General features: G+C 74.1%; 55 protein-coding genes and 1 pseudogene (1 of these 56 only partly in view). 38 read left to right on the top strand and 18 right to left on the bottom strand.

Going from position 1 to position 54,810, the window contains the following annotated elements:
- Window positions 1–872 carry the 3' portion of an NAD-dependent epimerase/dehydratase family protein gene (locus ACWCSU_RS46445; protein WP_449942729.1) on the top strand. Its footprint begins 64 nt before the window's first position, so only the last 872 of its 936 coding nucleotides appear in the window; its start codon lies off the left edge, out of view; its stop codon occupies window positions 870–872.
- Between the two features lie 12 nt (window positions 873–884).
- Here the strand turns inward: ACWCSU_RS46445 and ACWCSU_RS46440 are convergent, their stop codons facing one another.
- Window positions 885–1,853: a lytic murein transglycosylase gene (locus ACWCSU_RS46440; RefSeq protein WP_449942728.1), complete on the bottom strand. Its 969-nt coding sequence runs from the start codon at window positions 1,851–1,853 to the stop codon at window positions 885–887.
- Window positions 1,854–2,003: 150 nt separating this feature from the next.
- On the opposite strand from ACWCSU_RS46440, the gene ACWCSU_RS46435 reads away from it, so the two are divergent.
- A complete protein-coding gene (locus ACWCSU_RS46435) occupies window positions 2,004–2,531 on the top strand; it encodes an STAS domain-containing protein (protein ID WP_449942727.1) in 528 nt (175 codons plus the stop codon).
- Between the two features lie 59 nt (window positions 2,532–2,590).
- Here ACWCSU_RS46435 and ACWCSU_RS46430 read toward each other — a convergent pair whose 3' ends face one another.
- The 3 genes from ACWCSU_RS46430 to ACWCSU_RS46420 are packed head-to-tail and all read right to left on the bottom strand — an operon-like array spanning window position 2,591 to window position 5,696.
- Window positions 2,591–2,959 (bottom strand): STAS domain-containing protein, encoded by a 369-nt coding sequence (locus tag ACWCSU_RS46430; protein WP_357696177.1) that lies wholly within the window; start codon window positions 2,957–2,959, stop codon window positions 2,591–2,593.
- A complete protein-coding gene (locus ACWCSU_RS46425) occupies window positions 2,956–4,059 on the bottom strand; it encodes a cobalamin B12-binding domain-containing protein (RefSeq protein ID WP_449942726.1) in 1,104 nt (367 codons plus the stop codon). Before ACWCSU_RS46425 ends, ACWCSU_RS46430 begins: the two co-directional genes overlap by 4 nt.
- Complete coding sequence (locus ACWCSU_RS46420; RefSeq protein ID WP_449942725.1) at window positions 4,056–5,696, bottom strand: SpoIIE family protein phosphatase; 1,641 nt, start codon at window positions 5,694–5,696, stop codon at window positions 4,056–4,058. The genes ACWCSU_RS46425 and ACWCSU_RS46420 overlap by 4 nt, the downstream gene beginning before the upstream one ends.
- A 236-nt stretch (window positions 5,697–5,932) precedes the next feature.
- On the opposite strand from ACWCSU_RS46420, the gene ACWCSU_RS46415 reads away from it, so the two are divergent.
- The 3 genes from ACWCSU_RS46415 to ACWCSU_RS46405 all read left to right on the top strand — a co-directional run bounded on the left by ACWCSU_RS46415 (window position 5,933) and on the right by ACWCSU_RS46405 (window position 8,528).
- On the top strand, window positions 5,933–6,718 hold the full coding sequence (locus ACWCSU_RS46415) for a hypothetical protein (RefSeq protein WP_449942724.1): 786 nt from the start codon (window positions 5,933–5,935) through the stop codon (window positions 6,716–6,718).
- Window positions 6,711–7,172 carry a hypothetical protein gene (locus ACWCSU_RS46410; protein WP_449942723.1) on the top strand — a complete coding sequence of 154 codons (462 nt, stop codon included), beginning with the start codon at window positions 6,711–6,713 and terminating at the stop codon, window positions 7,170–7,172. Before ACWCSU_RS46415 ends, ACWCSU_RS46410 begins: the two co-directional genes overlap by 8 nt.
- 87 nt (window positions 7,173–7,259) lie before the next feature.
- Window positions 7,260–8,528 carry a hypothetical protein gene (locus ACWCSU_RS46405; RefSeq protein WP_449942722.1) on the top strand — a complete coding sequence of 423 codons (1,269 nt, stop codon included), beginning with the start codon at window positions 7,260–7,262 and terminating at the stop codon, window positions 8,526–8,528.
- A gap of 40 nt (window positions 8,529–8,568) precedes the next feature.
- Here ACWCSU_RS46405 and ACWCSU_RS46400 read toward each other — a convergent pair whose 3' ends face one another.
- From ACWCSU_RS46400 to ACWCSU_RS46385, 4 genes are read right to left on the bottom strand one after another with little or no spacing between them, the layout of a single operon-like run.
- A complete protein-coding gene (locus ACWCSU_RS46400) occupies window positions 8,569–9,315 on the bottom strand; it encodes an amino acid ABC transporter ATP-binding protein (RefSeq protein ID WP_357696658.1) in 747 nt (248 codons plus the stop codon).
- Between the two features lie 29 nt (window positions 9,316–9,344).
- A complete protein-coding gene (locus ACWCSU_RS46395; RefSeq protein ID WP_449942721.1) occupies window positions 9,345–10,253 on the bottom strand; it encodes an amino acid ABC transporter permease in 909 nt (302 codons plus the stop codon).
- A 2-nt stretch (window positions 10,254–10,255) separates the two neighbouring features.
- Window positions 10,256–11,215: an ABC transporter substrate-binding protein gene (locus tag ACWCSU_RS46390; protein WP_449942720.1), complete on the bottom strand. Its 960-nt coding sequence runs from the start codon at window positions 11,213–11,215 to the stop codon at window positions 10,256–10,258.
- Between the two features lie 14 nt (window positions 11,216–11,229).
- Window positions 11,230–12,792, bottom strand: coding sequence for an amidohydrolase (locus ACWCSU_RS46385; RefSeq protein WP_449942719.1), 1,563 nt, complete (start codon window positions 12,790–12,792; stop codon window positions 11,230–11,232).
- 117 nt (window positions 12,793–12,909) lie between these two features.
- On the opposite strand from ACWCSU_RS46385, the gene ACWCSU_RS46380 reads away from it, so the two are divergent.
- Both ACWCSU_RS46380 and ACWCSU_RS46375 read left to right on the top strand, forming a co-directional pair.
- Window positions 12,910–13,785, top strand: coding sequence for a LysR family transcriptional regulator (locus ACWCSU_RS46380; protein WP_357696162.1), 876 nt, complete (start codon window positions 12,910–12,912; stop codon window positions 13,783–13,785).
- A 111-nt stretch (window positions 13,786–13,896) separates the two neighbouring features.
- A complete protein-coding gene (locus ACWCSU_RS46375; protein WP_449942718.1) occupies window positions 13,897–15,072 on the top strand; it encodes an amidase in 1,176 nt (391 codons plus the stop codon).
- Here the strand turns inward: ACWCSU_RS46375 and ACWCSU_RS46370 are convergent, their stop codons facing one another.
- A complete protein-coding gene (locus tag ACWCSU_RS46370) occupies window positions 15,073–16,113 on the bottom strand; it encodes an Lrp/AsnC family transcriptional regulator (protein ID WP_449942717.1) in 1,041 nt (346 codons plus the stop codon). It lies immediately after the preceding gene.
- A gap of 111 nt (window positions 16,114–16,224) precedes the next feature.
- On the opposite strand from ACWCSU_RS46370, the gene ACWCSU_RS46365 reads away from it, so the two are divergent.
- The 5 genes from ACWCSU_RS46365 (at window position 16,225) to ACWCSU_RS46345 (ending at window position 20,694) form a co-directional block, all read left to right on the top strand.
- Window positions 16,225–16,944, top strand: a complete 720-nt coding sequence (locus ACWCSU_RS46365; protein ID WP_449942716.1) for an aspartate/glutamate racemase family protein — start codon at window positions 16,225–16,227, stop codon at window positions 16,942–16,944.
- A 140-nt stretch (window positions 16,945–17,084) separates the two neighbouring features.
- A complete protein-coding gene (locus tag ACWCSU_RS46360) occupies window positions 17,085–17,237 on the top strand; it encodes a hypothetical protein (RefSeq protein ID WP_357696154.1) in 153 nt (50 codons plus the stop codon).
- A 62-nt stretch (window positions 17,238–17,299) separates the two neighbouring features.
- Entirely contained in the window at window positions 17,300–18,277 is a 978-nt protein-coding gene (locus ACWCSU_RS46355) for an MvdC/MvdD family ATP grasp protein (RefSeq protein ID WP_449942715.1), read from the top strand.
- Complete coding sequence (locus ACWCSU_RS46350) at window positions 18,274–19,242, top strand: TIGR04500 family putative peptide maturation system protein (protein WP_449942714.1); 969 nt, start codon at window positions 18,274–18,276, stop codon at window positions 19,240–19,242. The genes ACWCSU_RS46355 and ACWCSU_RS46350 overlap by 4 nt, the downstream gene beginning before the upstream one ends.
- A gap of 144 nt (window positions 19,243–19,386) precedes the next feature.
- A complete protein-coding gene (locus ACWCSU_RS46345) occupies window positions 19,387–20,694 on the top strand; it encodes an SMI1/KNR4 family protein (RefSeq protein ID WP_449942713.1) in 1,308 nt (435 codons plus the stop codon).
- A 327-nt stretch (window positions 20,695–21,021) separates the two neighbouring features.
- On the opposite strand, the gene ACWCSU_RS46340 is transcribed toward ACWCSU_RS46345, so the two are convergent.
- Both ACWCSU_RS46340 and ACWCSU_RS46335 read right to left on the bottom strand, forming a co-directional pair.
- Entirely contained in the window at window positions 21,022–21,459 is a 438-nt protein-coding gene (locus ACWCSU_RS46340; RefSeq protein ID WP_449942712.1) for a PaaI family thioesterase, read from the bottom strand.
- A gap of 61 nt (window positions 21,460–21,520) precedes the next feature.
- Window positions 21,521–23,455, bottom strand: coding sequence for a BTAD domain-containing putative transcriptional regulator (locus tag ACWCSU_RS46335; protein ID WP_449942711.1), 1,935 nt, complete (start codon window positions 23,453–23,455; stop codon window positions 21,521–21,523).
- Window positions 23,456–23,533: 78 nt separating this feature from the next.
- Between ACWCSU_RS46335 and ACWCSU_RS46330 the strand changes: the two genes are divergently transcribed.
- The 18 genes from ACWCSU_RS46330 (at window position 23,534) to ACWCSU_RS46245 (ending at window position 43,193) form a co-directional block, all read left to right on the top strand.
- On the top strand, window positions 23,534–24,406 hold the full coding sequence (locus ACWCSU_RS46330) for an alpha/beta fold hydrolase (protein WP_449942710.1): 873 nt from the start codon (window positions 23,534–23,536) through the stop codon (window positions 24,404–24,406).
- Between the two features lie 158 nt (window positions 24,407–24,564).
- Window positions 24,565–25,584 carry an oxidoreductase gene (locus tag ACWCSU_RS46325; RefSeq protein WP_449942709.1) on the top strand — a complete coding sequence of 340 codons (1,020 nt, stop codon included), beginning with the start codon at window positions 24,565–24,567 and terminating at the stop codon, window positions 25,582–25,584.
- Window positions 25,568–26,413 carry a sugar phosphate isomerase/epimerase family protein gene (locus ACWCSU_RS46320; protein WP_449942708.1) on the top strand — a complete coding sequence of 282 codons (846 nt, stop codon included), beginning with the start codon at window positions 25,568–25,570 and terminating at the stop codon, window positions 26,411–26,413. The genes ACWCSU_RS46325 and ACWCSU_RS46320 overlap by 17 nt, the downstream gene beginning before the upstream one ends.
- The gene (locus ACWCSU_RS46315; RefSeq protein WP_449942707.1) at window positions 26,403–27,689 is read left to right on the top strand and encodes a M20/M25/M40 family metallo-hydrolase; all 1,287 of its coding nucleotides are present in this window, start codon (window positions 26,403–26,405) and stop codon (window positions 27,687–27,689) included. The genes ACWCSU_RS46320 and ACWCSU_RS46315 overlap by 11 nt, the downstream gene beginning before the upstream one ends.
- Window positions 27,686–28,864 (top strand): Ldh family oxidoreductase, encoded by a 1,179-nt coding sequence (locus ACWCSU_RS46310; RefSeq protein ID WP_397038369.1) that lies wholly within the window; start codon window positions 27,686–27,688, stop codon window positions 28,862–28,864. Before ACWCSU_RS46315 ends, ACWCSU_RS46310 begins: the two co-directional genes overlap by 4 nt.
- On the top strand, window positions 28,861–29,781 hold the full coding sequence (locus ACWCSU_RS46305; protein ID WP_449942706.1) for a Gfo/Idh/MocA family protein: 921 nt from the start codon (window positions 28,861–28,863) through the stop codon (window positions 29,779–29,781). The genes ACWCSU_RS46310 and ACWCSU_RS46305 overlap by 4 nt, the downstream gene beginning before the upstream one ends.
- Window positions 29,778–30,236 carry a DUF6917 domain-containing protein gene (locus ACWCSU_RS46300; RefSeq protein ID WP_357696132.1) on the top strand — a complete coding sequence of 153 codons (459 nt, stop codon included), beginning with the start codon at window positions 29,778–29,780 and terminating at the stop codon, window positions 30,234–30,236. Before ACWCSU_RS46305 ends, ACWCSU_RS46300 begins: the two co-directional genes overlap by 4 nt.
- Window positions 30,237–30,408: 172 nt before the next feature.
- Window positions 30,409–30,936, top strand: a complete 528-nt coding sequence (locus tag ACWCSU_RS46295; protein ID WP_449942705.1) for an EF-hand domain-containing protein — start codon at window positions 30,409–30,411, stop codon at window positions 30,934–30,936.
- 168 nt (window positions 30,937–31,104) lie between these two features.
- Complete coding sequence (locus ACWCSU_RS46290) at window positions 31,105–32,307, top strand: DegT/DnrJ/EryC1/StrS family aminotransferase (RefSeq protein ID WP_449942704.1); 1,203 nt, start codon at window positions 31,105–31,107, stop codon at window positions 32,305–32,307.
- Window positions 32,304–33,443, top strand: coding sequence for a DegT/DnrJ/EryC1/StrS family aminotransferase (locus ACWCSU_RS46285; RefSeq protein ID WP_397038374.1), 1,140 nt, complete (start codon window positions 32,304–32,306; stop codon window positions 33,441–33,443). Before ACWCSU_RS46290 ends, ACWCSU_RS46285 begins: the two co-directional genes overlap by 4 nt.
- Entirely contained in the window at window positions 33,440–34,366 is a 927-nt protein-coding gene (locus ACWCSU_RS46280) for a UbiA family prenyltransferase (RefSeq protein WP_449942703.1), read from the top strand. The genes ACWCSU_RS46285 and ACWCSU_RS46280 overlap by 4 nt, the downstream gene beginning before the upstream one ends.
- On the top strand, window positions 34,363–35,640 hold the full coding sequence (locus ACWCSU_RS46275) for a protoporphyrinogen/coproporphyrinogen oxidase (protein ID WP_449942702.1): 1,278 nt from the start codon (window positions 34,363–34,365) through the stop codon (window positions 35,638–35,640). Before ACWCSU_RS46280 ends, ACWCSU_RS46275 begins: the two co-directional genes overlap by 4 nt.
- Window positions 35,641–35,782: 142 nt before the next feature.
- Window positions 35,783–37,390, top strand: coding sequence for a class I adenylate-forming enzyme family protein (locus ACWCSU_RS46270; protein ID WP_364101674.1), 1,608 nt, complete (start codon window positions 35,783–35,785; stop codon window positions 37,388–37,390).
- Complete coding sequence (locus ACWCSU_RS46265; protein WP_449942806.1) at window positions 37,390–39,114, top strand: CoA transferase; 1,725 nt, start codon at window positions 37,390–37,392, stop codon at window positions 39,112–39,114. Before ACWCSU_RS46270 ends, ACWCSU_RS46265 begins: the two co-directional genes overlap by 1 nt.
- Window positions 39,115–40,776 carry a class I adenylate-forming enzyme family protein gene (locus tag ACWCSU_RS46260; protein WP_449942701.1) on the top strand — a complete coding sequence of 554 codons (1,662 nt, stop codon included), beginning with the start codon at window positions 39,115–39,117 and terminating at the stop codon, window positions 40,774–40,776.
- Window positions 40,773–41,570: a class I SAM-dependent methyltransferase gene (locus ACWCSU_RS46255; protein ID WP_449942700.1), complete on the top strand. Its 798-nt coding sequence runs from the start codon at window positions 40,773–40,775 to the stop codon at window positions 41,568–41,570. Before ACWCSU_RS46260 ends, ACWCSU_RS46255 begins: the two co-directional genes overlap by 4 nt.
- Window positions 41,570–41,998 (top strand): carboxymuconolactone decarboxylase family protein, encoded by a 429-nt coding sequence (locus tag ACWCSU_RS46250; RefSeq protein ID WP_357696656.1) that lies wholly within the window; start codon window positions 41,570–41,572, stop codon window positions 41,996–41,998. The genes ACWCSU_RS46255 and ACWCSU_RS46250 overlap by 1 nt, the downstream gene beginning before the upstream one ends.
- Window positions 41,999–42,023: 25 nt before the next feature.
- Window positions 42,024–43,193, top strand: a complete 1,170-nt coding sequence (locus ACWCSU_RS46245; RefSeq protein WP_449942699.1) for a hypothetical protein — start codon at window positions 42,024–42,026, stop codon at window positions 43,191–43,193.
- Between the two features lie 4 nt (window positions 43,194–43,197).
- On the opposite strand, the gene ACWCSU_RS46240 is transcribed toward ACWCSU_RS46245, so the two are convergent.
- The gene (locus tag ACWCSU_RS46240) at window positions 43,198–43,851 is read right to left on the bottom strand and encodes an SDR family NAD(P)-dependent oxidoreductase (protein ID WP_449942698.1); all 654 of its coding nucleotides are present in this window, start codon (window positions 43,849–43,851) and stop codon (window positions 43,198–43,200) included.
- A gap of 78 nt (window positions 43,852–43,929) precedes the next feature.
- On the opposite strand from ACWCSU_RS46240, the gene ACWCSU_RS46235 reads away from it, so the two are divergent.
- Both ACWCSU_RS46235 and ACWCSU_RS46230 read left to right on the top strand, forming a co-directional pair.
- Entirely contained in the window at window positions 43,930–44,313 is a 384-nt protein-coding gene (locus ACWCSU_RS46235) for a MerR family transcriptional regulator (RefSeq protein WP_449942697.1), read from the top strand.
- A gap of 13 nt (window positions 44,314–44,326) precedes the next feature.
- Window positions 44,327–44,773 (top strand): pyridoxamine 5'-phosphate oxidase family protein, encoded by a 447-nt coding sequence (locus tag ACWCSU_RS46230; protein ID WP_449942696.1) that lies wholly within the window; start codon window positions 44,327–44,329, stop codon window positions 44,771–44,773.
- Between the two features lie 12 nt (window positions 44,774–44,785).
- Here ACWCSU_RS46230 and ACWCSU_RS46225 read toward each other — a convergent pair whose 3' ends face one another.
- Window positions 44,786–45,577, bottom strand: a complete 792-nt coding sequence (locus ACWCSU_RS46225) for a maleylpyruvate isomerase N-terminal domain-containing protein (RefSeq protein WP_449942695.1) — start codon at window positions 45,575–45,577, stop codon at window positions 44,786–44,788.
- 96 nt (window positions 45,578–45,673) lie between these two features.
- On the opposite strand from ACWCSU_RS46225, the gene ACWCSU_RS46220 reads away from it, so the two are divergent.
- Together ACWCSU_RS46220 and ACWCSU_RS46215 are read left to right on the top strand one after the other, a co-directional pair.
- Window positions 45,674–46,222 carry a TetR/AcrR family transcriptional regulator gene (locus ACWCSU_RS46220; protein ID WP_449942694.1) on the top strand — a complete coding sequence of 183 codons (549 nt, stop codon included), beginning with the start codon at window positions 45,674–45,676 and terminating at the stop codon, window positions 46,220–46,222.
- Window positions 46,206–46,625 carry a DUF5360 family protein gene (locus tag ACWCSU_RS46215; protein ID WP_357696101.1) on the top strand — a complete coding sequence of 140 codons (420 nt, stop codon included), beginning with the start codon at window positions 46,206–46,208 and terminating at the stop codon, window positions 46,623–46,625. Before ACWCSU_RS46220 ends, ACWCSU_RS46215 begins: the two co-directional genes overlap by 17 nt.
- Here the strand turns inward: ACWCSU_RS46215 and ACWCSU_RS46210 are convergent.
- The gene (locus ACWCSU_RS46210; protein WP_449942693.1) at window positions 46,576–47,058 is read right to left on the bottom strand and encodes a VOC family protein; all 483 of its coding nucleotides are present in this window, start codon (window positions 47,056–47,058) and stop codon (window positions 46,576–46,578) included. The two genes, ACWCSU_RS46215 and ACWCSU_RS46210, sit on opposite strands and share 50 nt — an antisense overlap.
- A gap of 87 nt (window positions 47,059–47,145) precedes the next feature.
- On the opposite strand from ACWCSU_RS46210, the gene ACWCSU_RS46205 reads away from it, so the two are divergent.
- Window positions 47,146–48,153: a helix-turn-helix transcriptional regulator gene (locus tag ACWCSU_RS46205; RefSeq protein WP_449942692.1), complete on the top strand. Its 1,008-nt coding sequence runs from the start codon at window positions 47,146–47,148 to the stop codon at window positions 48,151–48,153.
- On the opposite strand, the gene ACWCSU_RS46200 is transcribed toward ACWCSU_RS46205, so the two are convergent.
- Window positions 48,062–48,847, bottom strand: a complete 786-nt coding sequence (locus ACWCSU_RS46200; RefSeq protein WP_449942691.1) for an alpha/beta fold hydrolase — start codon at window positions 48,845–48,847, stop codon at window positions 48,062–48,064. The genes ACWCSU_RS46205 and ACWCSU_RS46200 overlap by 92 nt on opposite strands.
- Window positions 48,848–48,917: 70 nt before the next feature.
- Between ACWCSU_RS46200 and ACWCSU_RS46195 the strand changes: the two genes are divergently transcribed.
- Together ACWCSU_RS46195 and ACWCSU_RS46190 are read left to right on the top strand one after the other, a co-directional pair.
- Window positions 48,918–49,733 carry a TetR family transcriptional regulator gene (locus tag ACWCSU_RS46195; protein WP_449942690.1) on the top strand — a complete coding sequence of 272 codons (816 nt, stop codon included), beginning with the start codon at window positions 48,918–48,920 and terminating at the stop codon, window positions 49,731–49,733.
- Entirely contained in the window at window positions 49,730–51,142 is a 1,413-nt protein-coding gene (locus tag ACWCSU_RS46190) for an MDR family MFS transporter (RefSeq protein WP_449942689.1), read from the top strand. The genes ACWCSU_RS46195 and ACWCSU_RS46190 overlap by 4 nt, the downstream gene beginning before the upstream one ends.
- Window positions 51,143–51,356: 214 nt before the next feature.
- On the opposite strand, the gene ACWCSU_RS46185 is transcribed toward ACWCSU_RS46190, so the two are convergent.
- Window positions 51,357–52,298: a DUF5996 family protein gene (locus tag ACWCSU_RS46185; protein ID WP_449942688.1), complete on the bottom strand. Its 942-nt coding sequence runs from the start codon at window positions 52,296–52,298 to the stop codon at window positions 51,357–51,359.
- 92 nt (window positions 52,299–52,390) lie between these two features.
- On the opposite strand from ACWCSU_RS46185, the gene ACWCSU_RS46180 reads away from it, so the two are divergent.
- On the top strand, window positions 52,391–52,789 hold the full coding sequence (locus ACWCSU_RS46180; protein WP_449942687.1) for a MerR family transcriptional regulator: 399 nt from the start codon (window positions 52,391–52,393) through the stop codon (window positions 52,787–52,789).
- Here ACWCSU_RS46180 and ACWCSU_RS46175 read toward each other — a convergent pair.
- Together ACWCSU_RS46175 and ACWCSU_RS46170 are read right to left on the bottom strand one after the other, a co-directional pair.
- Entirely contained in the window at window positions 52,776–53,975 is a 1,200-nt protein-coding gene (locus tag ACWCSU_RS46175; protein WP_357696085.1) for a hypothetical protein, read from the bottom strand. The genes ACWCSU_RS46180 and ACWCSU_RS46175 overlap by 14 nt on opposite strands.
- A gap of 112 nt (window positions 53,976–54,087) precedes the next feature.
- Window positions 54,088–54,810: pseudogene (locus ACWCSU_RS46170) on the bottom strand (phospholipid carrier-dependent glycosyltransferase); the annotation flags it as partial.

Genomic DNA, 54,810 nt, shown 5'->3' with positions numbered 1-54,810 from the left:
AGGCCGGGCAGCAGGTCCGCCTGGTCACCCGCAGCGGCGGCGGCCCGGCCCACCCCCTGATCGAACGCGTGTCCGCCGACGCCGGCGACGTCGGCCGGCTGACGGAGCTGACCGAGGGAGCCGCCGTCCTGTTCAACTGCGCGATGCCGCCCTACGATCGCTGGCCGGCCGAGTGGCCGCCGCTGGCCGCCGCGTTGCTGGCCGCGGCCGAACACAGCGGGGCCGACTACGTCATGCTCGGCAACACCTACGGATACGGGCCGGTCGAGGGTCCCGTCACCGACGGGTCGCCGATGGCGCCGACCAGCCGCAAGGGCCGGGTTCGCGCTCAGATGTGGCACGACGCCCTCGCCGCCCACCAGGCGGGCCGGGTCCGGGTGACCGAGGTCCGGGCGAGCGACTTCCTCGGCGCCGGCGCGTACTCGCCGTTCACGATCATGGTGGGGGCGCAGGTGCTGGCCGGCGCGCCGGTTTCCTACCCCGGTGACCTGGACGCGCCGCACTCCTGGTCCTACACCGGCGACACCGCCCGCACGCTCGTCGCCGCCGCGCGGCACGAGGCGTCCTGGGGGCGGGCCTGGCACGTGCCTTCGACGTCCGGGCTTGCGGTGCGCGGGCTGGCCGAGCGACTTGCCGCGACCGCCCAGGCGCCCGCTCCGAAGCTGGCGCACATGTCCCTGGGCGAGCTTGAGGAGATCGGGCGCACCGACTCCGTCATGGCCGAGTTCCCCGAGATGTTGTACCTCTACGACCGGCCGAACCTCCTCGACGCGTCCCCGACCCTGGAGCTCCTCGGCGTCGACGCCACGCCGCTCGACGACGTCCTGACGGAGATGGCCGACGCGGCGAGGACCGCCCGGACGTCGCAGTGACCGCAACGCCCGTCACTTCGGGCCGGTCAGGCGGCGTTCCCCGGCTGTGGTGAGCACGAAGACCTGCCAGTTGTAGTACGCGTAGTACGCGCGCGGGTCGCGCCGCATCTGCCGGGCGTGCAGGAGCACGGCGTCCACGTACGCCCGCGACCGGTTGTAGGCGTACAACGCGCGCCGGTTGTCGCCGGGGGCGCCGCTGGCGTGCAGGTAGTTGGCCGCGGCCATGACGGCGTCCCGGGGGTTCTGCACGTCGCCGCCCATCCCGTACGCCCGCCAGGTCGCCGGCATGAACTGCATGGGCCCCTGGGCTCCGGCGTGGCTGTCGGCGCGAACCCGGCCGAACTTGCTCTCGACGAGCATCACCGACGCCAGCACCTCCCATTCCACCCCGAAACGGCGCTCGGCCCGCTTGAAGTGGCCGAGCAGCTCGTCGGCGGGGCGGGCCCGCTGGACCTTGAACACGGCGGACGGCTTGATGGGCCGGGTCAGGGCGAGCAGCTCGCGCAGGGCGGTGACGTTGTCCCTGGCCTGGGCGGCGAGCGCGGCGGGCAGGCGGGCGAAGGCGCGGTCGGCCAGGTCGCGGTGGCGGGCGGCGTGGCGGTAGAGGCGCTGCTGGTAGAGGGCCAGGAGCTCGACGTCCCGCGGCGGGGTTCCGTTCGCGGGCCGCCAGCGGTCGATGGCCGCGTTCAGGGCGGTGGCCGTCTCGCGGAGCGCGGTCGCCAGACGGGCGGGGTCGGTGGGGAGCGGCGCGGCGGGGGCCGGCAGCGCCTGACCGGAGGAGGCCCCGGCGCTCGCCGTCGCGGTCGCCGATGCGGGGGCGGGCTCGGGGGCGGGCGCGGCCGTGCCGGTGGCGTCCGCGCTGCCGCATCCCGCCGTCCCGGCGACCGCCGCGCCCACCAGCAGGAGACCGGCGAGCGTACGGCCGCGGCCGGTGCGGGACATCGGCGGGCGGGCGCGGAACGGGCGTCGGAGGTCGTCCATGGTCGGCCAACCTACCTGTCCCACGGCTTGATCCCGGACATCTCATCTCGTATCCCCCGATGGGCGGCGTCCACCACCCGGGATGCGTACGCTTCTCACCAATGGCGGCGTGGGCCCGAAGCAGACGGGTAGAAGAGCAGGCACCTGGAGGTGGACGGCATCGACGGCGAAGAGCTTGAGACGAGCTGGCAGGGGCCCCGGTTGCGGGCGGAGACGAGACAGGCGGACGGTTGCCTGGTCATGGAGTTGAGCGGAGACCTCGACTTCACGCAGAAACCCGAGTTCCGGAAATGGGCACTCGGCATCGTGGCCGGCGACGGCGACGGCGACGGCGACGGTGACGGCGACGGTGACAGAGACGGCGACAGAGACGGCGACGGGGGCGGCCGGGCCCCGATACGGATGATCGTGCTCGACCTCGAAGGCGTCGAGTTCTTCGACTCCACTGGGCTGGCCGTCGTCATCGCGCTGTGGAAGCACGCCCATGAGACCGGCGGCGACCTGGCGGTGGCCAGGCCCCCGTCGAACTGCGCCAACATGATGCGCCGTACGGGGATGGCCGAGCACATCGCCATGGGCGACACCGTGCTCGCCGCGACGGCCGGAGCCGCGGTCTTCCGTCGCGCGTCGGGCCGCGAGAGGGGCCTCCCGGCAGCCGGCTGGGTCACGGCGGGCTGAACCCGGCCGAAGGCGGGCTCCGGACGGGTTCCAGAGGCGGGACGGTCGCCCGGCGAGGGTCAGTCCTGGGTGAAGGAATGCTGGGTGACGGCGGCCGGGGCGCCGGTGAGGTGCTCGTACGTGCCGCTGACGTCCAGCAGCCGCTCCAGCACCCGCGGGCGCTGCTCCAGATGCAGCCGGGTGCCGGCCGACACGGCGTGCTGGTGGATCATCAGCAGCGCCGACAGCCCGCTGGAGTCGCAGAAGTGCAGGCCGTCGAAGTCGAGGTGCAGGTCGGTCAGGGCGCCGTCGGCGAGCGCGGCGACGGCGGTGGCCAGCAGCTCGCGCGCGGTGTTGTAGTCCAGGTCGCCGTTGACGTGGACGCGCAGCACCCCCGGGTGGGGCGTGTCCTGGGCGAGGGTCAGCGGATCGGGGGCGAAGGCGGTCATGCGATCTTTCCGTGGCCGGGGAGAGGGGGGTCGTCGGTGGGGGAGGACGCGGCGCGTATGGCATCGCGCCCGTGGGTGATCAGGGCCGAGGCGCGCGGGAAGTCCTCCAGCCGGCCGCCCAGCAGGTCGAGGGCCGGTAGCAGCGCACCGGCCGGGACACCGCGAGCGGTCAGGACGCCCGCCGTCCAGGTGAGGAAGCGGCCGAACAGCGCGGGGTCGTCCACGTAGAGCGCGGTGGCCAGGAAGTCGACGATGTGCAGGACGTCCTCGGCGGTGTGCCGGCGCTGCTGCGGCGTGTAGGCCGCCATCGCGGGGACGCGTTCCTCCAGGCCGCCCATGACGTCCCTGACCAGGCGCCGGGCCGACCGGCTGACCAGGGTGTACTCCTGGTCGCCCAGGTGCGGCAGGTCGTCCACGGCCTGGCGGGGGGCGGTGGGGCGGGGCAGCGGGCCGGCGGCGAGCCGGTCGGCGGCGGCGGCGCCGTCCGCGGCCCAGGCGTCGGCGCCGAGGAGGCGGGCGTAGAGGCCGTCCGGTCCGAACGCGGCGCCGCCGGCCATCACCGGCGTGCCGGTCGCCTGGCAGGCGGTGATGGCGGCGTGCGCGCCGGGCAGCCGGGTGGGGATGGAGCTGGACAGCGCCACCACGTCGCAGGCGGTGCGGTGCAGGTGCGTGATGAGGTGCGGCGTCGGGACCTGGGCGCCGAGGTAGTCGACCCGCCAGCCGCGCAGCCGCAGCACCTCGGCCAGGATCCGGGCGGGCATGGCGTGCCACTCGCCGTCGATGCAGGCGACGGCGATGCGCCCGAGGACCGGGCCGTTCGCGGCGGCGGCGCGGGCGGCCGGATGGTGGGCGAGCGCGGCCAGCACCCGCTCGTTGACGGCGGTGGCGGTGTGCTCCTGCGCCACCGTGATGCGATTGGTCTCCCACTCAAGGCCCACCCGGGCCTGTACGGGGGCGACGACCTTCAGCAGCAGGGTTTCCAGAGGGATGTCCTGGTCGAGCGCGGCGAGCGCGGCGTCGGTGGCGGCGTATTCGTCGCCTGCGACAGCGGCGTTCCAGAGTTTTTCGCGCCAGGCGGAGAATCCGTCTGCGTGCGTCATGCGGTGAACCTTCCCCGTCCGTGTCCTCCCACCGCGCTCAGATGTGCTCCGCGCGGCGCCGTGATGGCGATCACGGCCATGTCATCGTGATCGCCACCCCCTACCCACTGGGAGGACAACATCTCCACACGTTCCGTGATCGCCTCGGGCGGCATGCCGCCGCACTGCCGCAACTCCTCCAGCAGCCGTTCGTCGCCGAACATCTCGTCGCCCAGCGGGCCGCCGACGGCCTCGGTGATGCCGTCGGTGTAGAGCAGGCAGGTCTCGCCGGGTTCGAGGACCACGGTGTCGGTGACGCTGGTGACGCGTTCGAGCATGCCGATGAGGGTGCCCTTGGTGCCGGCCACGTCGACGCGCCCGTCGCCGCGTACGACGACGGGCGGCGCGTGCCCGGCGCTGGTGACCCGGACCAGGACGCGGTTGCCGGCACGCCGGATCGAGGCCAGGACGAGCGTGACGAACCGGGAGCGGTCGCTGCTCTTGAGCAGGACGCCGTTGAGCAGTTCGAGCACGCGCTGATGGTCGTCGGCCAGCGGCAGCAGGGCCTGGAGGGTGTGCCGGATCTTGCCGGTGAGCACGGCGGCCTCAAGGCCCTTGCCGGCCACGTCGCCGAGCACCACCAGCGACTCCTGGCCGGGTTCGGCGGGCGGGTGGAGGTCGTAGAAGTCGCCGCCGACGCGGGCGGTGTGCTCGGAGGGCCGGTAGCGGGCGGCGACCTCGACGCCGTGCAGGCTGTCCACGCGGGGCGGCAGGAGCTCGCGCATGAGGGTCTCGGTGATGTCGGCCTGCTCGGCGTACAGGCGGGCGGCGGACATCGCGGCCCCGGCGCGGGCCGCGAACAGCCGCGCGAAGACCTCCTCGCCGTCGGAGAAGCCCGCCTGGCCGCTGCCGCGCAGCAGCACGAGCGCCCCCGCCGGGACGCCGTGGCCGGGCAGGGCGGTCACGACCATCGAGCCGACCTCGCCGAGCCCGTCGCGGGCCAGCCAGCCGGGGGCGGCGGCGGGATCGATCCAGCGGGAGGGCAGGGGCGGATAGCCCTGCAACGCCTCGGCCAGGCCCGGCACGGCCTCGGGGTCGACGGCCAGGTCCTCCCGGACGACGGCGCCGTCCGGGCCGCAGTAGGCGATCGAATGCCTGCGCCGGTACGGCGGCAGGATGACCAGCGCGGCGTCGGCCAGGTGGCGGGCGGCCAGCCGGGCGGTCACCTCCAGGCAGCGGTCGAGGTTGAGCGAGGACAGCAGCTCGCCGGAGGCCTTGTCGAGGAACGACGTGCGCTCGCGTTCGAGGTGCAGGGCCTGGGTGGCGCGTACGAGGTCGGTGGCGTCGGTGAGCCACCAGGCGGTCACGTCGCCGTCGCGGACCGGACGGGCCTCGAACGTGGACTCCCCGATCAGGCCGCGCACGCCGGCATCGGCGGAGGCATCCGGAGATCCGGGGGCGTCGTGGGCCCGGGAGAGCCAGGCGGGGACGCTGTCGGCCAGCGCCGCTCCGGGGACCGCCTCGGGCAGCAGCCGCAGCGCCGCGTCGTTGGCCTGCGCGATGACACCGGCGGCGTCCACCAGCAGGACCGGGTGGGGGGCGCCGCGCCACACGGCCCCGGACTCGTCCTGCCCCAGGCTGCTCGTCAGACCTCTCACGACAACGAGCCCGCCGCGGCGGGCTCTGCCTCCCCAAAGTCATAGGTGCTTATGCACAATCTCCTCTCCACTGTAGCCGAGGCTCGCCCGCCGCCCCAGCCGAGGACCATCCGGCCGAGGGCACTCCACTGGCCGTCTCCAGTGCTTTCCAGCCGTTTCCAAGGGGCCGGTGCCAGGGTGATCTCGTTTCTGGCCGGCAGGACGGGACGCATTCGGTGGACGGGGAGAAGATGGGCGTGGGGGAGACGAGGAAACGGTCGGTTCTGGGCCGGACGGGGGCGACGCTCGTCCTGAGCGCGGTGCTCGGGTGCGCGCCGGGCCCGGCCGACGCGGCTGACGTGAGCATCGCGGCGGCGGCCTACGCCGTACAGGGACGGGTGGTGAACTCGGCCGGGCGGCCGGTCGAGGGCGCGAAGGTCGTGGTGAAGGACCGGCGCTACTACAACAGCGACATCGTGCTGCTCAGCGACCGTAACGGCCTCTACCGGACGCGACTGCCGCACGAACCGTCGTCCTGGGTGGTCAGCGCCTCGGTGACGCGGCAGTTCAACGGCAGGCAGTACACCTTCGACCTTGAGCCCTCCTCGACCGCCTCCGTCCGGGCGAGCGCCGGCGGCGTACGGAACTTCACCTGGCGCGTCACCGGCAGGCGGCCGGGCGCCGACGGCCGCTACTACGGCGGCCTGGTCGCCACGAACCTCTGGTTCGACAACCTCCCGGAGAACGTCGACCAGGAGAACGTACGGCTGACGATGACCCCGGTCGGCCCGCTGATCGACGGCAGCAAGGGCAGGGTCGTCTCCGGCCGCAAGCCGGTCTACACCGACAGCGGCTGGGCGGTGGTGGACGTGCCCCTGGGGCGGTACCGGATCACCGCGACCTACCGCTCGGCCGGCAGCGGCAAGGTCTACCCGCTCCAGGTGAAGCTAACCGGCAGCTCTTCCTTCGGCTCGCAGGTCACCGCCGACTTCGAGCAGAGCGGGACCAACCAGCGGATCAGGCTGGAGGTCAGGTTTGCCTGAACCCGCCGTGCCACGGACGACCTCGACGGACAGGGACGACCCCGGCGAGAGTCTGCGCGGGCGGGTGGCCGCCGGCCTCCTCGTCCTGGCGGTGGTCGTGGTGGCGGCTGCCCTGGTGGGCGGGCTCGGGCACTACGTGGTGCTCGACCGGCCGGTCCTGCTGGGGACCGTGGCGGCGAGCCTGGTCATCGTCTCGGGGGCGCTGGCGCTCGGGGCCGGTCCGACGCTCGTGGTCCGCAGGAAGGACGGCCCGCTGACCCGCGAATGGCCCCTGGTGGAGCGCTTCACCACCGAATACGACGACGGCCTGCCCAGGGTGACCTGGCTCGACCCCGCACACGTCCGCCTGGACGACTGGCCCGGGGACGACCGTGGACTGTGGGGCGGGCAGACGATCACCCTGGACCCCCGTTCCGGACGGCCCCTTGTGCCGGGCCGGCTCGGAGGCGGCTGAGAGGCGAAGGGGCAGACGGGACGGGCGGCGTACCGGTATAATGATCATGCATCCCGGCGGGCAGGCGCCCCCGGGATCTTGCCTTTCATGCCCTCCCCACATCGTGCGCTTCTCGCCGCCGCCGTTCCGCTCTACCTGTCCATGAGTGCCGGCGTCGTCGCCCAGCTCGTCGGCACCGCCCTACTCGGACGCCAGGCCACCGCGCAACTGGCGGCGTTCGCCCTCGTCAACGCGGTGCTCACCCCGGTCACGGCCGCGGTGTCGGGCGGGCTGCGGGGGATGGCGCCGTTCGTCGCCGCCTGCCGGGACCGTCCGGGCGAGGCGCTGGCCGTCCTGAAGGACGCGCGCTGGCTCACCCTCGGACTCGGCGCGGCCGGCGCGGGCGTCATGCTCGGGGTCCCGGTGATCGCGCGGATCGGTGGGGCGCCCGGCGAGGTGGCGGCCGAGTTCGGCGCGTTGCCGCCGCTGATGGCGGCCCAGGTGCTGCTGTACGCCGCGGGCAGCGGCGCCGGCGGCATGCTGGTCGCGCTGGGACGCAGCCGGCTGGTGCTCAGGTCCGGCCTGTCGAGCACGGCTGCGAACATCGTGCTGCATCTCGTCCTGGTGCCGCGAATGGGGGTTCAGGGCAGCGGTGTCGCGCTGCTGGCGTCCACCGCCGTGGCCGTCGCCGTGTCCAACGCGCTCCTGCTGCGCCTGCCCGAGCTGCGCGGACGGTCGCCGTGGCCGGGACGCCCCCGTCCCCGGGAGATCCTGCGGATGGCCAGGGTGGGCCTGCCGATGTCGGCCACGCTCGTCGTCAAGTTCGCGGTCCTGGGCGGGGTGACCTACGCCGCCGCGCGGACGGGGGCCCAGGGGGCGGCGGCCCACGCCGTCCTGCTGTCGCTGCACGGGTTGCTCGGACTGGCCGCCGTCGCGATCGCGCAGGCCGCGACGCCGGAGATCGCCCGGGCCGTCCTCCCCGGCGAGGCCCGTCGGCTGAACCGGGCGGCCCTGACGATCGGCGCCGCCGGCGTGCTGGCGGGCGGGCTCGTGCTGGTCCTCCTGGGGGAGGCGGTGCTCGGGCTGTTCACCTCGGACGCCGCCGTGCTCGCCGTCGCCGTCGGCCTGGTGCCGTTGTCGGTGGTCCACGCCCTGGCCGACCACTGCGCGATCGTGATGTCCGCCGGTCTGACGGCGCTCCGGCGGTCGTCCTGGACGCTGGGGTCGGCCGTGCTCGGCAACGGCGTGCTCGCTGCCGTGGCGGGCCCGGCGGCGCAGGCGTGGGGGCTGAACGGCCTGTGGCTGGCGCTGATCGCCGGCTCCCTGATCGCCGCCACGACACAGACGGCCGGTTTCCTGCGGTTCAGCGCACGTTGATCGGAGGCCCGGCAGCCGCGGTCGGGCTGCCGGGCCGTCGTCAGGAGCGGTTGTCCGAGCTCAGGACGCTGGACAGGAACGCCCTGGTCCGCTCGTGCCCCGGGTTGGCCAGCAGTTCGGCCGGCGGGCCGCTCTCCACCACGACCCCGTCGGCGAAGAAGGCCAGCCGGTCGCCGACCTCCCTGGCGAAGGCGATCTCGTGGGTGACCACGACCATCGTCATGCCGTCGGCGGCCAGGCCGCGCATGACCTCCAGCACCTCGTCCACCAGCTCGGGGTCCAGCGCGGACGTGGGCTCGTCGAACAGCATCAGCTCCGGGCTCATCGCCAGGGCCCTGGCGATGGCGACCCGCTGCTGCTGGCCGCCGGAGAGCTGGTGGGGCCGCTTGTGGGCGTGCGCGGCCAGGCCGACGCGGTCCAGGTGTTCCATGGCGGTCACCCGGGCCCGATCCGCCGGGACGCCGAGCACGTGGACGGGGGCGCAGGCCACGTTCTCCAGCGCGCTCTGGTGGGCGAACAGGTTGAACCGCTGGAACACCATGCCGATCCGCTGGCGGAAGACGGCGAACTCCTTGGGCGTCCACGGCCGGTAGCGTCCCTCGCGCAGGCTGTGACCGACCTCCTCGTCGAGCACCCGCAGGCTGCCGCCGAGCACCTGCTCCAGCCCGTTGACGCAGCGCAGGAAGGTCGACTTGCCCGATCCCGACGGCCCGATCACGCAGCTCACCTCGCCGGGCGCGACGGTGAAGTCCACGCCGTTGAGCACCTGCGTGTCGCCGTAGCCCATGCGCACGCCCGTGGCGTGCACGACGGGCTTCACGCCGCCGCCTTGGGCAGGATCCGGGCCGCCAGCCCGCCGCCGCGGACCAGCCGTACGGCCTCGGAGCCGAACCGGCGTTCCAGCCGGCCCTGGAGGAAGGTCGCCACGGCGGTCATGAGCATGTACCACAGGCTCGCCACGATGAGCAGCTCCATGATCAGGTTGTTGGCCTTGTAGATCTGGCTGGCGTTGGTCATCAGGTCGTGCCCGGCCACCACGTAGACCAGGGACGTGGTCTTCAGCATGGAGATGAACTCGTTGCCGGTGGGCGGGATGATGATGCGCAGCGCCTGCGGCAGCACGATCACGCGCATCCGCTTGGCCGGCGTCATGCCCAGCGCGTACGCGGCCTCGCTCTGGCCGTGGTCGACGGCCTGGATCCCGGCCCGTACGGTCTCGGCGAAGTACGCCGCCAGGTTCAGCCCGAGCCCCAGCATGGCCGAGGTGAAACCGGTCATCACCAGGTTGGTGTCCCACTTGACGCCGATCATGGTGAACGGCACCTTGAGCACCAGCTCGGGGAACAGGAAGGCCAGGTTGTACCAGAAGATGAGCTGCACCAGCACCGGCGTGCCGCGGAAGAACCAGATGTAGAGCGTGGCCAGCCCGCTGAGCACCGGGTTGTGCGACAGCCGCATGATCGCCACGACGACGCCGAGCACCAGCCCCAGCACGGTCGCCAGCACCGAGATCTCGATGGTGACCCAGATCCCGGCGAGGATGCGGTCGTTGAACAGGTACTCGGCGACCTTGCCCCAGTCGAGGCGCGGGTTCACCACGACCAGGTAGACCAGCCAGCCGGCGATCGCCGTCACGACGGCCGCGGCCGCCAGGCGTCCCCAGTGCCGCGTCCTGGCGACCGGGATGTGCTCCCCGGACGGCCCGGTGAAGGGTTCCGTGCGCATGGTCACTTACCGCCGTTGACGACAGCGGACTGGACGGCCAGCTTGTCCAGGTTCCACGCCTTCAGCAGGTTCGCGTACTCGCCGCCGGCGATGAGGGAGTCCAGGGCGCCCTTCACCGACTCGACGAGCTCCTTGTCGTCCGGCTTCATGCCGATGCCCCACGGGCTCTCGGTGCCCTCCAGGGCCATCGCCTCGACGTCCAGCTTGGGGTCGGCGGCCTTGCTGGCGGCCACGACGTAGTCGGTGATGGTGGCCTGGGCCCGGCCGCCGGTGACCTGGATCAGAGCCTCCTGGTCGCCGGGGAACTTCAGGATGTTGACGGCCGGCTTGCCGTCCTTCTTGCAGTCGGCGTCGTACTGCTCGGCCAGCTCCATGGACGAGCCGTTGTCGACGACGGAGACCGTCTTGCCGCACACGTCGGCCGGGCCGTTGATCTTGGCCGGGTTGCCCTTCTTGACCAGCAGACCGGCGCCGGCCTGCACGTAGTCCACGAACGTGACCTGCTTCTGCCGCTCCGGCGTGTCGCTCATCGAGGAGATGACGAAGTCGTAGCGGCCGGTGAGCACGCCGGGGATCTGGGAGTTGAACTCCTCGTCGGAGATGGTCACCTTGGCGCCGAGCTTCCTGGCGATGGCCCTGGCCAGCGCCGGGTCGAAGCCGATCGCCGTCTTGCCGTCGCTCGCGTACACCTCCATGGGCGGGTAGCCGACGGACGTGACGACCTTCAGCCCCTGCGTCTTCAGGCGGGCGGGCGCCTTGGCGGCCAGGTCCTTGTCCGGGGTGATGGCGTTGATCACGTCGGCCGCCTTCTCCTCGGTGGGAGCCTGGTCGAGCGTGACCGCCGCCGTGCCGCCGTCCGCGGGGGCGGCGGCGCCGCCGCTGTCCAGGGACTGGGCGCCGCAGGCGGTGGTGGCGGCCAGCAGCGCGCCGGCGGCGAGGGCGGAGATGGTGCGGATGTTCACGAGGGGGTGCTCCTTCAGGATCGCTGCCAGCGGACTTCGCCGCCGACGACGGTGGTGAGGACCTGGGTGCGCAGCACCGCCTCCGGCGGTTCCAGGTACGGGTCGGTGTCCACGGCGATGAAGTCGGCGAGCATGCCGGGCGCGAGCACGCCCTTGCGGTCCTGCTCGCCGGCCGCGTACGCGGCGCCGAGGGTGTGTGCGGTGATCGCCTCGGCCATGCTCAGCCGCTGTTCCGGCTGCCAGCCGCCGGCGGGCGTGCCGTCCTGCCTGGTACGGGTGACCGCGGCGTAGAGGGCGGCCCACGGGTCGGGGCTCTCCACCGGCGCGTCGGAGCCGAAGGCCAGCGCGACCCCGGCGTTGAGCATGCCTCGCCAGGCGTAGGAGGCCAGGTCGTGGCCGGCGAGCAGCGAGTCCACCAGGGCGATGTCGGTGGTGCAGTGAACCGGCTGCATCGAGGCGACGACGCCCAGCCTGGCCATCCTGGTCAGGTCCTGGGGCCGCAGGTGCTGGGCGTGCTCGATGCGGTGCCGCAGGCCGGCGGTGGTCCCGATCGCCTCGTAGGCGTCGATGACCAGCCGGTTGGCGCGGTCGCCGATGGCGTGCGTGGCGACCGCGATGCCGGCCGCCGCCGCCTTGCTGAAGATCCGTACGAGATCCTCGTACGGGGTGACCGCGATGCCGGTGTTGTCGTGCTCACCGGCGAACGCCTCGTGCATGTGGCAGGTGTGCGAGCCCAGCGCGCCGTCGCTGAACACCTTGACCGGGCCGGTGCGGACCCAGTCGTCGCCCTGGCCGGTACGGCGTCCCTCGGCGATGGCGGCGTCCAGGGCGACCGTGGGGATCGCCTTGTGCACGCGGATCTTCAGCTCGCCGGACTCGCGCAGCTCCAGGTAGGCGGCCCGGCAGTCCTCGCCGTCGATGTCGTGCACGCTGGTCAGCCCGAACGACAGCAGCTCCTCCTGGCCGGCGCGCAGCAGGTCGCGCAGGTCGCCGGAGACCATGAGGGCGCGCAGCGGATAGGAGGCGGACTCGCGCAGGATGCCGGTGGGCTCCCCGTACTCGTCCCGGACGATCTCGCCGCCGACCGGGTCGGGGGTGGAGGCGTCGATCCCGGCCATCCGCAGCGCGGCGGAGTTGGCCCAGACGGTGTGGCCGTCGACGTTGGGCAGCGCCACGGGCAGGTCGGGGCAGACCGAGTCGAGGGCCTTGCGGTCGGGCTGGACGGGCGGGTTCCAGATGTTGCTGTTCCACCGGCCGCCGAACAGCCACGCGCCCGGCCGCAGGGTCGCCGCGTGCTCGGCCACCTTGGCCAGGGCCTCGTCCAGGGAGCGCACGTCGCGCAGGTCGACCGCGCCGAGGCTCTGGGCGTACTGGGCCGTGTGGATGTGGGCGTCGTACAGGCCGGGCAGGACGGCGGCGCCTTCGAGGTCCACCAGCTCGGCTCCCGAGCCCGCCGCCGCACGCACGTCGGCCTCGTTCCCGACGGCGACGATCAGCTCGCCGTCCACGGCCATGGCCTGGGCGGCGGGGGCGCCGTTGGTGCCGGTGCGAATGGTGGCGTTGCGGTATACGCGCATGTCATGGATCTCTCAGGGGTTTCGGGTGGGGTGGTGCGGCTCACTGTAGAAGTGGCAGAAAGAAGTAGGAAGCGATATAAACACGACATTTAGCAGCGCTGAGGGCAAGGAACGCTTATGCTCAAGCCAGAACATCTGCGCACACTGGGTGAGGTAGTGCGTCTGGGGTCGTTCGCGGCCGCGGCGAATCGTCTCGGATACACCTCTTCGGCCGTCTCCCAGCAGATGGCCGCGCTGGAACGCGAGACCGGCGTGCGGCTGTTCGACCGCTTCGCGCACAGCGTGCTGCCGACCAGCGCGGCGGAGGTGCTGGCCAGGCAGGCCGAGACGGTGCTCGCCGACATCGAGCGCATGGTGGCCACCGTCCAGGCGGTGCACCGCAACAGCGAGCCGCAGATCCGTCTCGGGCTGTTCCCCAGCTTCACCGACGTGCTGGCCGGGGTCCTGCGGGAGATGGAACCGGAGGACCGGGCCGGGATCCGGCTGTCGGTCGCCGAGTCGTCCCAGCTCATCGCCCGCCTGGGCAGCGGCGGCGAGATGGACGCCGCCGTGGTCTACCAGGTGGGCAACACCGGGCTGTCGTGGCCGTCGGTGCTGAACAGGCGGTGGATCGCCGAGGACCGGTACAAGCTCGTCCTGCCCAGGCTCTGGCCGGACCTGTCGCCGTACCGGGCCGAGCAGCTCGTCGACCTGCCGTGGATCATGCACCATCCGGCCAGCAGCGACGCCACGCTCTTCGAGGCCCTGTTCGCCCACTGGTCCCTGCACCCGCGCGTGGTCTGCCACTCCGACGACTTCAAGATCACTCTGTCGCTGATCGGCGCGGGCGTGGGCGCGGCCCTCATCCCCGACCTCGCACTGCGCGGCCACGGCGAGGACGTCGTGGTGGTCGACGTGCCATGGCTCAACATCAGCCGCAGCATCTTCACGCTGGTCCATCCCGACCGGGAGACCGCCCGCCTCCAGTGGCTCCTGGACGCGCTGACCGTCTGACCCGCCTCTCGACGCGGCCAGGGCCGATCTGCCAGCATGTGCCGGATCACCCCCCGGGCCGCGACCACCTGGCGTCGCCGTGCCCGCGCAAGGTTAAGGAGATCTTCCACCGTGGAACGCGAGGCGGCGATCGCCCAGTCCGCCGAGGCAATCCGCCTCCACAGCGGGCACGACATCCTCATCGAGGCCGGTCCCGAGCCCGTGCTCGACCGGCTCGGGCGCGACGTCCGTCCCACGCCGGGCGGGCCGCTGCGGAACTGGACGTACGTGGTCAAGGACATGATCGACGTGGCCGGCCTGCCCACCACCCGAGGCTCCGCCCTGTACGGCGCCGAACCGGCCCTGGCCGACGCCCGCTGCGTCGAACTGCTGGACGAGGCCGGCGCGCTGCTGGTCGGCAAGGCCAACCAGCACGAGTTCGCCTGGGGCGTGACCAGCGAGAACCCGCACTGGGGAGACGTGCGCAACCCGCGCCACCCGCGCCTGACCCCCGGCGGTTCGAGCGGCGGCACCGCCGCGGCGCTCGCGGCCGGGATCGCCCGGTTCGGGCTCGGCACCGACACCGGCGGCTCGGTGCGCATGCCCGCGGCCTGCTGCGGCGTGGTGGGCCTGCGCCCGCGCTCGGGGGCCGTGCCCGCCGCCGGGGTGGCGCCGCTCGCGCCGGCCTTCGACGTGGTCGGCCCGATGACCACCTCGGTCGCCGACTGCGCCCGGGTCTGGCAGGCGCTGACCGGCGAGGTCGTCGAGCCACCCGACTCGCTGGCCGGGCTGGTCGTGGGCGTCGCCGAGGGCTGCGGGCAGGCCGGGGACTTCGCCGAGCTGGGCGCGCGGCTGCGCGAGGTGGCCCTGCCCGCCGAGGTGCTGGAACCGTACTGGACGATCGTGAGCGCGCAGGCGCGCCGGACGCACGAGGGCACCTTCCCCGAGTGCGCCGCCCGCTACAGCCCCGGGGTACGCGCCAAGCTGGCGGCCGCCGGCGGCATCGGCCACGAGGAGCACCGGCGGGCCGTCGAGCGGCTGGCGGCGCTGCGGGCCGCGTTCGCGGCGGACACGGCCGGGATCGACCTGCTGGTCATGCCGACGCTCGGCGCCCCCGCGCCCCGGGTCGGCTGCGACGAGGCCCGCGTACGCGGCGAGGTCGGCCGGATCACCGCCACGGTGTCGGCGCTCGGCCTGCCCGCCCTGGCCGTCGGCGACCTGCAGCTCGTCGCCACGAGCGAGGCCGCCGTGCTGCGCGCGGGCATGTGCAGGGAGTCCCGCGGCGGGACGGTCCCCGAGCCCCGCTGATCACGCGGCCCGCGGAAGGCTCCACGGGTCCACCGGGACGACCTCGGCGCACCGGCCGTACGGGTCGAGCAGCCGCCCGTACAGCTTCGACTGGCGCAGCACGATCTGCCGGTCGGCCACGTTCACGTGCGGGAAGCGCTCCTCCAGCCGCACCACCAGCGGATGCAGGTCGGCCACGCCGTGCAGGCCCACCGTGAGGAGCATGTTGCGCGGCCCGGCCAGCGCCGCGCACGTACGCGTCTCCGGCCAGCCGAGCAGCGCGCGGCCGGTCTCCTCCAGCAGCGCGTCGGGCATCCGCAGCCACAGCAGCGCGGCCGAGTGCCAGCCCGCGTGCGAACGCGCCAGGTCGCAGCGGAAGTCGAGGTCGCCCGTGGCCACCAGCCTGGTCAGCCGGCGCTGCACCGTGCGCTCGGACGTGCCCACCACCCTGGCCAGCTCGGCGTAGGGCGCCCGGCCGTCGGCGAGCAGGGCGGTGAACAGCCGCCGGTCGATCTCGTCCATCTCCTTGGCCGACTCCGGCGCGGCCGGCCGCCTGGCCAGCGCGGCGGCGGCGCGCGGCGGCAGCACCCGCAGCCGCCACCGGCACGACGCCTCGAACACCCGCGTGGCGACGTGCGTGCGGACCTTGGCCACGCCCGGCACCCGGGGCAGCGCCGTGAGCACGTGATCGGCCAGGGCCGGCAGCGACGGGGCCACCGCGATCACGAACAGGTCGTGCCCGGCGGCCACGTGCTGCACGGTGATCAGGTGGCGCTCGCGCGCCAGCGCCGCCGCGACGTCGGCCGCCGCGCCCGCCGCGCAGTCGATCTCCAGGAACGCCATGCTCAGCGCGTGCATCTGGCGCGGGCCGAGGGCGACCGAGGTCCAGGCCTCGCCGGTGCTCGTGAGCCGCTGCCAGCGCCGGGCCGCCGTCACCGGGTCGGCGCCGACGGCCGCCCCCACCTCCACCCAGCTCGCCCGCGGGCTGATCTGCAGCGCGTCGATGAGCTCAAGGTCGGACTCGGCCAGCAACGACGGCGGCTCGGCGCCGGAATCCTGCACTGATCCTCCCTTGATGTCTGATTGCTGCGTTCCAGAGGTCGGCACACCCTATACCGCGATCCTGGGCCCGACCGCCGTCGGAGGAAGCCACAGGAAAGGGAGGCCCCACGGATGACCGCGCTCGGCCGGGCCAGGATGGTCGGCGTGCTGGGCGGCATGGGCCCCGCCGCCACCGTCGACTTCTACGGCAAGCTCGTGGAGGAGACCGCCGCGACCGGCGCCACCGGCGACCAGGAGCACGTGCCGGTCGTCATCTGGGGCGATCCCCGCGTCCCCGACCGGTCGACGAGCCTGCTCGGGCGCGGTGAGGACCCGACCCCGCAACTGCGGCACGGCATCGGGGCGCTGAGCCGGGCCGGGTGCGAGGTGCTGGCCGTGCCGTGCAACACCGCGCACGCGTTCGTGCCGCGCCTGGCCGAGGAGGCCGGGCTGGAGCTGGTCAGCATCGTCGAGGTCACCGCCGCCGCCCTCGCCGCCGACGGCGTCCGCGCCGCCGGGCTGCTGGCCACCACCGGCACGCTCCGCGCCGACCTGTACGGCCCCGCGCTGCGCCGGCACGGCGTCACCCCGGTCGAGCCGGACGAGCCCGGCCAGCGCGAGGTCATGGACGCCATCGCCGCCGTCAAGGGTGGCCGCGCCGGCCGCGAGCACGCCGAGGCGCTGGCGGCGCAGGCCCGCTCGATGGCCGCCCGCGGCGCGGAGCGCGTGGTGGCCGCGTGCACCGAGGTGGTGCTCGCCCTGGACCCGGCCACGGTCCCCGTCCCCGTCATGGACCCGGCCCGTCTGCTGGCCCGCGAAGTCGTCCGCGTGGCGCTGGCCCGGGGGGCCTGACGCCGGTCACTCCTGCCTCTCAAGTCACATCCAAGTCGCCTTCAAACCCCGGATGGTGGGCTTGGCACATGAGCTGAGGACGTGTTCGCGCGTCCGCGAGCCGGGGGGCTCGCAGCTCACTGTGAAAGGAGGTAACGACCATGAGCAAGAAGATCGTGAGTCTGGACGATCTGGGTGACGAACTGGCGGTGATCGAGGAGGTCGATCTCGGCCTCGTCGCGGGTGGCATGCGTCCTCAGCGCTGCTACGGCACCAACGGCAACCCGCCCACCGACTGGGTCTCCGACTACTGATAGAGACGATTCGCGGCCGCGTGGGAGGGGCTTGCCCTCCTCCCACGCGGCTGGGGGGACACGTGCTACTGATTCTGAGCGAGCCCGGCGACGCGACCGTGGACCTCGTCCTGCCCAAACTGAAGGCCCGGGGCGCGGACGTCCTGTGGTGGGACCCGGGCGAGTACCCGTCCGCCGCCCGGCTCACCGTCCGGTTCGGCGCGGACGGGGAAGAGCTGGTCCTGACCAGGGACGGGCAGGTCTTCGACCTCTCCACGACGACGGCCGTCTGGACCCGGCGTCCCGGACGCCCGCGCGCCGCCGCCGACGTCACCGCCGACGACCTCCGCGAGCGGGGGGCGGAGCTGTCGGAGTGGTTCACGGACGGCTTCTGGGACCTGCTGGACGCGCGCTGGCTGCCGGCCCGCCGGCCGGTGCTGCGCAGGGCGCACAACAAGCTGGTCCACCTGGCCCTGGCCAGGCGGCTGGGGTTCGACGTGCCGCGGACCGTGGTCACCAACGACCCGTCCGAGCTGGTGCCCGCCTACGAGAACGCGGGCGGGCGGCTGATCGCCAAGGCGATGGAGCACACCAATTTCGCGATCGACGGCGGCGCGCACGCCGTCTACACGACCGTCGTGAACCGGCGGTCGCTCGGCGGCCGGGGGCGCATGGTCCACGAACCGGTCATCCTGCAGCCGTACGTGCCCAAGGCGGTGGAGCTGCGGGCCACCGTGGTCGGACGGCAGGTGTTCACCGCCGAGATCGCCTCCCAGGACTCGCCGCGCACCCGCGACGACTGGCGTCACTACGACTTCGCCCGCGCCCGCCACAGCGTGCACCGGCTGCCCGGCGACGTCGCCCGCCGCTGCGTGGACCTGGTCGCCGCGCTGGGTGTGTCGTTCGGGGTGATCGACCTCATCCTCACCCCCGACGGCCAGTACGTCTTCCTGGAGATCAACCCCAACGGCCAGTGGGCCTGGATCGAAGACCTGACCGGCCTGCCCATCAGCGACGCCATCGCCGACTGGCTCACGGCCGGAGAAACGGACGCGCAATGACTCAGCTCTCCCTCGGCCCGGCCCTCGAAAGCGGCGTGAACCTGCTGCGCGGGCTGGCCCGCCGGCGTTCTGCCGTGGAGGAGGCCCGCCGCACCGCCGCCGCCTGGGCCCAGGCGCACCCGCGGCTCGGCGCCCAGCTCGTGACCAGCCCGCGTCCCGGCTCGCCGGTCGTCGACTACGACCTGCTGATCGACCACCCGTCGGGCGGCACCATCATGCTCGCCGTGCAGGCCGAGGACGGCACGTCCTGGCTGGTGGACCATTCGACCCATTGGGCCGCCGGTTACGTGCTGACCGTGAACGGGACGCACGTGTCGGCGTCCGAGGCGATGCTCATGCTGCGTTCGCTGACGCGTCCCGGGCTGTCGCCGCAGGAGGAACTGGTCCGGTTCTGCGTGCTGCGGAACGCCGCCGAACAGGAGGACGTCGGCCTGGAGGAGGTCCAGGCGGCCGCGGACGGGTTCCGCAGGCGGCGCGGCCTGCTCGGGCACGACGCGATGCTGGAGTGGCTGGACCGGATGGGCATGACCGCCGAGGCGTTCCACGAGCACATGACCATGACCGCCAAGGACCAGCGGTTCCGCGGCCGGATGCGGGCCGAGCTGGCTCCCGCGTACCTGGACCGCCATCGTGACCGGTTCGCCCAGGTACGGGCGGCCTGGGTGCTGTCGGACGCCCCGGTCGAGGCCGCCGAGCTCGACGGTTCCCTGGCCGGACGGTGGGACCTGCGGCTGACCAGGACCCGGACGTGGGCGGGCGAGCTGCCCGAACCGCTGCGGGACGTGCCGCCCGGTGGCGCCGCCGGTCCGGTCCCCTTCGAGGAGGGCTTCCTGACCGGCCAGGTCCTCGAACGACAGGAGGCCGTCGCGGACGCGGCCACCCTGAAGGCCGCCGGCGAGGCCGCCTTCGACGAATGGGTGACCGACGCCGCCCGGGAGGCGCACATCACCTGGCACTGGCTCTGACGCGTCCGGCGCTCGTCTCGGCAGGGTTCGTCCGGTTGGTGTGATTCAGAGGCGTCCGGCGCTCGTCTTGGCGGGATTCGGCCAGTTGGTGTGATTCATCGGGACGTGTCGGTGCCTTCCGATACTGTGCCGCACGTGCGGCGGATGATCACATCTCGGGGCTTATGGTGGGCGCTTTCGGCGGCGGCCGTGGCGGTGACCGCGGCGGTGGCGGCGATCGTGCTCGTCCGCCGCTCCCGAACACCGGAACCGCCGCCGCCGGCGGACCGGCCGGACTCCGCCCGGCCGGTCCCCGAGCAGCCGGGCTCTGAGGGGCCGGGCTCTGAGGGGCCGGGCACTGAGCGGCCGGGTTCGTCGCGGCCTGGCTCTGAGACGGGCGCCGGGAGCGCGCCGTCGCCGTGGCCGCCCGCCCCCATCCTCGGGACGCCGACGAAGGCGGACGTCGAGCGCTACGCCACCAGATCGGCCACCTTCTTCGACAACCCCGCCCTCGCCGCCTTCTTCGCCGACAGGACGCCCCTCGACGGCGCCACCCGGCGGCGCCTGAACCGGTGGGCCATGGTGGGCCTGGCGATCGTCGTGCTGGCCGGGGCCGCGCAGGCCCTGGAGTCGGCGGTGTTCTCCAAGGGAGGAGACCCCGCGACCGAGGTCGAGAATGTGCCCTGCGCCCCGGCCTACGCGGACGCCGGCGTCCGCTGCGTGACGGACCTCGACCTGGCGGTGGAAAGCGGTTCGGAGCCGGACACCTGGTGGGACCAGGCCGCCGAGCCGGCGCCCGCCGACCAGCAGCCCGCCGAACCCCAGGAACCGCCTTCCGTCCAGGAGATGGTCGACGCCGACTGCCGTCCACGGCCGGCCGAGCCGCACGTACGCGAGATCGATCCCAAGGTGACCCGCGCGGTCGACCGGCAGTGGCGGCGGATCGAGACGTGGCTCAAGGTCAACGCCCCCAAGAGCTACCGCACGCTCGGCGCCCCGGGAAAGGCCACGACCATCGCGGTCGCCGAGGCGCAGACGGGCCTGTCGTTCCCCGCCGACCTACGGGCCTCGCTGCTGCGCCACAACGGTTCCGCCATCACCGAGGGCACCTGGCCCTTCGGCTTCCTGGGCAACCGGAACGAGAGCATCCGGGAGATCCGCGACCACTGGCGCGTCCTGTGCGGGATCGACGCCACCGACGACACGGACGACCCCCGCGACGAATGGTGGGACGGACGCATGATCCCCATCGCCTCCGACGGCTCGGGCGACAGCCTCGTGATCGACTCCGTACGCCGTGACGTCGGCGAGACCGACGAGGAGGGCAGCATGAGCTTCACCCCCGGCGGCATCCGCATCCGCTCGTACCACGCCCTGCTGAAGGCGACCGCCGACGCCCTGGAGACCGGCGGAACGATCGGCTACCTGAAGCCGAAGGCGGTCGCCGGCCAACTGGAGTGGGACGTCCCCTGACCCGCCCGCCGCCCCTGTCGACAGCGCCGTGCCCGGGTGTCACGATGCGAGGATGATCGCCCCCCAGGCCGTCGCACCCTCCGCGCAGAGCGTGGCCAGAAGGCTGGTCCTGGCCGGCGCGGCGGGGATCGTCCTCACCGTCGCCCTCGTCGCGTGGGCCGTCCTGATGCCGAACCTCATCCCCTCGGTGGAGGCGCGCTACTGCGGCGAGTACACCGGCTGCATCGGCTACCTCTTCCTGACCTGGGAGTACGGCCGGTGGGCCGCGCTGGTCGCCGCCTGGCCGCTGCTCCACCTGCTCCGCGTACGCCGGACACGAAGGCCCCGTCAGCCCGTCGTCCGCACCATGGCCGTCGCGGTCGCCGTGGCGACGGTCCTGCCGTCGGGGTCGAGGAGCTCGCCGGCGAGGAAGCACACGTCCTTGCCGCGCCTGACCACGCGCCCCCGCCCGACGAGCCGCCCGGGCCGCGCGGGACGCAGGAACTGCACCTGCAGGTCGAGGGTCAGCGCGAACTGATCCGCCGGCAGCGTCGCCACCAGCGCGGGCCCCATCGTGTCGTCGAGCATCGCGGCCAGGAAGCCGCCCTGCACCACGCCGACCGGGTTGGCGAACCGCTCGCCCGCCTGGAACGCCACCTCGATCGTGCCCGCCTCCGGATCGACCTCGACGAGCTCCCAGCCGAGCAGCGCCGCCGCGGGCGGCGGCGGAACCTTGCCCGCCAGCATGTCCCAGAACATCCCACGCCTGCCCGCGTCTGCCGTCATGCCTTCCATTGAACAGCCCGCCACCGACAGACCGGCGGCCATGGAGTGGTGAGGCAGGAAATCAGGTGCCGAGGGCGGTGAGGAAGTCGGCGACCGGGCCCAGCGTGATCAGGCCGCTGCCGGCTCCGGCCAGCTCCGCCGCGGCGGGGGTGAGGGCCTCGCGGGCGCGGGCCGCCGTCCGCCGGTCGCCGACCGCGATCGCGGCCCGCGCGACCAGGCACCACATGGCCTCGAACAGCAGGTCCCGGGGCGGCTCCGGGACCAGGCCGACCGCCTCGGCAGCCTGGGCGCCCCGCCCCTCGTCCAGCAGGACGAGCGGCCGCACCCACGGCTCGTACGGCCCCCACTCCACGGGTTCCCCGCCGAGGACGGGCAGGCCGTGCCGCACTCGTACGGACAGCAGCGCCAGCGGCAGCAGCCCCTGCCGCAACCCCGGCATCCCGACGTCGTCCAGCCGCGCGGCGGCCACCCGGTAGGCCGCCTCCTCCTCGGCCGCGGGAACCCGCCCGGAGGCCGCCCCCCGCAACACCCGGTACCACTCGGTGAACACGCTGACCAGCGGCAGCTCGTTCCGTTCCGCCAGCCGGTCGGCGGCGTCCGCGTGCCGGTCGGCGGTCGCGAAGTCGCCGAGCGCCCCGCGCGCCTGGACGCGGACGAGATGCCCCAGCACCTCGAACGTGACCAGCCCGTGCCGCGACGACAAGGCGACCAGCTCGGCCCCGATCCCGTCCCGGTAGGGGGCCAGCCCCGCCCGCTCGAACGCCTGCATGAACACCCCGTTGAGCGCGAACGCCAGCAGCGCCGGGTCGTCCAGGCGGCGGGCGATCCGCTCGGCCTCGGCGGCGGCCCGCCGTCCCCGGGCCGAACGGGTGCCGCGCGACTCGACGGCGATCGTGGCCAGCAGCCGCGCCCGGGCCGCCTCGGAGGCGCCGGGCGGCAGGGCGTCCAGAGCGCGTTCGGCCGCGGCGACGACCTGGGACGCCTGCTCGGGGTCGTCCGACCGGGTCCAGACAGCCGGCACGTCGTAGGCGCCGATCACCCGGGCCGTCAGCTCCGGATCGCCCAGTTCCTCGGCCGCCTCGATGGCCGCCGTACGATGCCCGCGCGCCGCCTCCAGGCCGCCGCCCCCGGTCACCGCGAGGTTGCGCAGCAGGCCGACCGTCGACTCCAGCCGCGCCCGGGCCCCGGCCCCCACCGTGCGGTCGTACGCCTCGGCCGCCTGCGCCCACACCCGGGCCGTGGCGTCGGCGGGGGCCGCGAGCCCGCGGTCCTGGTGCAGGATGTCCGACTCCAGGCGGCGCAGCCGGGGCCCGGGGTCCACGCCGAGCTGCTCGACGAGGAGCGTCCGCGCCCGGCGCAGCACGGCCAGCGCGTCCCCCTGACGCCCGGTGCGGTAGAGGGCGAGGGCGAGCAGCCGCCAGGCATCCTCGCGCCAGGGGTGCTCGGCGACGTGCGAGTCCAGGTCGGGGACGGCCTCCGCGGCCCGGCCCAGCGCCAGTTGCGCCTCGGCCCGGCGTTCGACGGCGTGCAGCCGCAGCTCGGTCAGGCGGGCACGTTCGGCGCGCGCCCAGTCCTCGTCGGCGAACTCGGCGTAGGCGGGGCCGCGCCACCAGCCGAGCGCCTCCTCCAGCCGGGCCGGTTCCGGCGGGCCGCCGGTCACGGCCTGCTCGAAGCGCCAGGCGTCCACGGCGTCGGGGGCGGCGCGCAGGGCGTACCCGGGGCCCTCGGTGACCAGCAGCCGGGCGGGGGCGCGCGGCGGGCGTCCGGGTTCGAGCGCCCGGCGCAGGGCGGCCACGAACGTGCGCACCGCGCCCACCGCGTCCGGCGGCGGATCGTCCCACAGGTCCTCGACCAGCCGCGTCACCGGGACGACGCGGCGCCGGGCGACGATCAGGCGGGCCAGCACGGCGCGATGCCGCGGCCCCTTCAGCGGGATCGGCTCGCCCTCGTCGTCCCAGGCCACCACGGGCCCCAGCACCCCGAACACGCCCCCCATCCTTCCTGCTCACCGGATGCTCATCCGCCCCCGGCACGCTGGGAACCGACCCGGTCACCCACGAAGGAGGGCACCATCATGACCATCCCCGGATTCGACCACCGCCGTGTCGCCGTCGCCGACGGCGTCACGATCCACGCGGCCGTCGGCGGCTCGGGCAGCCCGATCGTCCTGCTGCACGGCTTCCCGCAGACCCACCTGATGTGGCGGCACGTCGCCGCCGACCTCGCCGCCGACCACACCGTCATCTGCCCCGACCTGCGCGGTTACGGCGCCAGCGACAAACCGGCCGAGACCGGCCCGGACGTCTACTCCAAGCGCACCATGGCCGCCGACGTGGTGGCCCTGGCCGCGGCTCTCGGCCACGAGCGCTTCGCCCTGGCCGGACACGACCGCGGCGCGCTGGTCGCCTTCCGCGCCGGCCTCGACCACCCGGCGGCGATCAGCCACCTGGCCTGCCTCGACGTGCTGCCGACCCTCGACATGTGGGACGTCATGCGCGGCGTCACCGCCTCCGTCGGCTTCCACCTCTTCCTCATGGCCCAGCCGCCCGGCCTGCCCGAGCAGCTCATCGGCGCCAGCCCGGACGCCTTCTTCGGCTACTTCCTCGACCTGTGGACCAACGACCCGGCGGCCATCCCGGCCGAGGTCCGGGCCGCCTACCTGGACGCCTGCCGCGCCGCCGTCCCGTCGATCGTGGCCGACTACCGGGCCTCGGCCGGAATCGACGTCGAGCACGACCGCGCCGACCTGGCGGCGGGCAGCCGGCTGCGCATGCCGGTGACCGTGCTCCAGCAGGACTGGGGCGCCGCCCTGGGGTACGACGCCGCGGCGCTGTGGCGGGCCTGGGCGCCCGACCTGCGGCACGACACGGTCACCTGCGGACATTTCATGGCCGAGGAGTCTCCCGCCGAGATCGCGCGGGCGCTGCGCGACCTCGTGTCCCGGTAGCCGGTCGTGCTGGTCAGAGCCGATAGTCGTAACTTAAAGTAATTGACATGTCACGGTAAGTTATTCGACAATGACAGCGCCAAATGAGGTCGTCCTTCCGGTGAGAAAAGTACGGGCCGGAAAGCCGAGCACGCGACGGAGTAGAGGCGCTCTCCAGCATGTTGCACGCATTCATCGTCGGGATGGGCAGATCCGGCGCAGGGCTGCATCTGCCTTCCCTGGCCAAGGTGCGCGAGGCGGCCCCCGGGCTGCTGGCGCCCGGCCCGGTCGTCGTCCTCGACCCCCTCCTGCCGCCCGGCGGCGTACGGGGAGCCGTGCCGGCCGGGTCGCCCGAGGAGGCCGCCGCGCTCGCGCCCCCCGACCGGACCGTCGTGCACCTGTGCACCCCGCCGCACGTCAGAGCCGGGATGCTGGCCCGGCTGGCGCCGCTCGGCTACCGCAAGTTCATCGTGGAGAAGCCGCTCGCCCTCGACCTGGTCGGGCTGGCGGCCGTGGCCCGGGTGCGCCGGCGCTGGAACCTCGACCTCACGGTCGCCACCCACTGGCTCGACAGCACGCTCACCGGCCGGCTCCGGGCGGCGATGCACGCCGAGGAGTTCGGCCCGCTGAGGCAGATCCGGGTCGTGCAGAACAAGCCCAGGTTCACCCGGAGCGCGGCGCGTCCCGACGCCACCACGGCCTTCGACATCGAGGTGCCGCACGCGCTCGCCGTGGTGCTCAGCCTGGCCGGCGGCGCCCGGATCTCCGAGGCGTCCTGGGAGGACATGGTCACCGAACGCCACCGCCTCCCCCGGCTCGGACGGGCCAGGCTGCGGCTCGACCACTACTCCGGCGTGCGCACGGAGATCGACTCCGACCTGACCTCACCCGTACGGGAGCGGCGCATCACCCTGCACTTCGAGCGGGGCACGCTCACCGGCCACTACCCGTGCAGCGACGCCGACCACACCGCCCAGCTCAGGGTGGCCACGGCCGAGGGCGAGCGCCGTTCGGTGTTCGCCGACGACGCCCTGCCCGCCTTCCTGCTGGCCGCCTACCGGCGCTACGCCCGCGCCCACTGCTCGCCCGGCGCGCTGCCCGTCCAGGTCGACGCCGTGCGGCTGCTCACCGAGGCCAAGCACCTGTGCGCGGCGCACGAGCCCGGGCCTGAGGAGGCGCCGCGTGCAGGCACCACCTGAGCTGGCCGGCATAGGCGACGAGGCCGCCCCCGACCTCGACGGCCAGCTGGCCGCCGTGGGGGAGCTGGGCTGGAACCGGCTGGAGCTGCGCACGATCGACGGCGTGCCGGTGGCCGGGCTCGGCGAGGCGGCGTTCCTGCGCACGGCGCGGCGGCTGCGCGATGCGCGGGCCGAGGTCGTCGCGGTCGCCTCGAAGATCGGCGACTGGTCGCGGCCCGTGACCGGCGACTTCGCGCTCGACCTCGCCGAACTCGACGTGTTGGCACGCCGCTGCCCGGCGCTGGGGACGCGGCTGGTGCGGATCATGTCCTTCCCCTCGGGCGGGCTGGCCGAGCCCGAGTGGGGGCGGCGGGTCCGCCACCGGCTGCGCGAGCTGGCCCGCCGGGCCGAGGACGCCGGCCTGCTGCTGGTCCACGAGAACTGCGCCGGCTGGGCGGGCGACCGCGCCGACCGCATGCTGGACCTGGTGACCGGGATCGGCAGCCCGGCGCTGCGGCTGCTGTTCGACATCGGCAACGGCGTCGCCCACGGCTACCCGGCGGCCCCGATGTTGCGGGAGGTCGTCCCGTACGTCGCGCACGTCCACGTCAAGGACGCCGTCACCGGCCCCGGCGGCGAGGTCGTCTACGTGCTGCCCGGCGAGGGACGCGCGGGCGTCGCCGAGTGCCTGCGCCTGCTGTCCGCCCACGGCTACACCGGCGCCCTGTCCATCGAGCCGCATCTGCGGCTGCGCCCCCACCTCGACGACCCGGGCCGCGGCGACCAGGCCGCGTTCGTCCGGTACGGGCGGGCGCTGGAACGGCTGGTGGGGCAGGTCGATGGACGTTGACGCCGTGCCCCTCGACGCGGCGGAGCGCGACCTGCTGCTGAGGCTGCTGCGGCTGCCCACGGCGGGCCCGCTGGAGACCGGGCCGGCCGGTCCGCGCCCGCGGCTGCGCCAGGCCCAGGACGAGTACGCGCGGGCCGCCGCGCCGCTCGGTTTCCGCACTGTACGGCACACCTGCGTGCGCCCGGCCGAGCTGCACCGCGCCGACGTCCCCGCGCCCGTGCGCGAGGCCCTGGACCTGCCCGGCTTCCTGGACGCCCAGCCCAGCCTGGTGCTCCGGCTGGGCCCCGGCCTGCCGGCGTCCCGCACGGTGATGTTCAACGTGCATCTCGACACGGTCGCCGGCCTTCAGGCGGCCGGGTTCGACGGCGAGCGGTTCCACGGCCGCGGCGCGATCGACGCCAAGGGCCCGGCCGTCGCGCTGCTGGCCGGGCTGCGGGCGGCGCGCGCCCGCCGGCCGGCCATCGGGCGCGAGGTCGGCGTGCTGATCCAGGCCGTGGCGGGCGAGGAGGGCGGGGCCATGGGCGTGCTCGGCACCCGCCCGCTCGTCGAACGCGGCTACGTCGGGCGGCTCAACGTCTTCTGCGAGCCCACCGGCGTACGGTTCCTGCCGCGCAGCACGGCCGCCGCGACCGCCCGGATCGTGGTGGACGGCGAGCACGCCGTGGACGACCGGCCGGCCGCCGGGCACAACGCCACGGTCCTGCTCGGCTTCCTGGCCCAGCACCTGGCCAGGGCGCTCGACCCGGACACCGTGTGCGTGGCGGGCGTGCACACCGGCACCCGCCACAACCAGGTGTACGGCCGCGGCTCCCTCCTGCTCAACCTGCCCTACGCCACCCCCGCCACCGGACGGCGCCTGGAACAGGACCTCACCCGGGCCCTGGACGACGGCCTCGCGGCCTTCACGGCGGCCTTCGGCGGCACCGCCCTGTTCGCCAGGACCGCCCGCGACGCCAGGGCCGTCACCCGGCTGGAGTGGCGCAAGCGCGGCCTGCCCGTGCTCGACGACCGCGACGCGTGGGGGCACGCGCTCCTGCGCGACCGGGCCGGGATCCCGCCCTGGCCCGCCGGCGAGCCGGCGTTCACCTGCGACGCCATCTGGATGGCGGGCGTCGAGGACGCCTGCACGGTCGTCCTGGGGCCGGGGGACCTGGCCGGCAACAACGCCCATGCCGGAGGGGAGTTCGCGCGGGCCGACGAACTCGCCGGGTTCGCCGCCGCCGTGGCCCGCCTGATGATCGCCTTCACCGACGACAGGATTGGACGAGGAGCATGAACCCCACTGCCTCACCCGCGACGGACGCACCGCCCGCGCATCCGTACCCGCCGGTCCCGAGGGCCGCACCGCGACAGGAGCGGGCGGCCGTACGGGTGCGCCACGACGACCTGCTGGACTTCGTCGCCGCCGTGTTCACCACCCGCGGCCTGGCCCCCGAACGCGCCCGCGAGGCCGCCGCCGCACTGTGTTACGGCGACCTCGTCGGCATGACCTCCCACGGGCTGGCCAACCTGACCCGGCTCTACCTGCCGCTGTTCGACGAGGGGCGGGTCGACCCGCTGGCCGAGCCGTCCGTGCTGGCCGACCGGGGCGCGGCCGTGCTCCTCGACGCCGGTCGCGCGCTGGGCCTGTGGGCCGCCGGCCTGGCCATGGAGATCGCCGCCGGGCGGGCCTCGACGTACGGCGTCGGCCTGGTCTCCGTACGCGGGGGCACCCACCTGGGCTGCGCCGGCCACCACGCGCTGCGCGCGGTCGAGTACGGCATGGTCGGCGTCATCGCCAGCAACTGCGGCCGCCAGCGCATCGCCAGACCGCCGGGGGGCGCGGTGGCGATGCTGGGCACCAACCCGATCAGCGTCGCCGCCCCCGCCGGCGGGCATCCGCCGTTCGTGCTGGACATGAGCACCACCGCCATGCCCACCGGACGGGTCAGGCAGGCCGCGCGGCACGGCGACGAGCTGCCCGAAGGGGTGCTGGCCGACGAGGACGGCGCTCCCGTGACCGACGCCGCGGCCTTCGACGAGGGACGGGCTCACCTGCTCTGGCTCGGCGGCGAGGCGGGGCAGTACAAGGGCTTCGGGCTGGGGGTGGCGGTCGAGGTGCTGGCCGCGCTGGTGCCGGGCGCGGGCCTCGGCGCCCACCCCGACGCGTACGACGGCGACGGCGGCCCGAGCGGGCGCGACGACGACATCGGCTTCCTCGCCCTGGCGATCGCGCCGGGGGTGCTGCGCGAGGGCCTGGAGGGCGACGCGGCCACGCTGTTCGGCGCGTTGCTCGGCTGCCCGCCCGCCGGCTCCGGCCTGCCGGTGAGCTATCCCGGCTGGCACGAGCATCGCCGGGCCGAGGAGCACCGGCGCTCGGGCGTCCCGCTCGGCGCCGACCTGTACGACGAGCTGGCCGCCCTCGCCGCCGCCACCGGACTCGACGCCCCCGCCCTGGTGGTGGAGCGGTGAGCGCCCGGCTGCGGGTCGCCGTCATCGGGCTCGGCGTGATCTCGCGGTTCTACCTGGCGGCCCTGCACGCCTCGCCCGGCCTGCGGCTGGTCGCGGTCTGCGACACCGACCCGCGCGCCCTGGAGGGTCACCGCGTCCCCGCCTACCGCGACCATCTGCGGCTGCTCGACGAGGAACGGCCCGACGCCGTCGTGGTCACCGTCCCCAACGACCTGCACGCCCGGGTCTGCGCCGACGCGCTGGCGCGGCGGATCCCGGTCTGCGTGGAGAAGCCGCTCGCCCTCGACGCCGCGCAGGGCAGGCGGCTCACGGACCTGGCCGCCGGCTCGGACGTGCCGCTGTTCACCGCCTTCCACCGCCGCTACAACTGCGCCGTCGGACGGCTGCGCGCCGCGTGCGCGGGCGCCCGGGTCGAGGAGCTGACCGTGCGCTACCTGGAACGCATCGAGGACCACGCGGGCGCCGACTCCTGGTACCTGGACGCACGGCGCTGCGGCGGCGGCTGCGTCGCCGACAACGGGCCCAACGCGTTCGACCTGGTCGACCTGCTGCTCGGCCCGGCGCACGTCGTCTCCGCGCACGTCGACCGGGACGCCGCGGGGGTCGACCGGCAGGCGGACGTCGAGCTGCGCGCGGGCGCGGCCCGCGCCCGGATCCTGCTCGACTGGTCCTACCCGGGCGAGCGCAAGGACCTGGAGCTGCGCCTGGCCGACGGCCGCGCCCTGTACGCCGACATGCTGGCCGGCCACGCGGGCTTCAAGAACTCCCTGTGGCACGAGTACGAGGGCGTGCTGGCCGCGTTCGAACGCTGCGTGCGCTACGGCACCCCCGACGGCGAGGGCGGCCTGCCCGCCCTGCGCTTCGTCGAGGACGTCTACCGCCTGGAGAAGGCCGGCGCCGGACGGGGGGCCGCGTGAACCCCGACGAGGACGGCCCCAAGACCGCGGTCACCGGCACGCTGCTGAAGGTGCTGGTGCACCGCAGGCAGGACCGCGGCATGCTGCTCGAACCGCACGCCAGCCGGTGCGTGCGCGCCGGCGAGGTGCACGAGCTGGTGGCCACCGACCACACCGAGACCGACGCGGGGGCCAGGATCGACCGGGTCGCCTTCCTGGGTTTCGCCGAGATCGTCGCGGCCGGCGTGCTGGACCGCGGCGACGAGGTGTGGATCGGCGGACGCCGGGTCGGGGTGCTGCTCGGCTTCGACGGCTGCCACCTGCCCAACCACTACAACGTGCTGATCCATGCCGACCCCGCGGCCACCGGCCGCGAGCTGGGCCTCATGCCGGGCGAGCCGCTGGTGTTCAGCCAGCCCCTGCCCGGCGACCCCGAGGAGGGTGGGGCCCGCGTGTTCCGCTGGCCGCTGCTCTAGAGAGTTTCGATTACTTTCCGTGACCTCTGGTTTACCAATAGTCACACAGGGTAATCTGTTGATTGCGCACAGTAGTGGGAATCGCTCGTTTCGGACTCCCACTAGAGGTCGCGTCCCTCCCCCCGATGATCCCCACGACGGCGGGCGGGCGCGTGTCACGAAAGGACAGACAATGGCTGCGGGCACCAAGACGACCAGCCGGCTGGAAGAGCGCTTCCGCCTCTGGGACAACGACGGCTCCGGCGCGATCGAGCGCTCCGACTTCGAGAACGAGGCCGACGGCATCATCGAGGGCCTGGGCGTGCAGGGGACGCCACAGGCGCAGCAGCTGAAGCAGGCGTACCTGGCCATGTTCGACCACCTCGCCGGGGCGGTGGGCGCGTCCAGGCTCGACCAGGAGCAGTTCGTCCGGGCTGCCGAACAGGAGATCATCAGCCGCGGCGACGCCGGCTTCGCCCAGGTCGTGCGCCCGACCATCCAGGCGATCGTCAACGTCCTCGACCGCGACGACGACGGGGAGGTCGACTCCTCCGAGATGGCCAAGTGGTTCGCGGCCATCGGCCTCGACGGCCACGTCGCCGACGAGGCGTTCCGGCAGATGGACACCGACGGCACCGGCAGACTGTCCGTCTCCGAGCTGGTCGACGCCGTCCGCGACTACCACCTCGGCAAGAACGACATCCCTCTGCTCGGCAGGTGACCCAGGCCTGAGCAGGCCGAAGGGTCGCCCAGAGCCGCTGTCTCCGGGGCGGCTCTGCCGAGAGGGCCGTCCGGGGGCCGTGTGTCCCCGGGCGGCTCCGCCCGAAAGGGGCCGTCCGGGGCCGCATCCCCGGGCGGCCCCGCCCACCACCGCACCAGGACGGGAACCTTGGAGACAACACTCTCTCCGCCCGGGGGATCGCCGCCCCGCGCCGCCGCTCCCATCCCCTTCTTCTCCCAGGCGGCGACGTTCGACCGGCTGTGGAAGGAGATCCGCACCGGCTGCGTCGACGTGCTGGACCGCGGCAAGTTCTCCCACGGCGCGAAGGTCGCCGAGCTCGAACGCCGGCTCGCCCTGTGGACCGGCGCCACGCACGTCGTCGGCGTCAACTCCGGCACCGACGCGCTGGTGCTGCTGCTGCGCGCGGCCGGTCTGCGTCCCGGTGACGAGGTCGTGGTGCCCGCCTACAGCTTCATCGCCACCGCCAGTTCCGTCGTGTTGGCCGGCGGCGTGCCGGTCTTCGCCGACATCGAGGAGCGCGGCCACGGCGTCGACCCGGCCTCCGTCGACGCCGTGGCCGGGCCGCGCACCCGCATGGTCATGCCGGCGCACCTGTTCGACCGCCTGGCCGACCTGCGGGGCGTGTGCGAGGTGGCCCGGCGGCGCGGCCTGACCGTGCTGGAGGACAGCGCCGAGGCCATCGGCATGCGCCTCGACGGCACGCACGCCGGGCTCGTCGGGGCGGGCGGCGTCCTGTCGTTCTTCCCCTCCAAGACCCTCGGGGCCATCGGCGACGCCGGAGCGCTGCTCACCGACGACGACGACATCGCCGACACCGCGCGGGCGCTGCGCCACCACGGCCGCGGCGGCCGCACCCTCGACCACTTCCCGGGCATCGCCAACCCCACCGTCCTGCCCGGCTGCAACAGCAAGATGGACGACCTCCAGGCCGCCGTCCTGCTGGCCAAGCTCGCCAGGCTCGACGCCGACATCGCCCGCAGGTCCGAGCTGGCCACCCGCTACGACGTCCGGCTGCGCGACCTGCCCGGCGTGCTGGCCGTGCCGGGCGCGGTGCCGCCGCACCCGGGCGGCAACCGGGTCTGCTACGTCTACCTCGTCGAGGTCGAGTCCCGCGACGCCCTGGCGGCGCACCTGGCCGCCGCGGGCATCGGCACCGAGATCTACTACCCGCTCCCACTGCACCTGCAGCCCTGCTTCTCCCACCTCGGCCACGTCCGGGGCGACTTCCCGAGGGCGGAGGCGGCCTGCGAGCGCGCGCTCGCCCTGCCGCTCTACCCCGATCTGTCCGACGCCGAGGCCGACCGGGTGTGCGACGAGATCGAGGGCTTCTACCGGGGACGGCGCGCATGAGCCGGGTGCCCTTCTTCGCCGCCGACCTGTTCGAGGACGACCGCGCGACCCTGCTCAGGACGGTCTACGCCGTCGGCACCGGCGACGCCCAGAAGTTCATCCTGGGCGAGCACACCGCCCGCCTGGAACGCGAGCTGCGCGGCCGGCTCGGCGCGGCCGACGTCGTGGCCTGCTCCAGCGGCACCTCCGCGCTCACCCTGCTGCTCGCCGCCATGGACGTGGGCCCCGGCGACGAGGTCGTGGTGCCCGCCTTCGGCTGCGCCCCGCTGGCCGCCACCGTCGTCGGCGCCGGAGCGCGGCCGGTCTTCGCCGACATCGACCCCGTGACGCTGACCGCCGACCCCGCCGCGGCCGAGTCGCTGGTCACCGTGCGCACCAAGGCGGTGATGCCCGCCCACATGTTCTCCGTGATGGCCGACATGCCGCGCTTCCGCGACCTGGCCGACCGGCACGGCCTGCGGCTGGTCGAGGACTCCGCGCTGGCCCAGGGCGGCACGCTGGGCGGGCGGCCGGCCGGGCGGTGGGGGGACGCGGGCGTCTACTCGTTCGTGCAGGTCAAGACGTTCGGCATGCCGGGGGAGGGCGGCGTGGTGATCACCGACGACCCGGCGCTGGCGGCGCACGTACGGGTGCTGCGCAACCACGGGCAGGACGCCGCGCGGCGCTTCCACCACCACCGCGTCGGCTACAACAGCCGCTTCGACGAGGTGATGGCGGCCTTCCAGCTCCACCGGCTCACCGGCCTGGACGACCGCCTGTCGCGCCGGGCCGAGATCGCCTCCTATTACTCCCGCCGTTTCGCGCCCCTGGTGGAACGCGGGATCGTGGCACCGCCCGTCGGAGGGGACGGGCGGTTCCACTACGTCTACACCGTGCTCACCGAGCGCCGGGACGCGCTGGCGGCCCACCTGGCCGCCCGCGACATCGCGACCCACGTCTACTACCCGCGCCCGCTGCCCGCCCAGCCGGCCTTCGCCCGGTTCGCGCCGCCCGGCGCGTCCTGGCCGGTGGCCGAGTCGGCCGCCCGGCGCAACCTGTCGCTGCCGCTGCACCCGCGGCTCGCCGACGCCGAGGTCGAACGGATCGCCGACGCGGTCTGCGCCTTCGCCCACGGCTCCCCGCAGGAGAACCCATGACCGACCAGGTGGTCACCCGCGGCCTCGGGCCCTACGCGCGGCTGGCCAAGCTCGACATCTACGACTACTACCTGGGCCTGCCGCTGGTGTGGTCGCTGCTGCCGGCGGCCGGGCGGTGGCAGCCGTACGCGGTCGGCCTGCTGCTGGCCGTGCTCATCGCCGAGGCGGTCGTGGTGGCCGCGATGGTCGGGTTCGACGACATCACCGGCCACCGCGACGGCAGCGACGCGGCCAACTACTCCTCCGACGCGGCCCGGCGCAGGCTGGCCCGCAAACCGCTGGTCGCCGGCACGCTCACCGAGCCGCAGGCGCTGCGGTTCGCCTGGACGGCCACCGCGATCAGCGTCGTGCTCTGGGCCGCGGTGGTGGCCGCCGCCCCGTACCGGCCCGCGTGGGTGGTCGTGACGGCGGCGGCGTGCGTGGTCGCGGCCGTGCAGTACTCGTGGGGGCTCAAGCTCAGCTACCGGGGGTTCCAGGAGCTGTTCCTCGTCGGGCTCGGCGTGGGGTGGGTGCTGGTGCCGTACGGGCTGCTGACGGGGCAGGCCGGCGGGTTCGTGGCGGTGCAGGCGGTGCTGTTCGGCCTCGGGCCGATGATCTTCGGTCTGTACTCCAACACCAACGACGCCCGGGGGGACCGGGAGGCCGGGCGGTTCACCGTCGCGGCCCGGACGTCCCCGCGGGTCAACGCGGCCTTCGTCACCGCGGTGACCGCGGCCGAGAGCGTGGTGGTCGGATGGGCGGTGGCCGCCGGGGTCGCGCCCGGGTGGTTCCTGGGCGTGCTCGTGCCGCTGGTCTCCCTTCGCGTGGCGCAGCTCGTGATCGGGTTCGTCCGCGGGGACATCCTGCGGGCCCGGCGCGTGGCGATCCGCACCCACCGGGTCACCGTCGGCGTGCTGATCCTGGCCAACCTGGTCCTGGCATGAACGTGGACGTCGCGGTGGTGGGGGCCGGGCCGGCGGGCCTCGCGACCGCGTACGCGCTGGACCGGGCCGGGTTCGCGGTCCGCGTCCTGGAGGCGGCCGAGGAGGTGGGCGGGCGGATGCGCACTCTGCGGGCGCGCGGCTGCCTGATCGACACCGGCGCCGAGATGTTGCCGTCGGCCGACGGCTATCCGGCCACCTGGCGGCTGATCAAGGCGGTCGGTCTCGACGCGGCGGCCGTGCCGAGGGTGCGCGACGCCGTCGGCGTGTGGCGGGACGGGCGGGTCCACCCGCACGTGGGCCGCCCGCTCGGGCTGCTCACCGGCGCGGGCCTGCCGCCGCGCGCCCGGCTCGACCTGGCGCGCCTCCTGCTCCGCCTGGCCCGCCACCGCCCCGACCCCGCCGCCACCGTCGCCGACCTGATCCGGAAATACCATCCCGACCTGCGCGGATTCCTCATCGAGCCGCTGGTCGCCGGGTTCTTCGGCTGGGACGCCGGGCGCTCGTCCGCCGCCGTGTTCGCCGAGCACCTGACGACCGCCGGGAGCACGAACACCTGGCACACCTACCGCGACGGCATGGACACCCTGGCCCGGGTCCTCGCCGCCGGGCTCGACGTGGTCACCGGGCACGAGGTGACGGGCGTGGTCACGTGCCCGGGTGGGGTGCGGCTGGACTCGCCGCGGGGGAGCGTGACCGCGCGGGCGGCGGTCCTGGCCGTTCCCGCGCCGGTGGCGGCCCGCCTGCACCCCGGCGCCCCGCCGGAGGAGCGCGCGTACCTGGAGGCGTGCACGTACGCGCCCATGCTCCGGCTCAGTCTCGTGCTCTCCCGGCCGGCGGCTCCTGGCTGGCGCGGGTTCGCCACGCTGGTGCCCGCGGCCGAGGACCCCGTGCTCAACGTGATCACCGTGGACCATCACAAGCACCCCGGCCGCGCTCCCGCCGGCACCGGGTTGATCTCGCTCATCACCTCGCCGCGGGGCACCGCCGCGCTGATGGGCGAGAGCGACGAGAAGATCGCCGACCAGCTCGTCGGGCGCGCCGAACGGTTCGTCCCCGGCCTGGCCTGCCGGGTGGCCCGCTTCCACGTGCACCGGTTCCCGTACGGGCTGCCGGAGGCGACGCCGCGCGCGCTGGCGTTGCGGGCGTCGTTCGAGGGGCGTCCGGGATCGGCGGTCGACTACGCGGGCGACTGGGTCTCCCTGCGGCCGTGCAGCGAGGGCGCGGTCGCCGCGGCGGAACGGGCCGCCGCTCGGGTGCTCGCCCGCCTGTCATAGACATCGCCCGCCACAGACACCGCTCGTCACGGACAACCGCTCGTCACGGACAACCGCTCGCCACAGACAACCGCCCGCCACAGACAACCGCCCGTCATCGGCGCCCGCCCGTCAAGACGCCGCCTGTCATGGACGTACGCGCATGGAGAGAATGCAGATGGCCTTCTTCACCCGGCCCATCGAGTTGGGCACCCTTTTCGACGACCTCGCCGAGCGCGGGCGCAGGACCGGCGTGCATCTGAGCCGCCCCCTGGACATCGCCCCCCATCTCGGCACCGATCTCGAAATCTCGGACCTGGCGGAGCTGGTCCGGGAGGCCGCCGGCTGGCTGGCCGCCGCCGGCGCGCGCCGCGGCAACCGGGTCGCCATCGTCAAGCGCAACCACTGGGACTACGTGCTGCTGTCCTGCGCCGCCGCGCGCATCGGGGCGGTGCCCGCCACCCTGTCCGCGCACCTGGCGCCCGACGTGCTGGAGATCCTGCTGAAACGGCTGGAGCCCGCGCTCCTCGTCACCGACTCCGCCCTCGCCGCCCTGCCCGGCGTGGCCTGGCAGGCGCCCCGCGTCCTGGTCGTCGACGGCCCGGCGGAGGGGCTGCTGTCCCTGGACGACGTCCGCGGCTGGGCCGTGCCGCCGGTGCACCGGCCCGCGCTGGACGACCCGCTGGCCGTCATGCACACCTCGGGGACGACCGGCGTGCCCAAGCTCGTCGTGCACTCCACCCGTACGCTGCTGCGCCGCCTGGCCGGGTTCGAGGCCCACCGGTGGCCGGTGCTGGGCAGCCGCCCCGACGACGTCGTGGCCGGCGCCATGTCCTTCGCCCACGGGCGGGCGCTGGCCTGGACCGCGAGCGTGTTGTGGCTGGGCCCCGCCAAGCTGCTGGCCGTCTCCGCCCCCGGCTGGGACGAGGCCGGCCCGTTCCTGGCCCGCCACCGGCCCACGACGCTGGAGGCGCTGCCGGCCACGTACGTGCGATGGCAGCGGCGGACGCTCGGCGACGGCGGCCCGTTCGCGCGGGTACGCCTGTTCGTCAGCACGTTCGACGCCATGCACCCGCCGACCGTACGAGCCTTCCTGGACGCCACCCGGCACCGGCGGCCGGTGTGGATGCAGGGCTGGGGGCAGAGCGAGACCGGGCCGCTGACCTTCCGCCTGCTCACCCGCAGGTCCCTGGCCGACGGCGACACCCGGCACCCGACCACGCGCGACCTCGGACGCCCGGTGCCCACGCGCACCCGGCTGCGGGTGGTGGACCGCGAGACGCTGCGCCCGGTGCCGCGCGGCGCGAGCGGCCTGGTGGTCTGCCGGACCAAGGCCCTGTGCCTGGGGTACGTCGGGGAGCAGGAACGCTGGCTGGGCAAGCGGCTCGGACAGTGGTGGCACACCGGCGACCTGGGGGCGATCGGCCGTACCGGGCGGGTGCGGTTCGTGGACCGGGAGACCGACACGATCCCGGGCGTGAGCTGCGTCGAGCTGGAGGACGTGATCGACGACCGGCTGCCCGGCGTGCTGGAGTGCGTGATCCTGGGCGTTCCCGGACGGCCTTCCGTGCCGGTCGTGGTCACCGAGGACGGCACGCTCGACCGCGACGCGTGGCGGCGGGCCGTCGCCGACCTGCCCGAGCTGGCCGACCCCGTGGTGATCACCTGGGATCAGGTCCCCCGCACCGGTACGGGCAAGGTCCGCAGGACGGCGCTGCGCGAACTGCTGGGCGAGACCCCGGACACGTACGGCACAGGGCGTTGGACGTGATGCCGGGGCCGCGGGCCGCCGGCGAGCGGGACGTGGCCGCCTGGCCGCTGGCGGGGGTGGTCGTGCGGGCACGGGGCGAGTCGGTCGCGCTGCGGGTGGCCGTCCAGCGGTTGTACGCGCTGGGCTGCGAGGTCCGGTTCGACGACGCGCCGCCGCCGGCCGGGGCCCCCGCCGGGTGGCTGGGGGTCGCGTCCGCTCCGTTCGGCATGCCGGGGGAGGCGCTGCCGGAGTGCGGGATCGGCTGGTCGGGGCCGGTGGGCGTGCCGATGGCGGGCGAGCGCGACGTGCAGGCGGCCTGCGGGATCGCCCACGTGCACGGGCGGGCCACCGGCGGGCCACGGGCGCTGCGGCTGGACTACGCGTCGGTGTGCGCGGGGGTGCTCACCGCCCAGGCGCTCACGGCGGTCCTGCTCGCGCTGCTGCGCGGCGGGCCCGCCCTGGCGGCGCGCACGTCCGTCGCGCAGGCGGCGCTGCTCGCGCTCACCCAGTACATCGCCGTCGCCACCTGCGAGCGATCCGACCCGCCCGTCCTCGGTGCGCCGGGGCGCACGGCGTGCTCGGGGGAGGGGCGGGTGCCCCCGTTCCGGTCGGCGGACGGGGTGCCGTTCGAGATCGAGACGTTCGACGCGGAGCGCTGGCGGCTGTTCTGGGCCGCGCTGGACGCCGAGCCGAAGGCCGTGGCGGCGGGCTGGCCGCCGTTCCAGCAGCGGTTCGCGACGGCGACCTGCACGTTGCCGCCGGCGCTGGGCGAGACCGCCGCCGCCGCCCGGTACCGGGACGTCGTGGCGGCCGCGGCGGAGGCCGGGGTCAGCGTGCTCCCCGTCCGGGACGCGGACGCGCCGCTGGCGCCCTCGCCCGCCTCCCCGTGGCGGCTGCGCGAGCTGACCGGCGTCGCAGGGGAACCGTCCGGGTTGCCGCCGCTCGCGCGGGACGCCCGGGGCCCGCTGGCCGGGCTGCTCGTCGTGGAGTCCACCAACCGGGTGCAGGGGCCGCTCGCCGGGCACGTGCTCGGGCTGCTCGGCGCGGACGTCGTACGGCTGGAGCCGCCCGGCGGGGACCCGCTGCGCGGCGTGCCGCCGATGGCGGGGCCGACCTCGGCCCGGTTCCTCGCGCTCAACCGGGGCAAACGTGCCCTCGAAGCCGACCTCAAGTCCGGCGCGGGCCGCCGGGCCGCCGTACGCCTGATCGCCTGCGCGCACGTGTTCCTGCACAACTGGCCCCCCGGACGGGCCGGCGCGTACGGGCTGGACCACGAGGACCTCGCGCCGGTCCGGCCGTCCCTGGTGTACGCGCAGGCCGGGGGTTGGGCCGAGGCGCTGCCTCCGCCGCAGCCCATGGGCACCGACTACCTGGTGCAGGCGTACAGCGGGGTGGCGGCGCTGCTGGCCGGACCAGGCGAGCGGCCCGCGCCGTCCCTCATGACGCTCACCGACGTGCTGGGCGCGCTCATCAGCGCCGAGGCCGTCGTCGCCGCCCTGGTGGCCCGTGCCCGCAGCGGCGCCGGGGTGCGCGCGGCCACGGCGCTCATCGACGCGGCCCGCCTCCTGCGCGCCACCCCGCCGGGGAGGGCTCCGGCCGGTCCGCGGGTCACCCCCGTGACGGATCTGGCCGCCATGGCCGACGACCCCGCCTTCGACGACGTGCTCGACCGCACCCCCCAAGCCGCCTACAGCCGTGCCCCCTGGACTTTCGTGCCAGCCCACCGACACGAGGAGGCCCTCTGAATGCGTACCGACCCCCTGCCCTGGACGTCCGCCAACGGGATCGTCCTGGCCGACCGCGTACCCAGGAGCGTGCGCGCGGAATGGACCGCCCGCGGCCTGTGCCCCGACCTGGACCTGTACAGCCTGTTCAGCCGGCACGTACGGCGGACGCCGGAGCGTGAGGCGGTCGCCGACGAGACCGGCTCGCTCGACTTCGCCGCCCTGGACGCCCGCGTGCGCCGGGCCGCCGCCGCCCTGACCGCCGCCGGGCGTGGGCCGGCCGACATCGTCGCCGTCCTGCTGCCCAACGGGCGCGACGCGGTGGTGGCCGAACTGGCGGTGGCCGCCGTCGGCGCGGTGGCCCTGCCGATCCCGCACACGCGGGGGCAGCGCGACATCACGAGCCTGCTGAACCGCTCCCGGGCGGCCGCGCTGATCACCGTGCCCGAGCTGGCCCTGGGGCTGCGGGCCGGGCTGCCGTACCTGGAGCAGACGTGGACGTTCGGCGCGCCCACGCCGGGCACCCGCTCGCTCGACCAGGTGGACGAGCAGGACGTGCGCGCGTGGCGGCCCGCGTGCCCGCCCGCCGAGTGGCCCGCCCGCATCCTGCTCTCCTCCGGCACCGAGTCCGAGCCGAAGATGGTCGCCTACTCCCACAACGCCATGGCCGGCGGCCGGGGCGCCTACCTGCGGGCCGTGCTGGGCGAGGACGGGCCCACCCGCAACCTGCTGCTGGTCTCCCTGGCCTCCTCGTACGGCTCCTGCGGCACCTCCGTCCTGCTGGCCCGCCACGGCGGCACCCTCGTCCTGCGCGCCCGCTTCGACGCCGCCGACGCGTTGCGCGCCGTCGAGCGGCACCGCCCCACCCACCTGTACGGCGTCCCGACGATGTTGCGCCGCATGGCCGACTCGGCCGCCGAGGCCGACCTGTCGTCGCTGCGCCGCGTCGTCACCAGCGCCCAGCCCCTGCACGGCGAGGCCAGGCAGGCGTGCGCCCGCCGCTTCGGCGTGCCGCTGGTCAACGTGTACGGCTCCACCGACGGCGTCAACTGCCACACCGGCCGCACCCCGGACCGGTGGGCCCCCGGCCTGGCCGGAACCCCGGACCCGGCCGTGGCCGAGATCACGATCCGGGACGCCGAAGGGCATCCGGCGCCGCCGGGCGAGGCGGGCGAGATCTGGGCGCTGGGCCCGATGACCCCCCTGTGCTACGTCGCCGCCCCCGACCTGGACGACCGCTACCGCGCCCCCGGCGGCTGGGTCCGCACCGGCGACCTGGGCCGTCTCGACCCCGACGGCACGCTCTGGGTGCTCGACCGGATCAAGCGCGTCGTGATGCGCGGCGGCCTCAGCATCTCCCCGGCCGAGGTCGAACGCGAGCTCAGCGCCCATCCCGACGTCGCCGACGCCTTCTGCGTCCCGGTGCCGGACGACGACCTGGGGGAGCGCATGTGCGCCTGCGTGTCGCCCAGGCCGGGCGCGAGACCGCCGTCCCCGGCCGAGCTGATCGTCTACCTGCGCGAGGAACGCGGCCTGGACCGGCGCAAACTCCCCGAACGCTTCCTCTGGCTGCCCGAACTGCCGCTCGGCCCGACCGGCAAGGTGTGCGCCGCCACCCTCGCCCGCCTGGCCGCGCAGTCGGCGGTGCCCGTCCCCCGCAGCCCGATGAGGAGCGGCCGATGAGCCGGACGGCCTACATGTTCGGCGACCGCCGCGACCACGTCGCCGAGCAGCACCGGTGCCTGGAGCAGGCTTACGACCCGATGACCCTGGAACGCCTGGCCGAGGCGGGCGTCGGCCCCGGCATGCGGTGCCTGGAGGTGGGCGCGGGCGGCGGCAGCGTGGCCGAGTGGCTGGCCCGTCGCGTCGGGTCCGCCGGGAGCGTGCTGGCCACCGACATCGAGCCCGCCTTCGAGCCCGTCGCCCCCGGGCTGGAGGTGGTCCGGCACGACATCGTCCGCGACCCGCTGCCGGAGGCCGCGTTCGACGTGGTGCACGCGCGGCTGGTGCTGCTGCTCCTGCCCGAGCGGCTGGCCGTGCTCGACCGGCTGGTGCGCGCGCTCAGGCCGGGCGGCGTGCTGCAGCTCGACGAGTTCGACATCACGTACGGCCCGGGGCTGCTGATGCCCGGACCGGACGCGGCCGAGCTCTACGACACGTTCATGCGGGCCAAGATCCGCGTGATGACGCGCGCCGGGGTGGACGTCGCCTGGGGACGTCACGCGGCGGACGCGATGCGGCGGGCCGGGCTGACCGGCGTCGACCCCAGGCCCCGGGTCGAGCTGTGGGACGCGCGCTCGCCGGGGGCGCGGCTGGTCGCCCATCACACCAGGCACCTGCGCGACCGGTTCGCCGAGGAGGGCCTGACCGACCGGCAGCTCGCCGACGTGCGCGCCCTGCTGGCCCACCCGGACTTCCGCGCCACCTCGTGCGTGACCTATTCCGTGCAGGGCCGCCGCCCCCTGGAGGCGTCGTGATGCGCATCGACCTGTACGGCGCCACGCCCGGCGTGCACTCCGCGATGGCCCGCTTCGACGCCGCCGCGAGCCGGGAGCTGGACCCGGCGCTCGCCGAGCTCGTCCGGGTGCGCGCCTCGCAGCTCAACGGCTGCACGGTCTGCCTCGGCATGCACACCCGCCGCGCCCTGGAGGCGGGCGAGGACGAGGAACGCCTGCGCACCCTCGCCCTCTGGCGCGACAGCACCCTGTTCACCGGGCCCGAACGCGCGGCGCTGGCGCTCACCGAGTCGATGACCAGGATCGACGAGGCGGGGGTGCCGGAGGAGGTGTTCGACGCGGCCCGCGAGCACTTCGACGAGACCCGGCTGGCCCACCTGCTGTGGACGATCGCCGCCATCAACGTCTGGAACCGGGTGGCGATCGCCGCCGGTCCGCCTGCCGGATAGGCGGCCGCTGTGGCACGATCGGAACATGCGATCCCGTACGGAGGTGGCCTTAGCGGGCCTGATCGTGCTCACGCTGACCGGCGCCTGCGCCGACCCGGCGACCCGGCGGGTGTCCCTGGTGAACGCCCCGTCCGCGCCCCCGTCGTCCAGCCTGGCGCCGGCGATGCCCCCCGTGGACACGGGTTCCTCGACGTCGCCGGGGTCGACCCCCTCGCCGTCGTCCTTCCGGCCGCCGCCCTTGGTCCCGGCGACCTCCCTGGCCGAGCCCATGGCGACGGGCAAGCGCCTGACGGCGACCGGGCCGCCGCGCTTCTTCGTCACCGCCAGGGCGCCGATCTTCTCCTCCACGGACTCGTCCAAGACGGCGCACGCCACGCCGGTGCCGCCCGCCGTGAACGACGCCGTGACGGGCGCCTTCGTGGCGGCCGTGCCGCTGCCGCCCGGGGTGCGCTCCTCCTGGCACCTCGTCGCCGCCGCCCCCGACAACCGCACGTTCGTGCTGGCCGGATGGACGGGGCCGGACACGCCCCTGCGGCTCTTCCGCATCCGTCTCGACGAGAGGGGACGGCCCGGCGAGCCGGAGCTCGTGCCCGCCCTGGAACCGGAGCCCGACCAGGTGACCGCGATGGCGCTCAGCCAGGACGCCACCAGGCTCGCCTACACCGTCACGCTCATCGGCGGCGGGACCAAGGTGGCGGTCCTCGAACTGGCCACCGGGCGGCGGCGCGACTGGGTCACCCGCGAGAACACCCACGTCATGGGCCTGGCCTGGGCCCCGGACGGGCGGCGGCTGGCCACGGCGATGCTCCCAGGGGGCGTCAGCGTGCTCGACCTGGGGAACGAGGGCTCCGATCTGGTCGCCGCGTCGCGGCCGGTCACGCCGGACAGGGCGGTGTGGATCCCCGAGTCGGTGGCCTTCACCCCGGACGGGGACGCGTTGCTCTACTCCACCGGTCACGACGTCGAGCGGGTCCCGGTGGGGGGTGGGCGGCCACAGGTGGTGGCGCGGCTGACCCTGCCGCGGGGGGCCTCGGCGGGCCTCCACTTCAGTGTCGACGGGGCCGGCGGGCAACTGCTGTACACGTACGGATGGCGGGCGCACCGGGTCGACCTCGCCGACGGGTCCACCACGTCCGTGGGGATCGACGCGGGGAAGCGCTCGGGCGAGGGCGAGTCGCCGGTCGTCGCCTGGTGAGGGGTCAGGTGCCGAGGTGCCGGGCCTCGTGTTCCCACTGGGCGCGGGGCTGGGTGTGCAGACGCCAGTAGTGCTCGGCGATGTCGTCGGGGTCGAAGTCGGTGCCCGGGGCGACCGCTCCGGCCACGGTGATGCTGGCCACGTGGACGCCGTCCGCGCCGTACTCCTGGTCGAGCAGCGTCACCAGGGTCCGCACGCCGGCCTTGCCCAGTGACAGGCTCACGTACGTCGGCTTGGGGGACGGCATGCCGCCCGTGACGATGAACGTGCCGCCTCCGCGCCGCGCCATCCCCGGCGCCACGTGGGCGGCGGCGGTGAGCGCGCCGACGACGTTGACCGCGTACGCGTCGAGCTGGGCCCGCGCCGTCAGCTCACCCGGCCGGTCGGCCTGGATGATCGCGGCGTTGTAGACCACGACGTCGGGCGGGCCCAGTTCGGCCGCCGCCTTGTCGAGCGCGGCGCGCAATGCGTCCTCGTCGGTGCTGTCGGCCACCGCCGTGGCGACCGGCACGCCGTACGTGGACAGGGCCGCCGCCGCGGCCTCCACGGTCCGCGCGCTCCGCGCGACCAGGCCGACCGGCAACCCCTCGGCGGCGAACCGGCGCGCCACCGCCTGCCCGATCCCCGGCCCCGCCCCGATGATCACTGCTCCGGACACCTTCATCTCCCATCTGCATTGGCGACAATGGGCACGATAAAGGGTCACATCCATGTGAAGGTCAATCCGGAGGTTCCCATGCGAATCGGCGATCTCGCCCGGCAGACCGGAGTGAGCCGCAGGCTGCTGCGTTACTACGAGGACCAGGGCCTGCTCAAACCGCTGCGCCTGCCGAACGGCTACCGCGAGTACGCCGAGACGGACGTCGCGGAGGTGCGCCACATCCGCGCGCTGCTCGAAGCCGGTCTGCCCACGTCGGTCATCACCCGGGTGCTGCACTGCGTCCACGACGACGGCGACCACATGGTGCCCTCGTCCTGCCCCGAGATGAGGGACAACCTCAACCGCGAGCGCGCCCGCATCAGCGGCGAGATCAGCCGCCTGGCCGCCTCGCAGAAGGCGCTCGACTCGATGCTCGCCACCGCCCGCGAGCCTCTCCAGAGGGAGCGTTCGACCAGGTGAGAGGATGGACGGCATGGATTTGGGTGCCATCCGGACGATGGATCGCGAGGAGTGCCTGGCCTTGTTGTCCTCGGTTCCCGTGGGGCGGGTGGCGTGGGCGCGGCCGGGCGGCACGATCATCGTCCTGCCGGTGAACTTCACGCTCGACGCCGACACCGTCGTGTTCAGGATCCCGCCGGGCCGCATCCTGGAGGCGATCGAGCATCACGTGCCGATGGCGTTCGAGATCGACGACATGGAGCCGGCGATGCGGGCCGGGTGGAGCGTGCTGGTGACCGGGGTCGCGGAGGTCGTCCGGGATCGGGAGGAGGCCGGGCGGCTGGAACGGCTGACCGGCGCGCCCTGGCCGGAGCTGGCCGACCCGGTGCTCGTGCGGCTGCCGTTGGACCGCATGTCCGGCCGCCGCCTGCCCCTGCACCCGGGCGGGGTCGTGGTCGAGCGGCTCGACCAGGAGGCGTGAGGCCGGCGCAGGTCACACCGGTGGGACGAGCGTGAAGTAGCGGTCGAGCAGGGCCCGGTCGCCCCGCACGTCCAGCCGGTCGGCGGGCAGCCGCCGCCACAGGTGCAGCAGCAGGTCGGAGGCCGTCCCGGCCAGCTCGACGGCCCCCTCGGAGCCGCCGGTGAGCCGGACGTCGTCGCCGTCGAAGCACACCGCCCACGTCCCCGGCCCGTCCGTCTGCCGGAACAGGTAGCGCTCGCCCGTGCCGGGCGGGGCCTGTGTCCAGGATCGGCGGGCGGGGGCCATTACCTCGAAGACCTGGGTGACGGCGTCGGCGGCGAACGCGGCGTCGATCGGGGCGGCCGGGCCGATCGCGTTCTCGGCGTCCCAGCGGTGGACGGCCGCCTCGATGGCCTGCATGCGCTGCCAGAACCCGACGGTCTGCTCCCGGGACCACGTCCAGGCGGGGGCGTCGGGGGAGTCGGCGGCGAACCGTGCCCCCAGCAGCGAGGCGCCCTCGGCGAACCAGTCGAGCACGGCCGGGGGCACCGGCCCGGTGTTGGGGGCGCGGTCGGGGTGCGGCCAGTCGCCGATGTCCGCGGGCAGCCCCAGGACGGCGAGGTCGCCCGGGTCGGGCAGCCCGGGGAGGCGGTCACGGACGACCGCGTGCACGTGCCGGTGCACCGCGCCCAGATGGATGACCAGGTCGGCGACCGACCACCCGGGACACGACGGCACGAGGGGCGCGCCGCCCGACGAGGTCGCCCGCCGCGCGGCCGCCTCGAACGCCCGGACCTCCCTGTTGAACTGCGCGACATGATCCATGGGCTCACTCCGATCAGCCGGGTTCGGATTCCGGAGGTGGTTATGCGCGAGATCCAACACTCGAAACTGTACCGGTCAGCCGGTATAGTACCGGTCATGCCACGACCGAGTTCCAAGGAGCGGCTGCTCGACGCCGCCGCCGACGTGCTGCTGACGGAAGGGGCGGAGTCCCTGACGCTGGAGGCGGTCGCCCGGCGGGCCGGCGTCTCCAAAGGCGGCCTGTTCTACCACTTCCCGACCAAGCAGGCCCTGGTCGGCGCCATGGTCGCGCGGCTGACCGACGCCTTCGACGCGGCGCTGGCGACGGCGGGCGGCCGGCCGGGCGACTTCCTGCGGGCCTACGTACGGGCCACGATCCCCGAACGGCACACCGCGTCCGCACCGGCCGACCGGGTCACCGCCGCGCTCCTGGCGGGCGTGCTGGTCGATCCGGCCGGGCTGGAGCCGCTGCGCGAGCGGTTCGCGGCCTGGCAGGCCCGGCTGGCCGACGACGGCATCGACCCGGCCGCCGCGACCGCCGTCCGGCTGGCCGTGGACGGATGGTGGGCCGCCCGCCTGCTCGGCCTCAGCGAACCCGGCCCCGACCTGCACGAACCCACCCGCCGCTACCTGATGGAGGCCATCGACCGTGCTGCGCGCGACTAAGGCGTTGATGCTGCTGACGGATCTCTGCTTCGTGGCCTACTTCACGGTCACCGGCCTCGGCCTGATCCCGCCCGAGTGGGCCTTCGCCGACTATGCCGATCCGCTGATGGTCGACTGGAACTGGTCGTTCCTCTGGATCGACCTCCTGGCCAGCGCCACGGGCCTGACCAGCCTGTGGCTCCTGCGCCGCGGCCGGCCCGCGGGCGAGCCGTTGATGCTGGTCTCGCTGGTGCTGACGATGGCCTCGGGGCTGATGGCGATCGCGTTCTGGACGCTGCGCGGCGACTTCTCGCTCGCCTGGTGGATCCCCAACCTCTACCTGCTGCTCTTCCCGCTCCCGGCCATCGCCGCGCTCACCGCCCGGGGAAGAAGTCCGCACTCTGGACGTATTCCATCGCCTTGACGAACTCGGGGTCGGTCAGGCGGCGCTGCGCCTCCTCGGCGGAGACGTCCTCGACGTGGGTCTGGATCCACCACAGGTTGCCCCAGGGGTCGCGCACCCGGCCGACCAGGTCGCCGAAGAACAGGTGCGTCACGTCGGTGACGGACGTGCCGCCCGCCTCGACCGCCCGGCGGTGGACGGCCTCGGCGTCGGGCACGAACAGGCGGAGGAAACCGGGGGTCGCCGGCCATTCGGGCCGGGCGTCGAACATCATCACCACGGCGTCGCCGATCCGCACCTCGGCGTGCTGGACCTCGCCCTCCGGGCCGGCCATCCGGCCCAGCTCCACGGCGTCGAAGGCGGCCTTGAGCCAGTCGATCAGCCCTGCCGTGTCACGCGAGATGATCCACGGCGTCACGCTGGTGTAGCCCTCGGGGACGGGGTTGACGGTCATGAGGTTCCTCCTCGATCGGTGCGTCGAGAAGACGGTAGGACGTCAGTAGGTCAGTTCCTGTCCTACATCGACGGCATTCTTGGACGCATGACGTCCCTGCGGTTGCTGAACCTGCTGTCGCTGCTCCAGACCCCGCGCGAATGGCCCGGCGGCGAGCTGGCCGAGCGGCTCGGGGTCAGCCGCCGTACCGTCCGGCGCGACGTCGAGCGGCTGCGCGACCTCGGCTACCCGGTGGTGGCCGCCATGGGGGCCGACGGCGGCTACCGGCTGGTCGCGGGCACGGCCATGCCGCCGCTGCTGCTGGACGACGAGGAGGCCGTCGCGATCGCCGTCGGCCTGGTCACCGCCGCCCGGCATCCCGTGCAGGGCATCGAGGAGGCGTCGGTACGCGCGCTGGCCAAGCTGGAGCAGGTGCTGCCGTCCCGGCTGCGCCACCGGGTGGCCTCGCTCGGCGCCGCGACCGTTCCACTGCCCGGAGTGGAGGGGTTCGACGTCGATCCCGGCCGGCTCACCGCGCTGGCCATGGCCGTCGCCAATCGCGAACGGGTGCGCTTCCGCTACCTGGCCGCCGACGGCGCCGAGAGCGCCCGGCTCGTGGACCCGCACCGCCTGGTGGCCGCCGGCCGGCGCTGGTACCTGCTGGCCCACGACCACGACCGGGACGACCGGCGCCTCTTCCGCGTCGACCGCATCGATGACATACGGGCCACGGGCGCCCGGATCACCACGACCGAGCCGGAGGACCCCGCCGCGTACGTCGCCGCCAAGCTCTACTCGGGCGTGCCCACGTACGGGGCGGTCGTGACCCTGCACGCGCCCGCCGAGGACGTCGCCCGGGCCGTCCCCGGCGAGGTCACCCCGCTGGACGGGCGCACCTGCCTCCTGCGCGCCTCCGCCGACACCCTGGACTGGCTGGCCTTCCGGCTGATCACGCTCGGCTGCGAGTTCGAGGTGCACGAGCCGCCCGAGCTCGTCGCCCACCTGCGCGGACTGGCCGCCCGTCTCACCCGCGCGAGCGCGCCAGGAACTCCAGCACCAGCGGGCTCGCCACCTCGCGGAACTCCTCGAAGTAGGCGTGCCGGGCCCCCTCGATGAGCCGGAGCTCCGCCCCGGGGATGCGCCCGGCCAGCAGCGGGGCGTTGGCGGCGGGGTTGAACACGTCGTCGGTGCCGTGCACGACCAGCGTCGGCGCGGTGATGGCGGGCAGGACGGCCCAGGCGTCGTGCCCGGCGCTGGCGGCCAGATGGCGGCGGCGGGCGTGGGCGGGCATGCCGGGATCGCCCACCGTGCGGTACGGCCCGGGATGCGTGGCCAGCCAGCCCGGCGTGTACATCAGCTCCAGCAGCGCCCGCCCGGCGGCGGCCCGGTCGGGTTGCGCCAGCGAGCTGCGCACGTCGTCGCCGCGTTCCAGCCCGTGGACGCCGCCGGGGGAGGTGCAGCCGAGCACGAGCGCCCCCACGCGGCCGGGATGGTCGGCGGCCAGCCACTGGGCCACCCGGCCGCCCATCGACGTGCCGTAGACGTCGGCGCGGGTGACGCCGAGGTCGTCGAGCACGGCCAGCACGTCTTCCGCGAACCCGCGCGTGGTGTACGGCTCGTCGGGCTTGTCGCTGTCGCCGGTGCCGCGGTAGTCGAAGGTGATCGTGCGGTGGGCGCGGTCGAAGTCGTCGCGGACCGGGTCCCACCAGCGGTGGTTGTTGGCCTGGCCCTGGAGCAGCACGAGCGCGGGGCCACTGCCGCGGACCTGGTAGGACAGCTTGACGCCGCCCGTCGTCATGGCGAAAGGCACGCCTTCGATGGTGCCATGGCGGCGCTGGTGCCCTTGACGGAGTGAGTACTCACTCCGTACCGTCGAAGGCATGACGAACGAGACGAGCCGGCGGCGAGCGCCGGCGATGAGCCCCGAACGACGCCGCGAGATGATCGTGAAGGCCGCCCTCCCGTTGGTGGTCGAGTACGGCACCTCCGTGACCACCGCCCAGGTCGCCCGCGCGGCGGGCATAGGCGAGGGCACCATCTTCCGCGCCTTCGGCGACAAGGAGGCGCTGCTGGCCGCCTGCATGGCGGAGGCGCTGCGCCCCGACGACACCCTCGCCCACGTGTCCGCGATCTCCCTCGACCTGCCGCTGGCCGAACGGCTGCTGGAGGCGGCCGAGGCGCTGCGCGGCTACCTGGCCAGGATGGGCGCGGTGGCGGGCGCCCTCGCCACCACGGGCGGCCTGCGCCGCCCCGCCCCCGCCCCTGGCCCCGCCTCTGGCCACGGCGAAGGCGAGCGGCCCGGCTCTGGCCAGGGCGAAGGCGAGCGGCCCGGCTCTGGCCACGGCGAAGGCGAGCGGCCCGGCTCTGGCCAGGGCGAAGGCGAGCGGCCCGGCTCTGGCCAGGGCGAAGGCGAGCGGCCCGGCTCTGGCCAGGGCGAAGGCGAGCGGCCCGGCGCGTCAGGCGGTGCGGGAGGGCGGCCCGCGTCCGGGCGGGAGGAGTCGATGGCGGCGTCGCGTGAGGCTCTGGCCGGGCTGTTCGAGCCCGAGCGCGACCGGCTCAGGCTGGCCCCCGAACACCTGGCCGACGCGTTCCAGTTCATGGTGATGGCGGCCGGTCGCGGCCCGTCCCCGCTCGGCTCGGCGGAGCTGGTCGACCTGTTCCTGAACGGCGCGCTCACGGGCGGCGAACGTCCTTGACCGACCTCTACGAGGACCTGGCGCCCCGCAGCCGCACCGCGGTCACCTTCGCCTTACTGGGCTGCGCCTTCCTGGGCATGCTCGACGGCACCGTCATCGGCACCGCGCTCCCGCGCATCGTCGAGCAGGTCGGCGGCACCACCTCCTGGTACGTCTGGCTGATCACCGCCTACCTGCTCACCTCCTCCGTGAGCGTCCCCGTCTACGGCCGCTTCTCCGACCTGTACGGCCGCCGCCGCCTCCTCCTCTCCGGGGTCGCGATCTTCCTGGCCGGCTCGCTGGCCTGCGGACTCGCTGGCTCGATGGAGATCCTGATCGTCAGCCGGGCCGTCCAGGGGATCGGCGCGGGCGCCCTGCTCACCCTGGGCATGGCGCTGATCCGCGACCTCCATCCGCCCCACCGGGCCGAGGGCCTGATCCGCATGCAGACCCTGCTGGCCACCATGATGATCGTCGGCATGGTCGGCGGCCCCCTGGTCGGCGGCCTGCTCGCCGACCACGCGAGCTGGCGCTGGGCGTTCCTGGTCAACCTGCCCGTCGGCGCGGTCGCGGCCACGCTGATCGCGCTGCTCCTGCCCGACCGGCGTCCGCCGCGCACCTCCGGCAGACTCGACGCGGCCGGGATCGCCCTGCTCACCGCAGGCCTGTCGCTGGTGCTGATCGGCCTGAGCCTCAAGGGCAACACCGGCCGGGGCTGGACCGACCCGGCGGTGCTCGGCTCGCTGCTCGGCGGGCTGGCGCTGCTGGTCGCGCTCGTCCCCGTCGAGCGGCGGGCCGACACGCCGGTGCTGCCGCCACGGCTGATGCGCCGCCGCACGTACGCGGCGCTGCTCGCCGGGGGGTTCTTCTTCCAGGTGGCGGGGCTGCCCGCGGGCGTCCTGCTGCCGCTCCATCTTCAGCACGTACGCGGCTTGTCGGCCACGGTCTCCGGCCTGCTGCTGCTCCCGATGCTGGTGGGCATGATCGTCGGGAACCGGCTGACGGCGGTCCTCGTGCTGCGTTCCGGGCACACCAGACCGGTGCTGCTGACCGGGGCCGCGCTGGTGACGGCCGGCACGCTCGCCTTCGCCCTGCTGGGTCCTGGCACCTCGCCGTTCCTGGTCGGGTTCTGGCTGCTGCTCGTGGGGCTCGGTACGGGCCCGGCGATGGGCGGGCTCACCATCGCCACCCAGAGCAGCGTCCCTCAGGCCGACATGGGCACGGCGACGGCGGGTTCGGCGCTGTCCAAGCAGCTCGGCGGCTCCTTCGGGCTGGCCTGCGCCCAGTCGCTCGTCGGCGGGCACGTCACCGCGGCGGCCGTGGGCTCCACCGTCGCCTGGACCGGGGGCGTCGCGGGCCTGCTGGCGGTCGCCGCCCTGCTGCTGGTCCGCGAGACCGGGCTCCCGGCGAGGCAGCCCGCCAGAGTTTGAGAGGAAATCGGGGAAACGCGGGGAATGTTCCGGCAGGGACCCCCGTTACATAAACCGTGGCCGGTGTGTCCAGTGTCCCCGGGCCTCACCTATTGCCTTCGCGGACTACCGTTCGGCTGGAGCCGCGTTGTGCCTTTCGCCGAGAGGCGACCTGCACACCGGTACACGCACACGTGGAAGCCCGCCCTCCCCGGAGGGCGGGCTTTCGCGTCTCCTACGCCGGACGGTTCTTGACGTAGTACGGATCGGTGACGCCGCCAGGGCAGGCCACCTCCTCGGTGTCCAGGTGGGTCAGCTTGGCCCCGGCCTGGTAGGCGCTCTGCAGGAACTCCAGCACACCCGCCACCGGGTCGCCCATGGCCCGCACGTCGTCGTAGCGCAGCACGGCCAGATGGCTGCCGCGCGCGGGCAGCCACTCGGCCTGGCCGGGTTGCAGCGGCTCCCGTTCCAGGCCCTTGGGCTCGGGCGCGGTGTAGGAGTAGAACGCCGGCCAGGGCCGTTCCTTGTCGCCGAACCAGAACCCCGCGCTGATCACCTCCCGGCTGTACGCCTCGCGCGTGACGGGGTCGGCTTCCTCCGACACCTCGGCCGGGCGGCCGGTGAAGAGGGTGACCGCGATGTCGAACGTGTGCCAGAAGTGGTGCACCGGGCTGACCTTGCCGCCGAAGTCCGCGGCGAACCGGTCGAGCAGTTGGGCCACCTGTGACAGGATCCGCCAGTAGCGGTTGATCAGGATCGGGTCGTAGTGCGCGTGCCGGGTGTCCTCGGCGAACGGCGTCTCGTCCTCCAGGTCGTAGGGCACCGCCCAGATCTCCGGCCGGATGCCCAGGTCGGCCAGCGTCTGGAAGAGCCGGGACTGGAAGGTGGCCACCGACAGCCCGATCAGGCTGAACTCGGCGCTGCGGCCGTCGAGGACGTCGATCAGCAGGCGGTGGCGGACGAGGTCGAAGTCCACGCAGAACAGCGGCTGCTCGCCGAGCCCGCCCATGGGACGCGTCGTCAGGCCACGCCCGGTCAGATGGAACGGCACCTGCCACCAGTGGTTGCGCCGGTTACTCACCGTCAGACGGATTTTCCCGACGATCTGCGCGAAGCGGTGGAAGGTCTCCTTGGTGTCGGCCCACTCTTCGAGTGGCATGGCCGGAAAGAGCTCCATGTCCTCTATCGTAACTACGCTGCGTAATCGCTCGTCGGAGGGGCTCCGCTAATATCCGGCTTGAAGGGTGGTTCAAGTCGAGGAGCCGGGGCATGCGGGACACGTTGATCGACATTGGCGAGGTGGCCAGGCGTACCGGGCTGGCCGCGTCCGCGCTGCGCTTCTACGAGCGCAAGGGGCTCATCGAGGCCGAGGGGCGCAACGGCCTGCGCCGCGTCTACCTGCCCGAGACGCTCGACCGGCTGGCGCTGATCACCTGCGCCCGCGACGCCGGTTTCACGCTGTCGGAGATCGCCGAGTTCCTGCGGGCCAGGCCCGCGGACACGCGGCTGCGCGAGCGCATGGCCGCCAAGGAGCGCGAGGTCGACCAGCGGGTGCAGCAGCTCACCCGGCTGCGTGACAGCCTGCGTCACGCGGCCGTGTGCGAGCACGACCCGCTGGTCGAGTGCCCCGAGTTCAAGCGCGCCGTGAGGGCCGTCAGCCAGAGCTGACGTACTTGCGCGGGCGCAGGGCGTGGGCGCGCAGCGCGGAGAGGGCCGCGTACTGGCCGGGCCTGGCCATCCGCACGGCCAGGTCGTCGCTGAAGGCCAGGCCCAGCGCGGTGAGCTGGGAGACCAGGTCGGCGACCGGCGCGGCGACGTCGTCGAGGGTCGTGGCCGGGTGCCAGCCCTCGCCGCCCACCACCTCGGCCACCCGTTCGCGCAGCTCGGCGGGTGACATCAGGACGCCGTCCGCCAGCAGCATGAGCGCGGCCTCGCGGGCCGAGACCTCGAACTCGTGCTCGCCTCTGGCCAGCAGCAGCCGGGTGACCGCCTCCCACATGGCCTCCGGCGAGCCCAGCAGGTGACGGCCGTAGTCGGTGATGGCCAGCCGGGCGCCGTCGCGGCTGATCGCGCCGAGCTCGCGCTCGGCCAGCTCGCGCAGCCGCAGCGCCGGGGGCGAGGGGGCCAGCCGGAGCGGCAGGCTGCCCTCGGAGGCGGCCAGGGACAGCAGCTTGCGCAGGGCGGGCAGCGGCTGCGGCGTCACCGGCGCGTACAGGCGCACCTCGAACGGCTGGGCCAGCTCCCGCCGGGCCGGGCCGCGCCCGAGCACCCAGCGGTTGAGCCGTTCGCCGTGCACGCGGTTGAGCCAGCTGTCGCCGCCCAGCTCGGCGCGGGGCTCGGTGAGCCAGCGACGGGTGAGGGCGGTGCGGTCGAGGTCGTCGCCGGCGACGATCGCCAGCTCCAGCGCCGCCGAGCAGGCCACGTGCGCGCCCAGCTCCTCCGGGCCCATGATCATGCTCCATTGCAGCTCGGGAACGTCGGGCGGGAGCACGCCCGTGGCCTCAAGGGCCTTCTGGTAGGCGCTGGTGCCGGCGTCCTCGCCCTCCTGGGCGTAGGTGCGCAGGATCTGGACGGTCGTGGGCGACACGCACAGGGCGGCGTAACGTTCCATGCCGCCCAGTTGCAGCAGTCGCCCGAGCGAGCGGGACAGGCGTTCGTGGTCGCCTCCGGGCCGGAGCGGGCCCACCTTGATCGGAAGCGTGTACCAGAGGAACTCGCAGACGTCGAGCTGGGTCACCGTCTCCAGCGGCTCCCCACCCGTCAACCATTCGACGGCGGTCCTGGCCTCCTCGGCCAGGTCCGGCTGAGATCGCTCCAACTCGGCGAGAAGGGCGGTGACATCCGGTGCACTCATGCCTCGAAGTTTGCCGTATCGCACCCAGCCCTGACGATGACCGAATGCGGTGCGTATTGGGTCTTGCACAGCGACTACCCTACGAAACCGATGTTTACCTACAGTGAGCGGGTCAGATCCACCGTTTGTCGAACAACATCCGGGCCTTCCATTCGGTGTACGGGATCACCTCTGCGGACAAGATCGGGTGCAACCACCAGAAATTGATCAGTGCCAGCAGAGCGTACGCGCCGACCACCGCGGCGCCCAAGGTGCGGCGCATCGGCATGGCTCCGGCGGCCGTCGGCGTGGCGGGCCCGATCAGCAACCCGGCGCACAACGTCAGCGCCAGGATCATGAACGGCACCATGGGGATCGCGTAGAACAGGAACATCGTACGGTTCTCGGAGATGGCGAAGTAGAACCAGGGCAGCCAGCCCATCGCGTACGCCAGCAGCACCGCCCCCGCCCGCCAGTCGCGCGAGGAGACGTACCAGGCGATCAGGGCCACCAGCGCGGCCAGCGCGCCGAACCAGATGACCGGCGTGCCCACGCCGAGCACCGCCTCCGAGCAGTCCTTGGCCCCGCACACGTTCTGCTTGCCCTCGTAGAAGAAGGCCACCGGACGCAGCAGCAGCGGCCACTGCCACGGCTCCGACATGTACGGATGAGAGGTCTCCAGCCCGTTGTGGAACGAGAAGACCTGCCATTGGTAGTGGATCCAGGAGCGCATGGAGTCGAACAGGAAGAAGAAGGGGCCGGAGGAGGTGGCCTGGTCCCAGTTGCGGCCGTAGCCGTTGGCGGAGGCGAACCAGCCGGTCCAGGTGGCCATGTAGGCGAGGAAGGGGATGAGGGT

Source organism: Nonomuraea sp. NPDC001699 (genome assembly GCF_053596455.1).
The sequence above is the reverse complement of the archived record's forward strand: the minus strand, read 5'-3'. Positions and strand labels throughout refer to the sequence as shown.

Bases quoted from the DNA above. Each gene is read 5' to 3' on its own strand.
- ACWCSU_RS46440 (WP_449942728.1), bottom strand. From the start codon at position 1,853: ATGGACGACCTCCGACGCCCGTTCCGCGCCCGCCCGCCGATGTCCCGC.
- ACWCSU_RS46430 (WP_357696177.1), bottom strand. From the start codon at position 2,959: ATGACCGCCTTCGCCCCCGATCCGCTGACCCTCGCCCAGGACACGCCC.
- ACWCSU_RS46425 (WP_449942726.1), bottom strand. From the start codon at position 4,059: ATGACGCACGCAGACGGATTCTCCGCCTGGCGCGAAAAACTCTGGAAC.
- ACWCSU_RS46405 (WP_449942722.1), top strand. From the start codon at position 7,260: ATGCCCTCCCCACATCGTGCGCTTCTCGCCGCCGCCGTTCCGCTCTAC.
- ACWCSU_RS46400 (WP_357696658.1), bottom strand. From the start codon at position 9,315: ATGGGCTACGGCGACACGCAGGTGCTCAACGGCGTGGACTTCACCGTC.
- ACWCSU_RS46395 (WP_449942721.1), bottom strand. From the start codon at position 10,253: ATGCGCACGGAACCCTTCACCGGGCCGTCCGGGGAGCACATCCCGGTC.
- ACWCSU_RS46385 (WP_449942719.1), bottom strand. From the start codon at position 12,792: ATGCGCGTATACCGCAACGCCACCATTCGCACCGGCACCAACGGCGCC.
- ACWCSU_RS46380 (WP_357696162.1), top strand. From the start codon at position 12,910: ATGCTCAAGCCAGAACATCTGCGCACACTGGGTGAGGTAGTGCGTCTG.
- ACWCSU_RS46365 (WP_449942716.1), top strand. From the start codon at position 16,225: ATGACCGCGCTCGGCCGGGCCAGGATGGTCGGCGTGCTGGGCGGCATG.
- ACWCSU_RS46360 (WP_357696154.1), top strand. From the start codon at position 17,085: ATGAGCAAGAAGATCGTGAGTCTGGACGATCTGGGTGACGAACTGGCG.
- ACWCSU_RS46350 (WP_449942714.1), top strand. From the start codon at position 18,274: ATGACTCAGCTCTCCCTCGGCCCGGCCCTCGAAAGCGGCGTGAACCTG.
- ACWCSU_RS46345 (WP_449942713.1), top strand. From the start codon at position 19,387: ATGATCACATCTCGGGGCTTATGGTGGGCGCTTTCGGCGGCGGCCGTG.
- ACWCSU_RS46340 (WP_449942712.1), bottom strand. From the start codon at position 21,459: ATGACGGCAGACGCGGGCAGGCGTGGGATGTTCTGGGACATGCTGGCG.
- ACWCSU_RS46335 (WP_449942711.1), bottom strand. From the start codon at position 23,455: ATGGGGGGCGTGTTCGGGGTGCTGGGGCCCGTGGTGGCCTGGGACGAC.
- ACWCSU_RS46330 (WP_449942710.1), top strand. From the start codon at position 23,534: ATGACCATCCCCGGATTCGACCACCGCCGTGTCGCCGTCGCCGACGGC.
- ACWCSU_RS46325 (WP_449942709.1), top strand. From the start codon at position 24,565: ATGTTGCACGCATTCATCGTCGGGATGGGCAGATCCGGCGCAGGGCTG.
- ACWCSU_RS46315 (WP_449942707.1), top strand. From the start codon at position 26,403: ATGGACGTTGACGCCGTGCCCCTCGACGCGGCGGAGCGCGACCTGCTG.
- ACWCSU_RS46310 (WP_397038369.1), top strand. From the start codon at position 27,686: ATGAACCCCACTGCCTCACCCGCGACGGACGCACCGCCCGCGCATCCG.
- ACWCSU_RS46295 (WP_449942705.1), top strand. From the start codon at position 30,409: ATGGCTGCGGGCACCAAGACGACCAGCCGGCTGGAAGAGCGCTTCCGC.
- ACWCSU_RS46285 (WP_397038374.1), top strand. From the start codon at position 32,304: ATGAGCCGGGTGCCCTTCTTCGCCGCCGACCTGTTCGAGGACGACCGC.
- ACWCSU_RS46280 (WP_449942703.1), top strand. From the start codon at position 33,440: ATGACCGACCAGGTGGTCACCCGCGGCCTCGGGCCCTACGCGCGGCTG.
- ACWCSU_RS46275 (WP_449942702.1), top strand. From the start codon at position 34,363: ATGAACGTGGACGTCGCGGTGGTGGGGGCCGGGCCGGCGGGCCTCGCG.
- ACWCSU_RS46270 (WP_364101674.1), top strand. From the start codon at position 35,783: ATGGAGAGAATGCAGATGGCCTTCTTCACCCGGCCCATCGAGTTGGGC.
- ACWCSU_RS46265 (WP_449942806.1), top strand. From the start codon at position 37,390: ATGCCGGGGCCGCGGGCCGCCGGCGAGCGGGACGTGGCCGCCTGGCCG.
- ACWCSU_RS46260 (WP_449942701.1), top strand. From the start codon at position 39,115: ATGCGTACCGACCCCCTGCCCTGGACGTCCGCCAACGGGATCGTCCTG.
- ACWCSU_RS46255 (WP_449942700.1), top strand. From the start codon at position 40,773: ATGAGCCGGACGGCCTACATGTTCGGCGACCGCCGCGACCACGTCGCC.
- ACWCSU_RS46250 (WP_357696656.1), top strand. From the start codon at position 41,570: ATGCGCATCGACCTGTACGGCGCCACGCCCGGCGTGCACTCCGCGATG.
- ACWCSU_RS46245 (WP_449942699.1), top strand. From the start codon at position 42,024: ATGCGATCCCGTACGGAGGTGGCCTTAGCGGGCCTGATCGTGCTCACG.
- ACWCSU_RS46235 (WP_449942697.1), top strand. From the start codon at position 43,930: ATGCGAATCGGCGATCTCGCCCGGCAGACCGGAGTGAGCCGCAGGCTG.
- ACWCSU_RS46230 (WP_449942696.1), top strand. From the start codon at position 44,327: ATGGATTTGGGTGCCATCCGGACGATGGATCGCGAGGAGTGCCTGGCC.
- ACWCSU_RS46225 (WP_449942695.1), bottom strand. From the start codon at position 45,577: ATGGATCATGTCGCGCAGTTCAACAGGGAGGTCCGGGCGTTCGAGGCG.
- ACWCSU_RS46220 (WP_449942694.1), top strand. From the start codon at position 45,674: ATGCCACGACCGAGTTCCAAGGAGCGGCTGCTCGACGCCGCCGCCGAC.
- ACWCSU_RS46210 (WP_449942693.1), bottom strand. From the start codon at position 47,058: ATGACCGTCAACCCCGTCCCCGAGGGCTACACCAGCGTGACGCCGTGG.
- ACWCSU_RS46205 (WP_449942692.1), top strand. From the start codon at position 47,146: ATGACGTCCCTGCGGTTGCTGAACCTGCTGTCGCTGCTCCAGACCCCG.
- ACWCSU_RS46195 (WP_449942690.1), top strand. From the start codon at position 48,918: ATGACGAACGAGACGAGCCGGCGGCGAGCGCCGGCGATGAGCCCCGAA.
- ACWCSU_RS46185 (WP_449942688.1), bottom strand. From the start codon at position 52,298: ATGGAGCTCTTTCCGGCCATGCCACTCGAAGAGTGGGCCGACACCAAG.
- ACWCSU_RS46180 (WP_449942687.1), top strand. From the start codon at position 52,391: ATGCGGGACACGTTGATCGACATTGGCGAGGTGGCCAGGCGTACCGGG.
- ACWCSU_RS46175 (WP_357696085.1), bottom strand. From the start codon at position 53,975: ATGAGTGCACCGGATGTCACCGCCCTTCTCGCCGAGTTGGAGCGATCT.